This is a genomic window from Paucihalobacter ruber (genome assembly GCF_006494535.1).
Lineage (GTDB): Bacteria > Bacteroidota > Bacteroidia > Flavobacteriales > Flavobacteriaceae > Paucihalobacter > Paucihalobacter ruber.
Genome location: NZ_VHIQ01000005.1, coordinates 173015 through 230685 on the forward strand (window position 1 = coordinate 173015; position 57671 = coordinate 230685).

39 protein-coding genes (2 of these 39 running past the window's edge) are annotated in these 57671 nt (G+C 35.3%); 23 read left to right on the forward strand and 16 right to left on the reverse strand.

What is annotated here, in order from left to right:
• The 4 genes from FJ651_RS11265 to FJ651_RS11280 form a co-directional block, all read right to left on the reverse strand.
• Nucleotides 1–1013, reverse strand: partial view of a RelA/SpoT family protein gene (locus tag FJ651_RS11265; protein WP_140990624.1) — the 5' end (the start) only. The gene continues 1207 nt to the left of window position 1, outside the view; only the first 1013 of its 2220 coding nucleotides appear in the window; its start codon is at nucleotides 1011–1013; the stop codon falls past the left edge of the window.
• Nucleotides 1014–1086: 73 nt separating this feature from the next.
• Nucleotides 1087–2319, reverse strand: coding sequence for a M48 family metallopeptidase (locus tag FJ651_RS11270; RefSeq protein ID WP_140990625.1), 1233 nt, complete (start codon nucleotides 2317–2319; stop codon nucleotides 1087–1089).
• A gap of 115 nt (nucleotides 2320–2434) precedes the next feature.
• Entirely contained in the window at nucleotides 2435–3232 is a 798-nt protein-coding gene (locus FJ651_RS11275; RefSeq protein ID WP_140990626.1) for a TrmH family RNA methyltransferase, read from the reverse strand.
• A 31-nt stretch (nucleotides 3233–3263) separates the two neighbouring features.
• Complete coding sequence (locus tag FJ651_RS11280) at nucleotides 3264–4418, reverse strand: TlpA family protein disulfide reductase (protein ID WP_140990627.1); 1155 nt, start codon at nucleotides 4416–4418, stop codon at nucleotides 3264–3266.
• A 266-nt stretch (nucleotides 4419–4684) separates the two neighbouring features.
• On the opposite strand from FJ651_RS11280, the gene FJ651_RS11285 reads away from it, so the two are divergent.
• A complete protein-coding gene (locus tag FJ651_RS11285) occupies nucleotides 4685–5470 on the forward strand; it encodes a DUF6503 family protein (protein WP_140990628.1) in 786 nt (261 codons plus the stop codon).
• A 30-nt stretch (nucleotides 5471–5500) separates the two neighbouring features.
• Here the strand turns inward: FJ651_RS11285 and FJ651_RS11290 are convergent, their stop codons facing one another.
• The 3 genes from FJ651_RS11290 to FJ651_RS11300 form a co-directional block, all read right to left on the reverse strand.
• Nucleotides 5501–6802 (reverse strand): amidohydrolase family protein, encoded by a 1302-nt coding sequence (locus FJ651_RS11290; RefSeq protein WP_140990629.1) that lies wholly within the window; start codon nucleotides 6800–6802, stop codon nucleotides 5501–5503.
• A gap of 106 nt (nucleotides 6803–6908) precedes the next feature.
• The gene (locus FJ651_RS11295; RefSeq protein WP_140990630.1) at nucleotides 6909–9890 is read right to left on the reverse strand and encodes an amidohydrolase family protein; all 2982 of its coding nucleotides are present in this window, start codon (nucleotides 9888–9890) and stop codon (nucleotides 6909–6911) included.
• A 92-nt stretch (nucleotides 9891–9982) separates the two neighbouring features.
• Entirely contained in the window at nucleotides 9983–11041 is a 1059-nt protein-coding gene (locus tag FJ651_RS11300; RefSeq protein ID WP_140990631.1) for a DUF3810 domain-containing protein, read from the reverse strand.
• Nucleotides 11042–11198: 157 nt separating this feature from the next.
• Between FJ651_RS11300 and FJ651_RS11305 the strand changes: the two genes are divergently transcribed.
• Nucleotides 11199–12656 carry an aminoacyl-histidine dipeptidase gene (locus FJ651_RS11305; protein ID WP_140990632.1) on the forward strand — a complete coding sequence of 486 codons (1458 nt, stop codon included), beginning with the start codon at nucleotides 11199–11201 and terminating at the stop codon, nucleotides 12654–12656.
• Nucleotides 12657–12896: 240 nt separating this feature from the next.
• Here FJ651_RS11305 and FJ651_RS11310 read toward each other — a convergent pair whose 3' ends face one another.
• From FJ651_RS11310 to FJ651_RS11320, 3 genes are read right to left on the reverse strand one after another with little or no spacing between them, the layout of a single operon-like run.
• Nucleotides 12897–14114, reverse strand: coding sequence for a peptidylprolyl isomerase (locus FJ651_RS11310; RefSeq protein WP_140990633.1), 1218 nt, complete (start codon nucleotides 14112–14114; stop codon nucleotides 12897–12899).
• Nucleotides 14107–14652: a gliding motility-associated peptidyl-prolyl isomerase GldI gene (gene gldI / locus FJ651_RS11315; protein ID WP_140990634.1), complete on the reverse strand. Its 546-nt coding sequence runs from the start codon at nucleotides 14650–14652 to the stop codon at nucleotides 14107–14109. The genes FJ651_RS11310 and gldI overlap by 8 nt, the downstream gene beginning before the upstream one ends.
• Before the next feature lie 18 nt (nucleotides 14653–14670).
• The gene (locus FJ651_RS11320; protein ID WP_140990635.1) at nucleotides 14671–15687 is read right to left on the reverse strand and encodes a DHH family phosphoesterase; all 1017 of its coding nucleotides are present in this window, start codon (nucleotides 15685–15687) and stop codon (nucleotides 14671–14673) included.
• Between the two features lie 96 nt (nucleotides 15688–15783).
• On the opposite strand from FJ651_RS11320, the gene FJ651_RS11325 reads away from it, so the two are divergent.
• Together FJ651_RS11325 and FJ651_RS11330 are read left to right on the forward strand one after the other, a co-directional pair.
• Nucleotides 15784–16806 carry an alkaline phosphatase D family protein gene (locus tag FJ651_RS11325; protein WP_216746140.1) on the forward strand — a complete coding sequence of 341 codons (1023 nt, stop codon included), beginning with the start codon at nucleotides 15784–15786 and terminating at the stop codon, nucleotides 16804–16806.
• Between the two features lie 55 nt (nucleotides 16807–16861).
• The gene (locus FJ651_RS11330) at nucleotides 16862–17281 is read left to right on the forward strand and encodes a nucleoside-diphosphate kinase (protein ID WP_140990636.1); all 420 of its coding nucleotides are present in this window, start codon (nucleotides 16862–16864) and stop codon (nucleotides 17279–17281) included.
• A 170-nt stretch (nucleotides 17282–17451) separates the two neighbouring features.
• Here the strand turns inward: FJ651_RS11330 and FJ651_RS11335 are convergent, their stop codons facing one another.
• The 3 genes from FJ651_RS11335 to FJ651_RS11345 form a co-directional block, all read right to left on the reverse strand.
• Complete coding sequence (locus FJ651_RS11335; protein WP_140990637.1) at nucleotides 17452–17643, reverse strand: cold-shock protein; 192 nt, start codon at nucleotides 17641–17643, stop codon at nucleotides 17452–17454.
• 110 nt (nucleotides 17644–17753) lie between these two features.
• The gene (locus FJ651_RS11340) at nucleotides 17754–20576 is read right to left on the reverse strand and encodes a M16 family metallopeptidase (protein ID WP_140990638.1); all 2823 of its coding nucleotides are present in this window, start codon (nucleotides 20574–20576) and stop codon (nucleotides 17754–17756) included.
• Nucleotides 20577–20585: 9 nt separating this feature from the next.
• Entirely contained in the window at nucleotides 20586–23060 is a 2475-nt protein-coding gene (locus tag FJ651_RS11345; RefSeq protein ID WP_140990639.1) for a M14 family metallopeptidase, read from the reverse strand.
• Nucleotides 23061–23173: 113 nt separating this feature from the next.
• Between FJ651_RS11345 and bshC the strand changes: the two genes are divergently transcribed.
• Both bshC and FJ651_RS11355 read left to right on the forward strand, forming a co-directional pair.
• Nucleotides 23174–24769, forward strand: a complete 1596-nt coding sequence (bshC, locus tag FJ651_RS11350; protein WP_140990640.1) for a bacillithiol biosynthesis cysteine-adding enzyme BshC — start codon at nucleotides 23174–23176, stop codon at nucleotides 24767–24769.
• 215 nt (nucleotides 24770–24984) lie between these two features.
• Complete coding sequence (locus FJ651_RS11355) at nucleotides 24985–26055, forward strand: ThuA domain-containing protein (protein ID WP_140990641.1); 1071 nt, start codon at nucleotides 24985–24987, stop codon at nucleotides 26053–26055.
• Between the two features lie 202 nt (nucleotides 26056–26257).
• Here FJ651_RS11355 and FJ651_RS11360 read toward each other — a convergent pair whose 3' ends face one another.
• Nucleotides 26258–27964 (reverse strand): tetratricopeptide repeat protein, encoded by a 1707-nt coding sequence (locus FJ651_RS11360; protein WP_216746141.1) that lies wholly within the window; start codon nucleotides 27962–27964, stop codon nucleotides 26258–26260.
• Between the two features lie 319 nt (nucleotides 27965–28283).
• Between FJ651_RS11360 and FJ651_RS11365 the strand changes: the two genes are divergently transcribed.
• The 11 genes from FJ651_RS11365 to yidC all read left to right on the forward strand — a co-directional run bounded on the left by FJ651_RS11365 (nucleotide 28284) and on the right by yidC (nucleotide 46199).
• Nucleotides 28284–28931, forward strand: a complete 648-nt coding sequence (locus FJ651_RS11365) for an outer membrane beta-barrel protein (protein ID WP_140990643.1) — start codon at nucleotides 28284–28286, stop codon at nucleotides 28929–28931.
• A gap of 201 nt (nucleotides 28932–29132) precedes the next feature.
• Nucleotides 29133–29561 (forward strand): T9SS type A sorting domain-containing protein, encoded by a 429-nt coding sequence (locus FJ651_RS11370; RefSeq protein WP_216746142.1) that lies wholly within the window; start codon nucleotides 29133–29135, stop codon nucleotides 29559–29561.
• Between the two features lie 30 nt (nucleotides 29562–29591).
• Entirely contained in the window at nucleotides 29592–31748 is a 2157-nt protein-coding gene (locus tag FJ651_RS11375) for a hypothetical protein (protein WP_140990645.1), read from the forward strand.
• Nucleotides 31749–31783: 35 nt separating this feature from the next.
• Nucleotides 31784–37432 carry a T9SS type A sorting domain-containing protein gene (locus FJ651_RS11380; protein WP_140990646.1) on the forward strand — a complete coding sequence of 1883 codons (5649 nt, stop codon included), beginning with the start codon at nucleotides 31784–31786 and terminating at the stop codon, nucleotides 37430–37432.
• On the forward strand, nucleotides 37429–38130 hold the full coding sequence (locus FJ651_RS11385; protein ID WP_140990647.1) for a hypothetical protein: 702 nt from the start codon (nucleotides 37429–37431) through the stop codon (nucleotides 38128–38130). Before FJ651_RS11380 ends, FJ651_RS11385 begins: the two co-directional genes overlap by 4 nt.
• A gap of 244 nt (nucleotides 38131–38374) precedes the next feature.
• Nucleotides 38375–39910, forward strand: a complete 1536-nt coding sequence (gene guaA, locus FJ651_RS11390; RefSeq protein ID WP_140990648.1) for a glutamine-hydrolyzing GMP synthase — start codon at nucleotides 38375–38377, stop codon at nucleotides 39908–39910.
• A gap of 97 nt (nucleotides 39911–40007) precedes the next feature.
• Complete coding sequence (locus FJ651_RS11395) at nucleotides 40008–41924, forward strand: LysM peptidoglycan-binding domain-containing protein (RefSeq protein WP_140990649.1); 1917 nt, start codon at nucleotides 40008–40010, stop codon at nucleotides 41922–41924.
• Complete coding sequence (locus tag FJ651_RS11400; protein ID WP_140990650.1) at nucleotides 41921–42319, forward strand: OsmC family protein; 399 nt, start codon at nucleotides 41921–41923, stop codon at nucleotides 42317–42319. Before FJ651_RS11395 ends, FJ651_RS11400 begins: the two co-directional genes overlap by 4 nt.
• Before the next feature lie 8 nt (nucleotides 42320–42327).
• The gene (locus FJ651_RS11405) at nucleotides 42328–42561 is read left to right on the forward strand and encodes a DUF3820 family protein (protein WP_216746143.1); all 234 of its coding nucleotides are present in this window, start codon (nucleotides 42328–42330) and stop codon (nucleotides 42559–42561) included.
• A 53-nt stretch (nucleotides 42562–42614) separates the two neighbouring features.
• Nucleotides 42615–44255, forward strand: a complete 1641-nt coding sequence (locus FJ651_RS11410; protein WP_140990651.1) for a CTP synthase — start codon at nucleotides 42615–42617, stop codon at nucleotides 44253–44255.
• Between the two features lie 39 nt (nucleotides 44256–44294).
• Complete coding sequence (yidC, locus tag FJ651_RS11415) at nucleotides 44295–46199, forward strand: membrane protein insertase YidC (RefSeq protein WP_140990652.1); 1905 nt, start codon at nucleotides 44295–44297, stop codon at nucleotides 46197–46199.
• A gap of 463 nt (nucleotides 46200–46662) precedes the next feature.
• Here the strand turns inward: yidC and FJ651_RS11420 are convergent, their stop codons facing one another.
• Complete coding sequence (locus FJ651_RS11420) at nucleotides 46663–48057, reverse strand: fasciclin domain-containing protein (RefSeq protein ID WP_246085359.1); 1395 nt, start codon at nucleotides 48055–48057, stop codon at nucleotides 46663–46665.
• A 70-nt stretch (nucleotides 48058–48127) separates the two neighbouring features.
• Between FJ651_RS11420 and FJ651_RS11425 the strand changes: the two genes are divergently transcribed.
• The 5 genes from FJ651_RS11425 to FJ651_RS11445 all read left to right on the forward strand — a co-directional run bounded on the left by FJ651_RS11425 (nucleotide 48128) and on the right by FJ651_RS11445 (nucleotide 54405).
• Nucleotides 48128–48835 (forward strand): toxin-antitoxin system YwqK family antitoxin, encoded by a 708-nt coding sequence (locus tag FJ651_RS11425; protein WP_140990654.1) that lies wholly within the window; start codon nucleotides 48128–48130, stop codon nucleotides 48833–48835.
• Between the two features lie 86 nt (nucleotides 48836–48921).
• Nucleotides 48922–50109, forward strand: coding sequence for a tRNA 2-thiouridine(34) synthase MnmA (gene mnmA, locus FJ651_RS11430; protein ID WP_140990655.1), 1188 nt, complete (start codon nucleotides 48922–48924; stop codon nucleotides 50107–50109).
• A gap of 61 nt (nucleotides 50110–50170) precedes the next feature.
• Nucleotides 50171–51787: a S8 family serine peptidase gene (locus FJ651_RS11435; protein ID WP_140990656.1), complete on the forward strand. Its 1617-nt coding sequence runs from the start codon at nucleotides 50171–50173 to the stop codon at nucleotides 51785–51787.
• 2 nt (nucleotides 51788–51789) lie between these two features.
• Nucleotides 51790–52740, forward strand: a complete 951-nt coding sequence (locus FJ651_RS11440; protein WP_140990657.1) for an NAD(P)H-dependent flavin oxidoreductase — start codon at nucleotides 51790–51792, stop codon at nucleotides 52738–52740.
• 288 nt (nucleotides 52741–53028) lie between these two features.
• Nucleotides 53029–54405: an MATE family efflux transporter gene (locus tag FJ651_RS11445; RefSeq protein WP_140990746.1), complete on the forward strand. Its 1377-nt coding sequence runs from the start codon at nucleotides 53029–53031 to the stop codon at nucleotides 54403–54405.
• 89 nt (nucleotides 54406–54494) lie between these two features.
• Here the strand turns inward: FJ651_RS11445 and FJ651_RS11450 are convergent, their stop codons facing one another.
• Nucleotides 54495–56696 (reverse strand): RecQ family ATP-dependent DNA helicase, encoded by a 2202-nt coding sequence (locus FJ651_RS11450; protein ID WP_140990658.1) that lies wholly within the window; start codon nucleotides 56694–56696, stop codon nucleotides 54495–54497.
• 147 nt (nucleotides 56697–56843) lie between these two features.
• On the opposite strand from FJ651_RS11450, the gene FJ651_RS11455 reads away from it, so the two are divergent.
• Nucleotides 56844–57671, forward strand: partial view of a KpsF/GutQ family sugar-phosphate isomerase gene (locus FJ651_RS11455; protein ID WP_394348092.1) — the 5' portion only. It continues 81 nt past the right edge of the window; the window shows 828 of its 909 coding nt (coding positions 1–828); its start codon is at nucleotides 56844–56846; its stop codon lies off the right edge, out of view.

The following is a 57671-nucleotide window of genomic DNA, read 5'->3' on the forward strand; positions in this document are numbered from 1 at the left end:
ACCCATCGTCCTTTTGGCCCTATTACGGTAATATGCAAGGCCTCATACCCCGTAGATTTAGGTGATGAGATCCAGTCGCGTAACCTTACAGGATTAGGTGTGAAATGATCGGTTACAATAGAATATATTTTCCATGCCAGAAACTTTTCGTTGGCAGCGTCTGATTTATAGATGATTCGAACAGCAAACTTATCGTAAACTTCATCAAAGGTCACACCTTGTTTAATCATTTTTTGCCTGATGGAGTAAATGGATTTTGGTCTGCCTTTTATCTCGTAATTTAAACTTTCTTTATCGAGTGAATCTACAATAACCTTTGAAAAATCTTTGATATAGATGTCTTGCTCTTCTTTACTTTCCTCCATTTTGTTGAGGATATCGTTATAGACTTCAGGCTCGGTGTATTTTAAACCCAGATCTTCAAGTTCGGTTTTAATATTGTAAAGCCCTATTTTGTGCGCCAGTGGTGCGTATATGTAAAGGGTTTCAGAAGCTATTTTAAGTTGTTTATCTAAGCGCATCGACTCCATGGTTTGCATGTTGTGCAAACGGTCGGCAATTTTTATGATGATAACCCGCACGTCATCGTTGAGTGTGAGCAACATTTTTCTGAAGTTTTCTGCCTGTAAAGACACATCTCCATCGGTGTCTAATTTTGAAATTTTTGTAAGTCCGTCAACAATTTTAGCAACCGTCGACCCAAATAAGCGTTCAATGTCGGCAAGTGTATAGTTTTCGTTGTCTTCAACTACATCATGAAGTAAAGCTGCAGCAATAGAGGTAGCATCGAGACCAATTTCCTGGGCTACAATTTTAGCGACAGCAATGGGGTGAAAAATATAGGCTTCACCCGATTTGCGACGTTGATTTTTATGCGCATCAACAGCCACCTCAAAGGCCTCACGGATAAACTTTTTATCCTCGCGACTTAAAGTGCGGTAACTAACCTTTAAAAGCTCTTTGTAGGCTTTGGCAATAGCGGCGTTTTCTTTTTCTATATCAACTTCAGTCATAACACTAAGATAAACTAATGCGTGTTAATTAGCAATGTTTTCATTTATTATTTAAATATAATATTTTTTAAAGTTAATGTTTTAAAACCTGTATGCGCTTGAGTAAAGTTGGATGTGAATAATGCATAAAAACGTAAGCCGGATGCGGTGTAAGGTTGCTTAAACTATTTTTAGATAATTTTTTTAATCCCGAAATTAACGGTTCTGCCTTGTAAGTGGTTTTAGCGTAGTGATCGGCCTGGTATTCGAATGTTCTCGATAAGTAATTCATAATAAGTCCTGTGATTTCTGAGATAGGACTATACAACAACCCGAATGCAATCAATCCGGCATGAAAACTAGGAGTGCTTACGCCTATGGCATTTGAAAGCAAAGGGTTTGAAATGAAAATTGACAGTAGGTATAAGGTAATACCGGTTAAAATGATTGAAAGTAGCAGGTTGATAATAATGTGTTGCTTTTTGTAATGACCAACTTCGTGAGCCAATACAGCAACAATTTCGTCTTCGTCTAAATCGTTGATGAGGGTATCGTACAAAGTTACACGCTTTTCTTTGCCGAAACCGGAGAAGTAGGCGTTGGCTTTGGTGCTTCGCTTAGACCCGTCAATAACAAAAATATTGTCTAGATTAAAACCTACCGAGGCTGCATAACCTGAAATTTTATCGCGCAAACTGCCATTTTCCAATGGGGTTTGTTTATTAAACAACGGCACTATGAGTCTGGCGTAAAACATATTCATAAAGACTGTAAACAAAGTGATGACAATCCAGGCATAAATCCAGAATTTTTCTTGGGTAAATTGATAAATCCATACAATGAATGCCAAAATTCCACCTCCTAAAAGTACGAGCATGAGCAATCCTTTTAGTTTGTCTTTTATAAAAGTAGCCTTTGATGTTTTATTAAATCCGAATTGTTCTTCTATTACAAAAGTTTTATAATATGAAAACGGTGTTGACAACAAATCGCTGGCTATCATGATGATTCCAAAAAATATCAGCGCTACCACGATGGGATGACTACTGTAATTCCGGGCAATTTGATCTACCCATTCAAAACCGTCCAACCATAGAAAAGCGATGGTTAAAACAAATGAAAACAGTGAACTCCATAAGCCAAATTTGTAATTAGTAAATTTGTAATTCATGGATTTTTGATAGGCTTCGGTATCGAAAACATCGTTTATTTCCGAAGGAACTTCATCTTTAAAGTGTTTGGCGTTTAAGGCATCTAAAACTTTATCGATGATGAAATTAACGGTTAAAATGCCAATGATAATATAGAAAAGTGTTTGGGCTGTCATAGTTTTAAAACTTTCAAATTCCAAATTCCAAATTCCAAACCCAATAATTATTGGGACCAAATTTTGAATTCAAGATGTGAAATTAAAGATTTGAAGTTATTTTTTAATTGTTTGGTTATAAAAATTTGCGTTGACGTTTGGCTTCAAAAAGTAAAATACCGGCAGCCACCGAAACGTTCATCGAATCTATGGTGCCTTGCATGGGTATAATAATATTTTGCGTGGCCGAATTGGTCCATTCGGCACTTAAGCCTGCATCTTCTGTGCCAACCACAATCGCAGTTGGATGCGTGAGATCTATTTCGGTGTAATTTTTAGCAGATTGTAATGAGGCACAATAAATAGCGATGTTATGGTCTTTTAAAAACGATATGACCTCATGCGTTGTGCCCGTTGCAATTTGATTGGTAAAAACGCAGCCAACACTGCTTCTAATGATATTGGGGTTATATAAATCGGTTTTTGGATTGGCAATAATTACGGCATCTACATTGGCGGCGTCTGCCGTACGCAGCAGTGCACCTATATTTCCCGGTTTTTCGGGTGCTTCGGCTACTAAAATTAACGGATTGGCTTTTGATAAATTTAAATCTGAAAGCTTGTGCATTTTACATTCTGCCAGGGCAAGAACGCCTTCAGTGCCATCGCGATGCGCTAATTTTTGAAATACTTCTTTTGAAACTTCAATCACTTCTACACCGTAATGTAAAAAGGATTTAGCCTCGGTTTCTGAAAATAAATCGGGATAGAAAAGAAGGGTTTTGATGTTAAAACCACCTTTAATGGCAAGTGATAACTCTCTTTTGCCTTCAATTAAAAATAACTTTGTTTGATTTCGCTCTCTTGATTTCTCTTTTAATTTCAGGAGTGATTTAATATATGGATTTTGTGAACTTGTTATTTTTTTTAACATTGTAAATGATACTTATAGTGGTAAAGACGCTTTAAATTTTGGTCAGAAATTGTTTTAATTCTGATATTTCAGGATTGATTGCTAAAATAGTTCCGGTTTTATCAACTAAGATTTGGGCGCCTCCTTGATTCGATATGTTGTGTTTTTCCCATATTTTATTTTCATCACTTATTTCTGCGAGTTGAACCCATGGATAATTGTATTTTTTTAGAGCTTCTAAGTACTGTTCTTCAGATGTTATGCCTCCAATGACTCCTATAATTTCAAGGTTTGAATTACTCAACTCTTCGTATATTGAAAACATAGATTTACTTTTTTTGATACAAGGCCCACACCAGGGAGCCCACAAATCTATGAGTGTAAATTCGTTTTGTGAAATAAATTTTGAAAGAGTATAAATCTTGCCTAGTGAATCTCTAGCTGAAAAATCTATATACTTTCCACCAACTTTAAAATTACTTAAAGCATCTAACCTTAATTTGGCAATTTCATTATATGGATGATCAGGTATTTTTTTGTGAAATAAATTGGCGTATTTTTTTAGTGTATCGACATCAAAAAAATGTCGATCGGATTCTACTCTCAAAATTTCCAAAAACTTTCCATAACCAAATAAATTTATTTTGCTTTTTAAATAACGAAGTTCAAAATTGGAAACATCTGTAATAATTGAATTTATACTATCAGTTAATGATTGATATGAATCTGATTCAATTTGACCAATTTTATACAATGAATCTTTCTTTCGATTTAAGATGTTGTATGTGTTAAAGTATTTGTTTTTAATTATTTGATTATAAATAGTTTCTTCTTCATAAAGGGAACTTCCAATAACTGTGTTTTCTTCAAATTTTTCAATTGGATACAGCGTGAATTTGATTGTGTCATTTTCAGGTAAGAATTGAATTGGCGCCCACATTCCGGAGTCTAGTTCGTCTTGAAATATTAATTCATAAACTTCAATAAAATCAAATTGCATTTCATGATTAAAAAAACCATTTTCATCAATTTTAATTTCTAAACCACTGTTTCTGAAATCTTGTGTTGATTTTTTTAATATTAAAATTTCACTGTTTCTGTCAACAACCTTTCCGGTTAAATAAGATATGTTTTTATCATTTTTATCACATGATAAAATCATAATTAATAAAATTATTCCAGGGATAAAAAATATTTTTTTCGACATGTTATTGTTTTAACTTTTGTTCTATAAGAAATAAGAACATTAATATATTTTTTATTGGATTTATTTAAGTAAGAACTCTTAATAGTTTAGATTAGTGCCTTAAAGGTATTCTTTATTACTACAAATTAAAATAATAATCTAAGATATTCGATTAGTTTGATAATTTTTTAAATGAAATATTTTGGATGGGTTTAGTTTTGAATATTAATAGGAATTCATTTACATAATGAATATCTTTAGAGTGATTTTCCCCAATTAAGAAAGCTATGATGAAAAACGTATTGATTGTATTTTGTGTACTATGTGCTATCAACTGCGACAATTCGCCAAAATCTGAAAAAAAAATCTCAAGAAAATTTCAAGTTGAACAGAGTCGTTTTCCAACAGTTTTGGAGCAAATATTTGAGGTTCATGGCGGATTAAACAGATGGGAACAGATGAAGCGCTTGGAATTTTCCTTTGATAACTCCAATACCACCGAAAGGCATTCTGTTGACTTAAAATCCCGAAAAACACTTATTGAAAGCGAGGCTTATACCATTGGTTTTGATGGTTCAAATACCTGGATTAAGAGTGATAATAACACCTTCAACATTGACCCTAAGTTTTATTATAACCGCATGTTTTATTTATATGCCATGCCATTTGTTGTATCCGATCCCGGTATTTTTTATACCGAGCGTAAAGATGCTACCTTAGAATTTGAGCGATATGGCGCAGTTCATATTGGTTTTAGAAGAAGTATTGGTACTTCGCCTCAAGACGAATACATCATTTATTACAATAAAAAAACCATGGAAATGACCTGGTTGGCTTATACAGTTACTTATTTTGATAAAAAAAGAAGCACCGATTGGTATTTTGTTAAATACGACAACTGGCAGGAAGTTAATGGTTTGAAACTTCCAAAAACCATGATCACCTACAGCACTAAAGACGACAAACCTTCTGAACCTATTAAGACTATTAATTTTTTTGATGTGAGTGTCACCTTAGATACTATCGATGATCAAAAATTTGAAGCGATCAAAGGTAGTCGCTTCGTTCAATAAAAAAACCCGCTCATTGGCGGGTCCTTTTGATTAGTCTTGTTGTTCGTTGAACTTGTTGGAATAACGCTGATATAAATTAGTGTGATGACTTTCTAAAGAAATATTTCTGCCATCAATAAAAGCATGGCTTAAAACATTACCTCTCATATCTAATGCATCACCTTCAGAAATAAAAAGTGTAGCACTTTTACCAACTTCCAATGTGCCGTACTTATCGTCGATGCCTAATATTTTAGCCGCGTTACTTGTAATTAGTTTTAAAGCATCTTCCTTATCCATACCTTGTCCAACAACCTGCCCGGCGTAAAACGGGAGATTTCTGGTGTTCATACGCTCCATTCTACCGCCCGGATTGATGGTTACCAATAAACCTGCATCGTGAAGCAACTTTGGATTTTTATAGGGTAAATCGTAATCGTCGTCTTCAAAGCTCGGCGTACTTTGGGTTCTGCCAACCACCACCGGAATGTTGTGTTGCTTTAAAAAATCGGTAATTTTATAAGCGTGATAGGCGCCAACTAAAACCACCTTATCAATACCCATTTCTTTGGCAAAAGTAACAGCATCAATAATTTCTTTTTCGCTTGTGGCATCAATAAACAACTTCTGAGATCCATCAAATAAACCCTGTACGGCTTCAAAAGCTAGATTCTTTTTAGCGGGTTTGGTTTTGGCGTAAATTTTCGCGTCGGTTAAAAAGGTTTTAAAAGTTTCGATTTCGCTGCTGTAGTTCTTGTTAGGTGAGTAACCCGCAGGTTCACCTAACCACCATCTGCCGCGAGAAAAACTATTGGGCCAGTTGAGGTGAAGCGCATCGTCAACTTTAACCGCGGCATCTTCCCAATTCCAGGCATCAAATTGAACAACTGATGATGTACCTGTTAATCTGCCACCGCGAGGTACAATCTGTCCCATTAAAACACCGTTGGGACGCATACTTTCTACAACCCGACTTTCGGCATTGTAGGCGATTAAACTTCTAATGTTCGGTGAGATACTTCCAATTTCATTAACATCCATACTGGCGCGAACAGCATCAACTTCACCTAAGCCTAAAGTACTGTTAACTGTTATAAAACCCGGATATACATGTTTACCTTCTGCGTTAATGATTTTTCCCTTAGGTGAGACATTTGCACCTACTTCGGTAATAACACCATTATCAAATACAATGGTGGCGTTGTTAACAACGGTTCCGTTACCAACATGAGCGGTGACACCTGTTATTGAAATGGTCTCGGTTTGTTTTCCTGCGGGTGTTTGCTGGGCATTCGTAAAAAGACTCATCAGCATTAAGCCACTTAAAAATATATGTTGAATTAAATGTTTCATCTGTTTAAATTATTTGTTTTTTATAGGTCAGATGGAACACCCTAAATAATTATGCGTTTGTGTGCAAAATTTTTACATGGGTGTTTCATTTTGTTCTTTGTTTTAATTAGTCGTGATCTTGAAATCCTTCAAATAAATGATCGGTATCGCAATGGAAATCGCGCTCGGCACGTTTGGTAGGCGTTTGAGTTTTTCCGCCGCCATTTTTGGCATCCATCATCATTTTCATTAGTTTATTTCTTTCTTCGTTAATTGCCTGGCGTTTTTTCATGTCTTCTTCTAAATCAAAATAAACGGCACCATCGATGATGGTTTTTTCAGGTTTGGCGTAAAGTGACAACGGATGATCGTTCCATAGAACCAGATCAGCATCTTTACCTTCTTTGATGCTTCCGGTTCGGTTGTCAATATGAAGCATTTTTGCCGGGTTAATAGTCACCATTTTCCAGGCTTCTTCTTCGCTAACACCGCCGTATTTTACAGTTTTGGCGGCTTCCTGATTGAGACGTCTAATCATTTCACCATCGTCGCTGTTGATGGCAACGTTTAAACCAACATTTTGCATAATAGCGGCATTGTAGGGTATGGCATCGTTAACTTCGTATTTGTAAGCCCACCAGTCGCTAAATGTTGAAGCACCAATAACGCCGTGTTTTTTCATGATGTCGGCCACTTTGTAGCCTTCTAGAATATGCGTGAAAGTATTCACCTTAAAATTGAAGGATTCGGCTACTTTCATCAACATATTAATTTCGCTTTGTACATAAGAATGACAGCTGATAAAACGCTCACCATTTAAAATTTCGAGCAGGGTTTCCATCTCCTCATCATAGCGGAAAGACTTCCCGCTTTTCTTTTGTGCTTCGTATTCTTTGGCCTGTTGGAAATAGTCCATATAAACTTGTTCAACGCCCATTCTGGTTTGAGGGAATCTAGCAGTTTCGGTATTACCCCAGTTAGATTGTTTTACGTTTTCACCTAAAGCGAATTTGATAAACTTAGGCGAATTGCTGTAAATCATGTTATTGGCATTTTCACCCCATTTAAATTTAACGATGGCCGAACGACCTCCGATTGGGTTGGCAGAACCATGTAAGAGCTGCGCTGAGGTAACACCACCTGCCAGAGCGCGATACACTCCAATGTCATCGGGGTCTACCACATCTTCCATTTTAACTTCGGCTGAAGAATTGTGTCCGCCTTCGTTTACCGATGATAAAGCCAAATGGGAATGTTCGTCAATAATTCCGGCCGTTAAATGTTTGCCGGTAGCGTCGATTACCTGCGCGTTTCCTGCTGAAAGGTTTTTACCTATTTTAGAAATTTTACCGTTTTTAACCAAAACGTCTGTGTTTTCTAAATTGCCGTTGGCCTCGCTCGTCCAAACAGTAGCATTTTTAAACAGCATATCCTGAGATTTAGGAAGGCTATTGTTTCCAAAAGCCATATTTGGATACGTAACCGATACAGTTTCGGGCGTACTTTCTTCTTTTTTATCCTTCTTTTTACTTTCAAAGGCTTGAGTTTTGGTTGCTGTGAAAGCCGATGCCAATCCGTTAGGTAAGATGAGTCTTCCGCTCAAGTTATCGGAAGTGTTACTTACAATGCTTGTCATACGATATAACTCATCGTCTTTGGTCATTCCAATTTCTACCCAATTGTCTTTGTAGGCGATGGTAGATTTATATTTGATAGTATCCACCGTAATTTCAATACTTGGTTTAGAAATTTCGCCACCAAGTTTCATAGTGTAGTTTTTGCCGGCTACGTTTAAATTATAGTCGCCTCTAATGTCTTTTTGATTTAGGTCGTTTATCACGTGTTTTTCACCCTGAATCCAGTTCTCATAAAAAGTTGTGCCTTTATCAAAAATAGGCCCTGATGTAATTGTAAAATTGGCAAATGAGCCATTGTTTAAATTACCAATTTGGTTGTTGTTTAAAATGCTTGCCGGCACTGTGGTGAGGGCTTTAAGTGCTGTAGTTTCATCTAAACCATAGCTGATGGCTTTTTGGATTCGGCTTATAATTTCTTTGGCCGATTTCAAATCGTGGGTTGTAAAAGCAAAAGGTACATTGTTTTCTGCTAAAACCTTTGGATTGCCAGGTGCCTGATTCCAATGTCTCATATCTTGAAGAGATACATATTCTGCCTGGTAAGGATTGGAAACGTCGTAAGCATCAGGAAAATTTAATGGAATAATGAAGGTAGCATTGGTAGCTTTTACATCTTTAATGTTTTCATATTCATAGCCGCTACCTACGATAATATATTGTATGTTAAATAAATCACCGACTTTATCGGCTCTCAAATTATTTAACTTGTCTTTTGATTCAAAAATAGCAGGTAAGCTTTTGTTTTTATTTAAAGCTTCTAAAGATAAATCTTTGTTTTTAGCGTTCCCTTTAGCATACCAATCGGCGTCATGATACATTTGTCTCAATAAGGCTAAAGTTCCCATAGTAGAACTTGGATACGACTGGTTTTTAACCACGCTTCTTGAAAATGAAAAGTGCTGTGTAGCCTTTTCCTGAAGAATGCGTTCACCATTATTACCATTTTGGTTTAAGGCCACTACCATACCGGTGCCACGGGCTATACCATCGTGATGATGCGTACCAACGGCTGCAAATCCGGCCTCAACTAGTTCCTTGGCTTTTTTGTCGTCAAATTTAAAATGGTCGGCAGCATTGACTTCCGGCATAATATGATCGTTCCAGTAATAACCGGTGCGCGAAGGGTCGTATTGAGGCGATCTTCCAAATCCGGCGCTTCGTTTCGGTTTTTCAATACCAAAATCGCTGTAAGCGTCAATAAAAGAAGGATAAATGTATTTACCTTCAAGATTAATAATTTTTGTGTTTTCAGGAAGTTTCACTGAGGTGCCAACCTGAAGTACCTTACCGTTTTGAATAAGCAAAGTAGCGTTGTCAATTTTTTGTGTTGCATTTACATAAACAGTGGCATTTGTAAATGCTGTGTAATTAGAGTTGTTGTTGCTAACGCCGTCATTTTTTGGAAAGTATTCTTGTGAGAATAACGATATTTGCCACAAAAACAACAACAAGGAAAAAGTTAATCTTGTCATTTTTTAAAGTTAGTTAATATGTTAGAGGCTTAAAGATAGAAATACTCTTAAAAACTAAAATTTTGTTTGGTGTTTTTTAACTTTTGAAAAGCTTATTTTGAAAGGTTATAATTAACAATCAGTGCAACCACATAGCTATAAGACTCGATACCTTTTACTTGATTGTTGGCCTTTAGAAACTGATTATAACTGCTTTTAAAGATAACTTCGGAAGAGTTTTTATAAGATTCCCAAAATTCTCTCACTTCCCTGAAGTTTTTTAAAACACCTGTATTAATATTTTTAGTAATATTTTCATAGTCAGAAGGACTACGTTTGAATAAATCATTTAAGCAATGGCCTAAAGCAAAGGCTTGACCAGAATATTGAAAGTACAAATCGGTATGGCTGGTTGTTGCCAAATAAGCTATAAAATTGGCTTCGTTTTCGGCGGCGTAACCCAATTGATGGGCTACTTCATGGCTGGCGGTTGAGGGAAATCTAAATTTTGGTAACAAATAATCTACCTGGGCTTCGTTGGTAAACGGATTTAGATATCCTGAAAAACCCATATAGGTGAGTGGCACACTATAAAGTGATGTTTTCAGACTTTTAGGATGATATTTTAAATGCGGATAGTCTTTTGATAAATTTTCAAAACCTTTGGGTACTAACGCCAATAATTGCGCTTTACTCATTTTAAATGTAACAATACTACTGTCGTTTTCTGCTAATTGCAATTGCAAAGCGTTGGTTTGCTTTATAAGTCGATGGGTTACTTGAATCAGCTCTTCAGTTGAATAATCGGTGTTTAAATTAAGACTTTCGTGTAGCGGTAATCGGTAATAATTAAAAGCCCATAATACGTGAAATACTGCATAAACTGTCGATATAACGGCCAATATATCTGTAAGCCAGCCCAACGGATTCATGGTTATTTTAGCGCGGTTGATGTAAAGCCAGCGCAAGGCGTAAATTCCTAGAATTGTGTAGACTACATCACCAAACGACAATGGTATCCAGCCAAATACATAGTGTAACAGTTTAGAGCTGAATTTAAAAATACCATTGCTGTAAATTATTTCTACCAAATTTGGAAAGTGCGACAGCAGTTTCACCAAAAGTATTTGTGGGATAATAGCAAGCGCAATGAGTTGTTTTTTGGTGAGCATGACTGATTTGGACCCTGAATTTGTTATGGTAAATATACTTAATTGCCAGCTAAGATAAAGTTCATAAATAAGTTTAGTATTATAAAATTACAATTGAAAATTTAAAGTACATCATTGCAAATAACTACCTTTGTAAAACAAAGATAAAACCTATTATATGACTGTTAGAGAATTAGAACCCAGAGTACTTTGGAACAAATTTGCTGACCTAAATGCCGTACCAAGACCTTCAAAAAAAGAAGAGCGTGTGATTGCTTTTATGAAACAATTTGGTGAAGACCTCGGTTTGGAAACTTTTGTTGATAAGGTTGGAAATGTGATTATTAAAAAACCTGCCACAATAGGTATGGAAAATCGCGCCACCATTGTTATGCAATCGCATTTAGATATGGTGCATCAAAAAAATAACGATACTAATTTTGATTTTGATGCCCAGGGAATTGACATGTATGTTGATGGTGATTGGGTAAAGGCTAAAGGTACTACTTTGGGCGCTGATAATGGTTTGGGAGTCGCAACTATCATGGCTATTTTAGAGAGTAAAGATATTCCACATCCTGCTATTGAAGCATTATTTACCATAGATGAAGAAACCGGAATGACCGGCGCCAAAGGCTTAGAAGGCGGTTTGTTAGACGGTAGTATTCTTTTAAACCTCGATACCGAAGAAGACGATGAAATTGGTGTTGGCTGTGCCGGCGGAATTGATGTAACAGCCAAGGGGAACTATTTTGCCAAACCCACCAATGCGCATCAAGTGGCATTTGAAATTGTAGTTAAAGGTCTGCAAGGCGGCCACTCCGGAATGGATATTCACAAGGGATTGGGAAATGCCAATAAAATAATGAATAGGATGTTATATGCAACTTCTGAGAATTTTGGTGCGCACGTTGCAGAAATTCATGGTGGCGGACTTAGAAATGCCATTCCACGCGAAAGTAGGGCAGTAGTAGTGATTGAAAAAGAACATGAAAAAGATTTTCTAAATCATATTCACCTGTTGTCGGCTATTATCAAAACCGAATTTAAAACAATGGAACCGCAACTCATCATTGCAATTGAAAAAACACAGTTACCTCATGAAATGATGAATGCCGAAAGTCAGGTTAGGCTAATTAATGCCATTTACGCGGCTTGTAACGGTGTCTATCGAATGAGTCCCGATATTCCAAATTTGGTTGAAACCTCTAATAATATTGCCAGTGTAACAGTTGGAGATGGTAAAATTGAAATCAAGTGTTTAACACGTTCGTCGAGTGAAAGTTCTAAACTAGACTTGGCCAACTCATTGAAGGCGACGTTTGAACTAATAGGTTGTGAGGTGCATTTTTCGGGAGATTATCCCGGTTGGACACCCAATATGGATTCGAAAATATTAAAAGTACTCAGCGCTATTTACGAAAAGCTAAATCATAGTAAACCCCATGTAGCCGCTTGTCACGCCGGATTAGAATGTGGTATTCTGGGACAAAATTACCCCGATATGGATATGATTAGTTTTGGTCCCAATATTAAAGGCGCACATTCTCCCGATGAGCGTGCACAAATATCGTCGGTGCAAAAATACTGGAAATTTGTGTTGGAGATTTTAAAGGAAATTCCGAAGGCCAAGTGATTTCTCACAGATAGCACAGATTTGCACAGATTGAAATTTCCATATTCTTTAACCCTCTCAGGATTCTAAACCTTGAAAGGGCTAAATACGCTTCGTATTAATAAAATGCTAATAAAATAAAGACCTCACAGGTTTAGAAAACCTGTGAGGTCTTTACAAAACAATTAATATTTAGTTTGAATGGTAATTAAATAATGAATTACCCGCTAATAATCTTAACGGATCGTCATATAACTTTAATTATTCCACAATGCCAACCATTTCCATTATAAAAATAACATCGGCATTGGGTGGAATAAAACCACCTCCTGCACCACGCTCACCCCAGGCCAAATGTGATGGCATATATGCGAAAACTTTGTCTCCAACTTTCATTAGTGCGGCTGTTTCTTTAAATCCTGCAACCATACCTGCATCGGGACTAATTGGCATAGGCATGGGTTGATAGGCATTAGCTGCTGCGCGCTGCTCATTGAGCATGCCGTGGCGCTCGGCTACACTTTGAACACTGGTATCGAACAATCGGCCATCGGTAAAATAACCTTCGTAGTTCACTTTAACGGTGCTTCCGGCTGCCGGTTTTGGTCCGTTGCCTTTGGTAATGGTGTAAATTTTCAATCCGGAATCTAATGTTGTAGATTTACCTAAATATTCGTCTAATAAAACTTTAACTTCTGTGGCTGCTTCTAAATTTTTAGCATCTCGTTTAGCTTGTTCTTCTTCGGCCTTTTTTGCTGCCTCTTCTCTTAATCTTTCCTGTTGTTCTTTAAGTTTCGGTAACTCGTTTGTAAATACATCAGCAGCATTAAATTTTTTAGCTTCGCTTCCTTTTCTAATAATATTTAATTGTTTAATAATAACCGGAGTTTCAGGTTTGCTTCCGTCCATTGTTTTAATATTGGATATGGAATCCTGAATATCTAAACCTAAAACAAGTTCACCAAAAACCGTGTGACAGCTACCACCCGGAAAAGTACCACATCTTTTTAACGTCCCATCTTCTTTAAAGGCGTCTAAATGAGGTGTTGCCACTTCTGTTATAAAAAATTGAGATCCGTTAGTGTTAGGACCTGAGTTTGCCATCGATAAAATACCAGGCTTATTATGCTTTAATTCCGGGTGAAATTCGTCTTCAAACTTATAACCGGGACTTCCGCTGCCGGTTCCTGTCGGGTCACCACCTTGTATCATGAAATTATCAATTACGCGATGAAAAGTTAATGAATCATAAAAACGTTTCCCTTTAAATTCTTCGGAAACGCCGGGATGGGTACCTTCGGCTAAGGCTACAAAATTGGCAACCGTAACGGGCGTTTTGTCGTGGGTAAGTTTGGCAACCATGGTACCTTTATTGGTAACAAATTCTGCGTAAATTCCGTCTTCTAGCTCAGGATATTGCTCCTTGCAGGCTAAAAAACTTAAAAGTATGGCTAAATAAAGCATGCTGTTTTTAATCATGATTAGTTTGTTTTATATTGTTAACTGTTACTTCGCAAATAATGGGTGTGTTAATACCTATTCTTTTTTGGTCTCCATAATATCCGTAGGCCAAATTTGACGGGAAATAAAAGGTGACTGTTTCGCCGGGTTTCATAATTTTTAATCCTTCGCGTAAACCTGTAAATAGTTCTTGCTGATCCATGGCATAGGTTTTCGGACTTACTTCATCTTCAGCATAAATCATATTTCCGTTAATATCTTTAATGTCGTAGTTATAGTTGATCAGGTCTCCAAACTTAGCTGTAATGGTATCAGTTTCAATTTTATTGTTGTAATAATACCAAAAGCCGTTTGGAGATGCAATAAAATCAGTTTCGGGCATTGTTGCCATCAAGTCTTTAAAAGCAGCCTCTTGTTGTTTGTTAAGTTGAATGTTACGTTCAGCAGACTCTTTTATAAAAGAACCAGATGCAGTTGAAATTGGTTCTCTGGCTTCGGGAGATTTACATCCAAAGGCCAGGATGACAATTAGTAGGTTATAAACAAACAGTTTCATGTTAATTTCTGTGGAATTTCATTGGGTTAATTCTGTTTTATAAGTGGGCAATATACTAATAAATTTTTCAACTGTTTCGTTTAAAGACAAATCGCTTTTTCCTCCAGCGGCATTGATGTGTCCACCACCTTCAAAATGATTTCTTGCAAAAGTGTTGACACAAAACTCACCGCGACTTCTAAACGACATTTTAATGATGTTTTCTTGTTCGCTTTCAATAAAAATGGTAGCAAAAACAACGCCTTTAACAGAGAGTCCGTAATTAACAAAACCTTCGGTGTCTCCTCGTTGATAGTGAAATTCGTTTAAATCTTTCTGACTTAAAACAATATAAGCGGTATTTAAATCTTCAATGACCTTTAAATTGCTCAAGGCTCTACCAAGTAATTGAGTTCGGTGATAACTATTGGTATCGTAAACCAAATTGTGGATATCTGAATTTTTGGCGCCACGATCAATCAAGTCGGCTATGATATGGTGTGTTGTGCTGGTAGTATTGGGAAATCTAAACGAACCGGTATCGGTCATAATTCCAACATATAAACAGGCCGCTACATCTGCATTGATATATTTTGTAAGTTCTGTTTTATTAAGAAAATGATAGACCATTTCGGCAGTTGAACTCATCGACACATCCGAATATATATAATTGGCATAACTATCGGGTTGCTGGTGGTGATCAATCAAGATTTTTAGGGCACTACTTTTTGAAAGTGGTTGCTCCATATCACCGGTTCTGGACAGGTGATTAAAATCCAGTGTAAATATAATTTCGGCATCATTAATCAATGCCTCACTTTTTTCTTTATGACTGTCGTAAATAATAATGGTATCATTTCCTGCCATCCATTTTAAAAAATCGGGATAATCGTTTGGTGCAATAATATTTACATTATGATTGAGTTGCTCTAATACATGTGCCAAACCCAAGCATGAACCAATAGCGTCGCCATCCGGATTTTTATGAGGTACAATAACTATTTTTTTTGGCTTGCTGAGCAAATTTTTAACAGCTGTTACTTCTTCGTTTTTCATACAAGGCGAAGATACAATTAATAACAAATAATTAAAGTTGCTTCACAAAATTTTAGCTAATATTGAATTCTGTAAATTAACATCTATTTAAATCTCATGAAGTATTTTATTCGATTAAGTTTCTTGTTGTTTCTCATATTAATGGGATGTAAATCCGCCGGTAATTTAGGTAATTCTCAACCAGATTTTGTAATTGCTTTTGGTTCTTGCGATAATCAAAAGTTAGAAAATAACCTTTGGCCGGCGATTTTAAAAAATAATCCCAATGCATGGGTTTGGGGTGGTGATAATATTTATTCAGACACCTACGATATGGGAAAAATGGCTTTGGATTATAAAACCCAAAAAGAAGAAAAAGAGTATATGAAAGTAGTTAATTCTACTAAAGTTTTGGGTACATGGGATGACCACGACTACGGGTTGAATGATGGCGGTGAAGAATACGAAATGCGTAAAGAGAGCCAGCAGTTATTCCTGGATTTTATGGATGTGCCAACAAATGATCCAAGACGTGAGCGAGAAGGCATTTATCACGCTGAATTGTTTGAAACTGCAAATGGCAGTGTGAAGGTGATTGTGCTTGATACCCGATATTTTAGAACGTCTTTAACCAAGTCTGAAATACAAAAAAAGCGCTATCAACCCAATAATTATGGTGAAGGAACTATTTTAGGTGAAGCGCAATGGCAATGGCTGGAGTCTGAACTGAAAAATTCAAAAGCCGATTTTAACGTTATAGTAACCAGCATTCAATTATTGTCGGGTGAGCACGGTTTTGAAACCTGGGCTAACTTTCCACACGAGCAAGATAAACTGTATAGCCTAATTAAGTCTTCAAAGGCTAAAGGAGTTATGGTGTTATCGGGCGACAGGCATATTTCGGAGTTCTCAAAAAAGGAAATTAAGGGATTAAAATACCCGCTTATTGACTTTACAAGTAGCGGTCTAACCCATGTTTACTCAAGTTTTAGTGGTGAGCCAAATCAATATCGGGTAGGAGAGGTTATTAGCCAAAAAAGTTTTGGTGTGGTGCGATTTAATTTTAAATCCAATAGCGTGTTAATGTCTATGCACGATGAAAACAATAAACCATTGGCCGTTTATACGGTTAAATATTAATTGCAATTACAATCTAATACCATTACTTTTGCAGCCAATTAAAAAAAACACTTAAATGGCAACAAATAGAACATTTACAATGCTTAAACCCGATGCGGTTGAAAAAGGACACATTGGTGCAATATTACAAATGATTAATGCTGCAGGATTTAGAATTGTGGCAATGAAGTTAACACAAATGACAACTTCAGACGCAGAGACTTTTTACGCAATCCACAAAGAGCGTCGGTTTTTCCCTGAATTGGTTACTTATATGACTCGCGGACCAATAGTAGCTGCTATATTAGAAAAAGAAAACGCAGTTGAAGATTTTAGAACTTTAATTGGTGCTACCAATCCTGCCGATGCTGCCGAAGGAACTATTAGAAAATTATATGCCGCTTCAATAGGTGAAAATGCTGTTCACGGAAGCGACAGTGATGACAACGCTGCCATTGAAGGTGCCTTTCATTTTTCAGGTAGAGAGATGTTTTAATATAGAGCCCTTTCAGGGTTTCAAACCCTGAAAGGGCTATTACTTATTGAATGTAACAGATTTTTTGTAGCTTTTGCAAACTCATATTAATCATCATATTTGATGAATGTATTAAAAATAAAAAACCACGCTTTTCGGCGTGGTTTTTTTTGTTTCAAAAAATTGTAAACTTATAAAACTGTTACATTTATAGCGTTTAATCCTTTTTTACCTTCTGTTAGTTCGAATGATACCTCATCGCCTTCACGAATTTCGTCTACCAATCCTGAAATGTGAACAAAATGCTCACGGTTTGAACCTTCTTCTGTGATGAAACCAAATCCTTTGGTTTCGTTGAAGAACTTTACTGTTCCTTTACTCATGTTAAAATATTATAATTATTAATTGTACAAATGTACAACTAAATAAACGGATAAATGCTGAAAAATTCTAAATATTTGAAAACAAATTAATTATTTTCGAGTAAATTATTTTAATTCTTCAGTAAAACCGGACTTCCTAAACCTACACTGTTGAGTTTGTCTAATTGCGTTTTGGCATCTCCAACCACCAGATAAATACAGTTATTTGGTATGATATATTTAGAAATGATAGTTTGCATTTCTTCTAAAGTTATCGATTTAGCCTCGGCTTCGTTGGTTTTTATATAGCTTTCAGGTAAATTAAAATTGCTAATGTCTCGTATCATATTAAGTTTAGATTCTAAAGTTTCAAATGCTCTGGCATTACTTTTAACCATAAAACTTTTGGTGACTTCTAAATCTTCATGATTGAACTCATTTTTGTAATTTTCTAGAATTTCTTTGATGATAGATATAGATTCAAAAGTTACATTGCTTCTAACACCTGTGGATATGGTAAAAAGGCCATTAGAATCATTACCCGAAAAATTCGATCGTACGCCATATGTGTAACCTTTGTCTTCTCTTAGAGTTTGAGTTAATTTAGAGGCAAATCCGCCGCCGCCCAATCGGTAATTAAGTAATTGGGTTTTATAATAATCGGGATGTGTTGCGGCTACTGAGGGATATCCAATTCTCAACACCGATTGTTTGGCGTTTGGCACGTCAAAAAAGTAAATTTGAGATGTCTCAGGTAACTTTGGTGTTTCAACCAGAGGTAGGGCTGCTTCAGTTATAGCCCATTTTTCATTTAAAGTACTTAAGGTATTGGTTACTTCACTGCTTGAGATATCGCCAACCACATGCAAATTGGTAAGGTGAGGTGATAGATTATTGCGGTAATAGTTTTTTAAATCTTCTAAGGTCAACCCGTTAACAGAAGTTTCGGTGCCAAGATTGTCGTTGGCCAAAATATGGTTCTCACCGTAGACTAATTTAGAATAAAGGCTAGAGGCAATGTTATTTGGGTTTGCTTTACGTCTTAATAAATTGCTTAAGGTAGCCTGTTTAAGCAGTTCAAACTCTTCCTCATCCCATCTTGGTTCTAAAATAATTTCCGTCACCAAATTCATGGTGTCGTCAAAATATTTTGAAAGCGTGGTGCCACTAATAAATATAGCATCATCGGTAGCATAACTGCTAATGTTGGCGCCAAGCATTTCTATTGCATTTTCCAGAGCTTCGGGTGTTTTGTTGGCGGTTCCTTTGGTGAGTAATCTGGACAAGAGATTTGCAGTTCCAATTTTATCAGCCTCGTCTAAAAGCATACCCCCTTTAATTTGAACTTCAAACTGTACCAAAGGTACCTCGCTAGTTTCTATTCCGTATACTTTAATACCACTTGGTTGTTCATCGCGCCATATTTCAGGAATTTTAACTTCTGGCTCGGGTCCGTAAGGTGGTTCCTGACTTCGGTCAAAACTTGAAGGCGTTTTAGTGTAGGTTGAAGCTTCACTTAAATTAAAAGTTTCTTCTGCACCATCTATAATCGGTTCTTCAACTACATCGGCTTTTTCTGAACCGGCTAAGATTAAATTGGTTTGTCCTTTAGGAACGAAACTGGTAGCCACATAATGCTTGTCTTTAATGTATTTATTGTAAACATTCGTTACATCTTGCGGTGTAACGGCTAAAATCTTTTTAATGTCTTCGTTGACATAAGCCGGATCACCCGCAAAAATATTGTATTGTGCTAATTGGAAGCCTTTACCCAAAACGCTCGATAAACCTGAATAAAACCCTGTTTCCTGCTTGGCTTTGATGCGTTGTAAATCGGTATCTGAAATACCTTCTGTTTCAAATATTTCAAAAGCTTCATTGATGGCTGTGGCAACATCGTTGAGATTAGTCTCGTTAAATGCCGAAACGCTTAGCACCAACTGTCCGGCCAATTCCGAATTATACTGATAGGCCGAAACTCTATCGGTCAACTTTTTCTCATCAATTAAAATTTTATTTAAAGGTGCAGTTTTTCCGTTAGTTAGATATTCTAATAAAACTTCTAAAGCATAAGCGTCTTCGTGATATTGATAAACACCGGGCCAGGTCATGGTGAGCTGCGGTAATCTGGCAAAGTTATCTTCGTGGAATAACTTTTTGGTTTCATTTAAAGTTACCAATTGCTTTGGTTGTGGCTCAATTTTTTCGCCTGCCGGAATTTCCTCGAAGTATTTTTTAACCCATATTTTGGCTTGTTCTATGTCAAAATCGCCTGCAATGGTCAATGTTACATTGTTAGGTACATACCATTGGTTGTAAAAGTCTTTTACATCTTGTAAAGTAGCGTTTTGTAAATCTTCAAGAGATCCTATGACTTCCCAACTATAAGGATGACCTTTGGGATATAGATTTTTATTAATCACATATGAATTATGACCATATGGTAGATTATCCACACCTTGGCGTTTTTCATTTTTTACCACTTGTTTTTCTTTCGAAAGTACTTCTTCTGTTACCGTATTGATGAAAAATCCAAGTTTATCGGCTTCTGCCCAAATCATTTTTTCCAGAGCATCGTTTGGCACCGTTTGAAAATAATTAGTACGGTCTCTACTTGTTGATCCATTAGCTCCTGAACCACCAATACGGGCACTCATTTTATCGAGTCCACCTTTACCAAGATTTTCAGATTCTAAAAACAACAAATGTTCAAATAAATGTGCAAATCCGGTACGGCCTTCTTTTTCTCGGGCCGAACCAACATGAGATGTAAGTGCCACAGCTACAACAGGATCTGATTTGTCAATATGAAAAATAACCTTTAATCCGTTATCCAGCTCAAAAGTTTCAAAGTCAATTTTAAAGCTGGTTTCTTCTTTAACTGATTCGTTTTTACAAGTAAAAAATAATCCTATAAATAGGATTATTGCGATTTTTTGGAATATTGATGTCATCTAGATTTATTATAGTGTGAACGCATTATTATTTACAAAAAAGATCGCATTGGCTAGGAATAATTTTCCATTTTCCCAAAAGCCTCTAAAAACCGGGTTGTCTGATAAATAAATAACACTACCGCGGCCAAATGATTGTTCACCAAAAATAAGTGATTGGTTGAGGGTTTTAACAGCTTCGCTACCCGCAAAGCCTGCTATTGGTTTGGTATTGTTGTTAATGTGCACCACGTTATAGCCGGAATCTAATAAGTTGTAATTGGTGTTGTCTAATTTCAAGGTGTGATAAACATTTTTATAACCAAATGCCAATGGATGTGTGGGGTCTACTTCGGTTTTGAAAATTGCTCCTGTTATCATTTTGTTGGCATAAGCACGCTCTCTTTCGGCATATGGTAACAATGGATTTTTTTTCGGAATAGTATCGGCTTCTTTGTAATTAATACCAAACCCTTCTTTTCCGGCGAATACTCTAACGGCATCTTCTATTGCTATTAGTTTTCCTCCTTTAGAAATCCAGTCCTTTAAATTATTAAGTTGAGTGTCGTTAAAGATATTGTTATAGTAACCACTTGGTAAAATTAATATGTTAAAGTCGTTGAGGTTTATTTTGCTGAACTGGTTGCTATTAATGTTTGTAATCTGAAATTCTAATTGCTGCTCAAAGAAATGCCAAAGTTCTCCATAGTTTAAAGAAGAAGTGCCTTCTCCTCCTAATACCGCAATTTTTGGTTTATGAATCAATTTTACGTCGGGCGAACCTAAATCGGGCGTATTATCTGAGAAACCGCCTTTTAAAGGTCGTAGTGTTCTGGTGTGTTCTTGAGAGATGGCCTCCAGTTGCTTTACAAAATCTTTTTGTTGATTATCTGCTTTCGAGATAATTAGGCTTCCTGGTTGGTGTGTAACGCCGTTTTGTGTAAACGGTTTTTCGGTAAATCTTACCTTCAAATTTGCTTTTAATAAAGCCGATAAAAATCTGGCATCGTTTAAATCATCCCATTTCGCTACATAGGCGTAAGCATCTTCTAAGTTTGCTACGTATGGTCTTTCTAAAACTTCAAAAGCATTAATAATTGAAGAGGTTGCAACACATTCCAGTCCGTGTGCGTACGGCAAACTCCAGGCAGTGATATCGTAGGTTAAAGAATCTGAAAGCATGGCATTAGGTTCAAATAATACTTTTACCATATTTCCTTTGGGTTGGTTAGTACTTACTACCAAATCATTGGCGCTGGCATTAATGCTGCCTTGAGCTCCGGTTGAATACTTGAAGCCGGTTACTTTTTGATTATTCGGACTTCCAAATTTTATATCGTGTTTATATAGTAAACTTTTTAAACGATTGATTTTGTCTTTGTTGCCCTGAAGCACATAGCTTTTGTATTTAAAATTTTGATTTTTGAAAAATTTACTAAATTCTTCGTTCAAGACTTTTGCGTTTTTATGTGCAGTTTCAACAGTAGATAATCCGGCCACGGTATGATGGTTGAGGCGGTCTTGGAGTGTTAGCAGATTTTGTTCATCTGTAATAATACCTAATCCGGCCATTCCATGTCCCGCCTGTTCGTATGTTAAACCAATAGCGCCCATATAAGTTGGGTAGGTGTCGCCGTAACTTGGGTAAAACAAATCAAAGCGTTCTCTAGTGAAATACAACCAGCCATTTTCATCAAAATATTTGGCGCTATTTTTTCCTATTTCTACTTGAAATGAACGTTGAAAATCGGTGATTACTTCATGAAAAGGTTCGGCAGCAGGCGCAAAAAAGTAAGGTTCGTTAATACCCTGTTCGTGAAAATCTATATGAATATGAGGCATCCATTTGTTGTATTGTACCAATCTTTGTTGGGTTTCAACTTGGGTTGCCCATGCCCAATCCCTATTTAAATCAAACAGATAATGATTGGGTCTGCCGTCCGGCCAAGGCTCGTTATGCTCGGTGGATTGCCTGTCGGCGTTATACGGGCTGGAAGCAACCTGATTGTACCAGTTGACATAGCGGTCACGGCCATCGGGATTGATACAGGGGTCGATAATTACTATAGTGTTTTTAAGCCACTCTTGTTTTTTGGTGATTAGATTGAAGATAGTAAGCATACTGGCCTCGGTACTTGAGGCTTCGTTTCCGTGAACATTATAGCTCAACCAAACTATAGCGGGTAAATCGGCGTTAGGTGTTCCTTCAGCTAGACCTATGTTTTTTAAATTGTTTAACCTATGTTCTTCTATTTTTTGTATATTTTCTTCAGAAGAAACAATGGCTAGTAAGAGCTGTCTCCGCTCATTGGTGGTACCATAAAAGGTGAGTTTTACCTTTGATGGCGAAGAAGATTCAATATGTTTAAAATATTCTACTACCTGATGATGTCTGGTAAATTGACTACCCAATTCATAACCTAAAAATTGAGATGGGGAAAGTGGTTGTGCAAAAAGTGATGATAAACTTATAAAGCACACAAAGAGAGTAATAAAGTTTCGCATGGATAACAATTAAAAAATAAAGGTAAAAGTAAGAATTATACTCAAAAACTTATTAACTTATCTTTAGTAATTAGAATAATTATCTACCTTATCTTTACCCATATTTTTTAACTATGCCAACAGAGTGTATTTCTTATAAAGACACTAATTATTTTTCAAAACTCATTTGCGATTATTTAGACCAGGTTTCGCAACTCAAGGATTTTTATGACAGATTTCCAAAAATTGATAATTTCAAGGATCAAATTATTGATAAACAACAAAGTTATAGCGACATTAACCGCAAAGTATTAACTGAAGTATTATCAAAACAATACACCGATTTTAAAATTTCAGATTTAACACAGAATAATTTAAAACTATTAGAGCATACTAATACTTTCACAATTACAACTGGTCACCAACTTAATTTATTTACCGGTCCGTTATACTTTTTATATAAGATCATTACTGCTATTAATTTGTGTAAAGAGTTAAAAGTTAAATTTCCAAAATACGATTTTGTACCAGTTTACTGGATGGCGAGTGAAGACCATGACTTTGATGAAATTAACTACTTTAATTTTAAAGGAAAGAAATTACGATGGAACAGGCCATCAAATGGCGCCGTTGGCCGTTTAACAACCGAAGGTTTAGACGCAGTTTTAGAAGTTTTTTCAGCAGAATTGCCATTAGGAGCCTATGCCGATAAACTTAAAAAACTTTTTAAACAATCTTATCTAGAACATGATAATTTAAGTGAAGCAACGCGCTTTTTAGCTAACGAACTTTTTGGCGACTATGGTTTAGTTATTATAGATGCAGACGATGTGGCGCTAAAAAAAATATTTGCACCGTGTGTTGAGTCTGAATTATTACAACAAACCGCTCAAACACAAATAAATATTACTAATCAAAAGTTGGAGGATTTGGGTTATGGCACCCAAGTAAACCCAAGAGATATTAATTTTTTTTACTTAACAGATGAGTTGCGTGAACGAATAACTTTAGTAAACAGTAAATATCATATAGTCAATACCAAAATAAGCTTTACAAAAGAAGAAATTTTAGTCGAACTAAAAAATCATCCCGAACGTTTTAGTCCGAATGTAGTTTTAAGACCGCTTTATCAAGAAGTAATTTTACCCAATTTATGTTACGTTGGCGGTGGCGGCGAGTTGGCTTATTGGTTTCAGCTAAAGTCAAATTTTGAAGTTAACAATGTGCCGTTTCCTGTTTTATTACTACGCAATTCAGCTTTGATAAAGAGTGGAAAGATTACAGAAAAATTAAAAAGTCTCAATATTTCGAATAAAGATTTATTCTTAGGAAAAGATTCTTTAATTAATAAAAAAGTAAGACAAATTTCAAATATTGATATTGATTTTTCGCCCCAAATCAAACATTTACAAGAACAGTTTAAGGCATTATATGAACTGGCAGAACAAACCGATGCTTCATTTCTTGGTGCCGTAAAGGCTCAAGAAGTTAAACAGCTTAAAGGGTTAAAACATCTAGAAAAGAGATTGTTAAAAGCACAAAAGCGCCAACTTAAAGATCAGGTGGAACGTATGGCAGAGCATTACAACTTGTTGTTTCCAAATGGAAATTTGCAGGAACGCGTATCGAATTTTTCAGAATTTTATTTGGAATATGGCGATGCTCTTGTACCTGAGTTATTGCATGTTTTAAATCCTTTGGCAGGTGAGTTTGTTGTTTTAGATTTATAAAATTGTTTATGAGTTAAAGCAGAGTTTATCAAATATTTAATTAAAAATTTAAAAATTAACGGCTCCCAAAAAGTAATTATTAAACTTTATTTGTACTTACTATAGTATTTGATACTATACATGTCATTTCATAAGAGAACATATTATTTAATTGTTAATTAAATATGGTTTAGATCTTTAATATAAAATTTTTATTGTATTTTCGAAAAAAAGCCATGAAATTAGTTTACAGTATTTACATATTTTTTTTCTCAATTATCTCCACTTTTTCACAAAACAGAATTTTAGTTTATCACGAAACCAATGGTTTTAGACATTCTGGTGCTATTACCAGTGGTATAACTATGTTTGAGGATTTGGGTAATGAAGATGGGGACTGGATTACAGATAATTCTCAGGATTCATCGGTCTTTAATACTTCAAATCTCGAGCAATACGATGTTGTAATATTTTTAAATACGTCGGGTGATAATTTACTAACGGGATCAGAAAGGGCGGCATTTGAAAACTTTATTGCCAGTGGTAAGGGTTTTATTGGTATACATGCGGCTACTGATACTTACCGAGATAGAAGTTGGCCTTTTTACAATGAATTAGTTGGTGGTATTGTACAAACAAGTCCTAACCATACTGTTAATAATTTCAATGCAGATATGGAGTTAATAAATAGCCACCCGGTTATCGATTTTTTAGGACCTGTAGGAACCATTTGGAATAAAAATGAAGAGTATTATTATTGGCAAATCAATGGAGGTAACTTAAGTACAGATAATACAGTTTTATTAGAAGTTGAATCAACTGGAAGTAATTCTTATGATCAGGCTCGTCCTATAACATGGTACAAAGAATCTTTAACTTACGATGATGATGATAATCCGTCAACCCCAGAGGTTACATTGTCTGGTTTTAGATCTTTTTATACCGCTCTTGGTCATAATGAAAGTTCTTACAGTAGTAATTCTAACTTTAGAACCATGTTAAAAAATGCTACAATTTGGGCGATAGGTAGTACTTTAAGTTTAACTGAAAATGAACTTGGTAATATCAATCTATTAACCAATCCTGTAAAACATAATGTTCAGTTTGATTTAGGTAATTTTTCAGAAGAATTTTCAATTAATGTTTATGATGTTTCCGGTAAAAAGAAGTTGTCTCAAATTGTAACCCCTGAAAGCATGGACAGCAGCATTTTTGATATTAGCATTTCAAACCTGGAAGATGGAGTTTATTTTTTTAAATTTAAATCTAAAAATACAGCGCAAACATTTAAGGTTGTAAAGCGTTAGTCTTTACCGAAAAACGTTTTGACTTTATGATTCACTAATTTTTTTAATTAAATAAGTATTTTTGATTTAAATACCACTGTTAGCAGTTTTTTTTTGGAATATGGTGAGGATTTAATTCCAGAATTAATGAAATATTAAGAGCCCTTTAAAGGGGATTTGAGGTTTCTGCGTTATAGGAAGGAAATTTTTAAATAGCTCTCTATTATAATTCTATGACCAATTGTTGGAGAGATTCTTCTGTGTTTAAATTCAATTTTTTACGTAATCGATACCGTGCCTTTTTTACCCCTTCAACAGAAATATTAAGAATATTAGCAATCTCCTTACTCGAGAGGTTCATTTTTAAAAGTGACATTAATCGCAGGTCGTTGTTACTTAAATCTGGGTAATAACGCATCACTTTAGAGTTAAAGTCTTTATGGACGTCTTCGAAATAACTTCTAAATTGTTCCCAATTGCTGTCGTTATTAATGTCTAGGTTAATATTGTTTATTATTTTTTGATACTGTCTGGCGTTTTTAGAATCAGTTTTTAATTCTTCTAGTTGAGATTTTAAATCAAGTAATACTTCATTTTTGTGAGCTAAATGCAATGCATGTGTGGTAAGCTCTTTTTCCTTAAACCCTAAATCTTTATCTAGTTTTTCACGCTCTACTTTATTCCGTTTCATTTTTTGACGTAATCCATAAATAATAGTAATGGCAAGAGCTGTTGCGCCAATTAACGAAATAATTAGGAACAGTTTTTCGTTTTCTGCCTTTTGTTTGCGTTCCTCCAGAAGTTTTATTTCATTTTGTTTGATGATGAGTTCTTTTTCTTTTTTTTCGGTTTGATATTGAACTTCAAGTTCGTTCATGCGCTCAATATTTTCTTTATTTAAGATTTCATCATGAAGTTTGTGATAATCTATATGATATTCATAGGCTTTCTTAAATCTTCCCAAGCCAGCGTAAGCCTTAGAAATCTCTAATAGATCGCCAATCATTTTTTTACGTGTACCGGTTGTCTCTGCAATTTGTAGGGCGTCTTCCATATATTGAAGTGCTTTTCTGTAGTCACCTTTCTTATTATATAACTCACCAAGGTGTCTCAACGTAAGCCCAATAAGTGAAGTTTCTCCATATTGTTGGCTTATGTCAAGAGATTTATTATAATAATATTCGGCTAAGTCTAAACTGTCTTGCTGAGCATAGCCCCAACCCAAATTGTCATAAATACCTGCTAAATCATTGTTGTAATTTTGTTCAATATAATAAGGTTCAACTTCAAGAAACAAAGATTTCGATTTTTCGAATTGAAATTGGTTTTGTAAGTTAATGGCCATGTTAACCTTAATACTGGCTAGAGCATCTATATCTTTTAATTCTTCATAAATAACTTTGGCTTTGTTGTAATATTCATTAGAAATCTCATAATTTTCGATGTCACCATGAATATTGCCAATATTCCAATAACTTGCCGCTATACTTTCTTCAGTATCGCCTATTTTTTCTTTTAGTTTTAAACTATTTAAATGTACTTCCAAACATTCTTTATATCTCCCTAGACTTCTTAATGTATTGGCTTTGTTATTGAGTGCTGCGCAAACTTGAATTGTATCGCCAAGTTTTGTGTACATATCAACAACCATATCGTAAATTGAATCTGATTTTTCGTATTGTGAGGTCATGTTATAATAAACGCCTAAATAATTTGTAGTTCTCGCAATAAAACTATCATTGTTTAAACGTTTTGCCAGAACTATTGTGCTATCCAAATAAGGTTTTGATGACGGCGGATCTGTGTATAGATACTCTGCCCATAGCATTGCATAAGTTATTATTTGAGTGGTATCTGTTTGTTTTGTTGCTACTTGTAAAAGACTGTCAACCTTTTTCTGATTTTGACAATGAGCAAGGTTACAAGTCATGAGAAATAATATTATCAATAGTGTATACAATTTGTCCACCTGGTGGAAAACTGATATTAGACTATCGGTAGATTGGACATTAAATGACAGGTTTAAATGACGCATAGTTTCTAGTGGTTGGTTTAACTAAGATAATAGATATTCTTTATTATATCAAACTATATTAAAATCAAATGTTTATAATTAGCAATATTGCTGCTGTCTTCATACATAAAGATCATTAAAAAATCAAAATGTTCATTTTTTATATGGTGGACAAAAGGTGGACAGCTGCCGTTTTAAATAAAAATTTTCTATTTTGGTTAATTAAAATTGTTTTATGTTAAAAAGTTGTGCCACTATTATAGGTGCTTTATTGATAGGTTATTCATGTATTAGTCAACAACTTTACTTTGAATTTGGAACAACCATATCGTCGTTTGATTATGAAAATTCGCTTGGACGACCTTTAGATAATTTATTATCAACATCAAAAACCTACTATGGAATGGGTTACAGGCAAACTATTAATGATAGAAACACATTATTTCTTTCGCTTGGTGCTACCTATAATAACTACGGTGCTATTGGCAGCGAGGCTAGCGTTGATAATTTTTTTGAATGGGACGTAAGTTATTTAGGTATTAAAGCAGGCCTAGGTATAAAATTATTTGAACTGAGGGATCTTTCTTTTTTTCTAAATACCTCTTTAGCTACAGAATTTTTGATTCGAGGCACTCAAACCATCAACAATGATGTTTTTAATCTTGTTGGAGAAGATGAATTTAATAACACTATTTTATTTTTTCGAGGCGGTTTAGAGATGCAATATCCAGTTTCAAAAAGCACCGCAATATTTGTCGGTTATAACTACGGGAAATCTGTGTTGATTAGTCCTGGTGAAAATACTGAAAAGCTCAGATTGAATGCCCATCAATTTGGATTAGGTTTTATAATAAACCTACCCACCTGCTATTGTAGTTATTGAAACCTCAATATTTTAGTAGACAAAAGGTGGACATGGAAAGAATGTCTAAAATAAATAAGAATTTAATTATAAATTTCGAAAAAGACCAGATTACATCAAATGAAATACTCGTCACAACATATCAAAACGATGCTCCTAATAGTTTTACTTTTTGGCTTTGCGCAAGAGTTTCAAGCACAAGAGAATTCTTCTTATCGTATTATGAGATCCAATATAGGAAGTAGTGGCTCATCTCAATCGATAGTAACGTCAAAAGGAACCTACAATGTGAGTCAAAGTATTGGACAAGGGAGTGTCATTGGAACGCACTCTAATAATGGTTATTATTTAAGACAAGGCTACCAGCAACCCTCGAGTAAGATAAAAATCGTTAAAGAACTCTCTTATGAATTGAAAGCAAACGTGTATCCCAATCCTTTTAGTCAGATTATAACTATTAGGTTTAGTGAAACGATGGGCAGTCCTATTTCGGTGATGATTTTTGATGTGAAAGCTAAACTAATTTACAATCAAAAATTTTCACCTAGACAACATATTCAATTAAACTTAAATGATATTTCTCATGGAATTTACTTAATGAAAGTCAATTCCAAGACAAAGTTTTTCAACACAAAGCTTATCAAGATTTAAAAACGAAACGTAATTATAAAAATACCAATCATGAAAAAATTACTAAGCTTAGCTTTCTTTATTTGTTTGTTGACGCAAGCTTTTGCTCAGACAGATGGTATTACCTATCAAGCCGTAATTATTAGTCCAGACGCATTGGAATTACCTGGTGTAGATTCTGAAAACAATTATCTGCCTAATACCACAATAGCCGTAAGGTTTACAATCTATGATAGCGGGAACCAAATTGAATTTCAAGAAGTTCAAATCACTGAAACAGATGAATTCGGCAGAATTAATCTTTTAATAGGTGATGCCGAACACGATTATTTCAAGGAGATTAGTTGGGACGGTACCCCAAAGGATTTAAAGGTTGAAATAGATTTTGATGCCGGTAATAATTTTGAAACCATGAGTAGAGAACGTTTAACGTTTTTACCCTTTGCTTATCATAGAAATATAACGGCAACAGGCACTTTAACCGTAGATGACAGAACCTTCTTAAATGGTGAATTACAAGTTGAAGGTCCAACAAATTTAAACAGCACCTTAAATGTTAATAATGGCAATGCCACTAACTTATCGGGTACTTTAAATGTGGATGGCATTGCAGATTTTCATGAGGCTCTAAATGTCAATAACGGCAGCCCTGCAACACTTTCTGGCGATGTAACTGTTGGTGGCAATAGTCTTCTAAACGGCACTTTAGATGTTATAGGAATGACCACCTTGAATGACTTAACGGTTAATGGTGAAGCCAGTTTTGGGGATTTAACAGCCGAAAATCTTATAATCAACGAAAGCACAACTTTGAATGGTACTACAATTATTGACGGCATGGGTTCGCAAATTACCTTAACCTCTAATATGCCTGATCAAAGTCAAGCTAGTTGGAATCATCCGGTGTTGATTGACGGTGGTACTAATGGCTTAGCTATAAAAGTTAATGGTAGTAGAAATAATAATACCAATTTCATTACCTTTTTTGATGAGACCATTACTACATCATGGGGAAGAATCGAAGGTGAAACCCCGGCAGAATTTACTAATAATGCCGATTATAATTTTGATCAAACGTCTCTTAATTATGATATTTATGACGCAGGTTTTGATGTTGCATTCGCCTTGTACGATTTAGCTGCTTCTTTCGTGGAAGTTACAGCCGCTTCAACATCTTCTACTGTATGCGTTGGACTTGGAACTTGTGTAACTGCTCCAATTCCTTCCTGGATTGTGAGCAGTACAGCCCAATCTATTGCAGCCGGTTTACAGGTAATAGCTGCCGGAGTTGGTGTCGGTATTGCGGCTAATAACAAGATTACTTACGACAACAATAAGGAAGCGTTACAGGGTGTAACCTATGCCTCTGGCGCAGGAGATTATGCCGAGTATTTACTGCGGTCAGATCTTAATGAACAGATGTCTTATGGCGATATTGTTGGAGTGGTAGGTGGTAAAATTTCTAAGAACACCTCAAACGCCGAGCGAATAATGGTGGTTTCATTTAAACCAATTGTATTAGGAAATATGCCACAGCCTAATCGTGAAGCAGATTATGAAAAAGTAGCATTTATGGGGCAAGTTCCCGTCAAAGTCTTCGGGAAGGTGAGTATTGGAGATTACATCATTCCCAGCGGAAATAATGATGGAATTGGAATTGCTGTTCCACCACAAAAAATGACATCAAATCAGATAAACAAAATTGTTGGTGTGGGATGGGAAGAAAGTCAGCAAGCATTTGGTTTTAGTTTTGTAAATACCGCTGTAGGGATAAACAGAAATGATTCAAACATAATAATAAAACACCTCGAAAATAAAATAGAATCGCAAAATAAAGAAATTGAACTTTTAAAAAATCAAATAGAAAACATTCTGGTTAGTATATCAGAAATTAAAAACGGCGATAATCGTGAAACCACAAATTTAAACAGTAAAAATCATCAAGGGCATTCAAATCAATTTGATATTGTACAATCTACAGAGAAAGATATTATTTACTTTCAGATTACGAGAGATGATTTTGAGAAAGGTTTAGTTATGGCAGAAGATATGATACGAAAAACAGGCGACTACGACAGATATAAAGACAGTTTTGAGAAGCTTAAAAACGATTCTGCATTTAAAGAGAAATTTTTCAAAAAATTACAACAAGATTTAGAACATCAAATACACTATCACAAGGAAATTGACATTAGTGGTAGAAATTAGAAGATGTTAATTTATAAGGTTATCAATTTTATATTATGAAAATTACGCTTTTAGCTCACTTATTATCTCTTTTATTGTCAACGACCCTGTTAAATGCTCAAACCACAGCTGTTCCGGATTCTAATTTTGAATACTATTTAGAAACCCACAATGCAGATGGCACAGAGGTAGAAGTTGGTAATGCTTTAAGCATGGGTGACGGTATTCTTAATAATGGTCTTGTATTAACAACCAGGATAAATTCTGTTGCTTTATTAGATGTGTCAAATCTTGAAATAGCAGACCTTACAGGTATAGAGGATTTTATTGCGTTGGAAGTATTGTTCTGTAGTAATAATAATTTATTCGAACTCGACTTATCAAATAATGAAGCTTTGGTGTCTCTGATTTGTGGTTCAAATAATCTGTCAATTTTAGCATTAAACAACAATACAAATCTGGAAAACCTCAATTGTTCTAACAACCTCTTGCAGGTGTTAGATTTGAGCGGCAATTTAGAGTTAAAAAATCTTACGGCCTCCGGAAATCAGATATCACAAATTGATATTTCAAACAATTTAGAGCTTACCTCATTTAATGTTTCGAATAACAGAATAGTAGGCGAATTATTTGTTAGAAACAATACCAAATTAGAAAGTCTTTTTTGTGCTTCAAACCAACTAAATGTAATAGACTTGTCTACCAATACACTTCTGAAGAATTTAGATGCATCAAATAATTCTCTGCAATTTTTAGATTTAACTGCTATTAATACTATTGCTTGCCCTAATCCTCAAACAGATCCGTTAACTCTGTGTCAAGGATTAGCCTCTATAAATGTGTCAAGAAACCGATTGTTAAACTTGATAATGAATAACGGTTTTAATGATTTAATTTCTGCTTTTAATGCTTCTGAAAATCCAGATTTATTCTGTATTCAGATTGATGCCGGTTTTACACCTTCAGGATGGATTAAAGATGATTGGACTTACTATAGCCCAGATGCCTGTGTTGATATTTACACCTACGTACCTGATGACAATTTCGAACAAGCCTTAATCAATTTAGGTTATGACAATACTTTAGATAATTTTGTATTAACCGAAACTATAAATACCATAACCAATTTAAATGTCTCTAATGCCTCTATAACGAGTTTGGTTGGTATTGAAGATTTTGTTGCATTAGAAATACTGGATTGTAGTAATAATAACATTGAGCAGTTAGACCTTTCTAATAATATTCAACTTGTCGAATTGGAGGTTTCTATCAATAACCTAATAACTTTAAATATTGATGAAAATGTGGCTTTATCGGCCCTATATTGCTCTAATAATTCATTATCTTCTTTGATAGTTAGCAATAATGTGCTCTTAAATACCCTTTATAGTTCTAATAATAATTTAACAAGCTTAGACTTGTTTAATAATAACGTATTGAGCGATTTAGATGTGTCATTCAATCAAATAGAAAGTTTAAATGTTAATAATAATGTTGCGCTTACAAGTGTATTTTGTAACGATAACAATTTATTTGCTTTAAATCTCAATAATGGCAACAATAACTTATTAAATGCTTTAAACGCAACAAATAATGCCAATTTGTTCTGTGTTGAAGTGGATGATATCGCCGCTGCAAATGCTCAACCCGGTTGGCTAATAGATGCCACAGCGACTTACAATCTTAATTGTGGTACCTATATTCCGGATGATAATTTTGAGCAAGCCCTAATTGATTTGGGAATTGACACGGATAATACTTTAAATAATTTTGTTACCACTGAGGATATCAATACAATAATAACCTTAGATATTTCAGGATTGGCTATTGATAACCTTACTGGCATTGAAGATTTTGTAGCATTAGAGAATTTGAACTGTTCTAATAATAACCTTACTCAATTAGATTTAAATAATAATTTAAATTTAGAGACTTTAGACGCCTCAAATAATCAAATTGAAAATTTGGACCTCTCTGTAAATACAAGTTTAACCTCCGTTTTGTGCAACAATAATGCCTTGCTAAGTGTCAATATGAAAAATGGCAATAATACTGCTTTAATTAACTTTAATGCTGCCAATAATCCTAATTTGTTTTGTATTGAAGTAGACAATGGTATTGTGGCTAATATTCCCGCGGCATGGCAAAAAGATGACTTTGCTACCTATAATGGTGATTGCCTTAATAGTCGTTTTACAGCAATACCAGACCCGTTTTTTGAACAGGCTCTAATTGATTTAGGATACGATAATATAATTGACGGACAAGTATTAACCTCGAATATTGAGCAAGTTTTAAATTTAAATGTGAGTAATAAAAACATTGATGACCTTTCGGGAATTCAAGATTTTAAATCTCTCATAGAACTTGACTGCAGTAGTAATTTCTTAACTAAATTAGATGTTAGTAACCTGCTTTTTTTAGAACGTCTCAATTGTAGCTCTAATCTTTTAGTTACAACCGATTTAAATAACAGCAATGGATTATTGAATATTAATGGTACTATAAATTTAACCCAACTGTTCTGCAGCGATAACGATTTAAACAACTTAGATATTTCTCAGAACATAAATCTCGAAGTTTTAGACTGTGCCAACAATAATTTGAATACACTCGTCATTGAAAATAATCTATTGTTAAGAACGCTAAATAGCTCAAATAATAATTTAAGCTCATTAAACATTAGTAGCAATTTAGTTTTAGAAGAGGTCAATTGTAACAGCAATCAAATTACTAATTTAATTACATCGAATATTCCCAATAACCTTCTCAATACACTAAGTTGTGCTAATAATGAATTAGCAGGGTTACAGGTTAATAATTATGAAGGATTGGTTAATTTAAATTGTAGTTCTAATACAATAGCTGAGCTTGAAATTAGTGAATTAGCAAGTTTGCAATTTTTAAATTTTAACAATAACCAAATCTCAGAAATTATACTAACCGGTAATACCGGTTTACTCCAGTTATTTGCTTCACAAAATAATTTATCGCAATTGGTATTAGATGCTAATACCTCGTTAGAACAACTAAATTGCGATTTCAACGACCTAAGTGTATTAGACCTATCATTTCTGCCGCAACTAGAATTTTTATCATGCGCAAACAATCAGATAGAAGAATTTGATTTAACGGGTAATTCCAATTTGATTGAAGCTAATTTCAGCTCAAATATCATTTCAAATTTGATGTTATCAAATAATCTCATAACCTTAAAGGTGATAAATGCAAGTAATAACCTTATTGAAGGTGATTTGGACTTAACTACAATAGCTATTTCGGCCTGTATTTTTCAAACAAACCAAACTGAATTCTGTCCCCAAAGTATTACAATTAATGTATCAAATAATTTGTTGGATTTTATAAATATTCAAAATGGCATTAATGCCAACGTCCCAAACTTTAATGCTTCCGGAAATCCTAATCTAGAATGTATTCAGGTTGACAATACTAACAATGTTCCGTCAAACTGGATTAAGGATGAACCCACAACTTACAATGAAGACTGCCGTTTTGGTGAAACTTTTGTGCCTGATGATAATTTTGAAGAGGCCTTAATTAATTTGGGTTTGGATTCAGGACCATTAGATGATTATGTGCCAACTGCTAATATAGAAATACTAACAAGTTTAGATGTTAGTGGCAATGGTATTGCAGATTTAACAGGTATAGAAGATTTTACGGCTTTAGAAAATCTAAATTGCTCAAACAATGTTTTAACAGAAGTAGATGCAAGCGCTAATATCAACATTATTAGTTTAAATGTTTCAAATAATTTATTGACCGAAATAAATGTAAGTAATAATCTTGCTTTAACAAGCCTAAACTGTGCTCAAAATTCAATTTCTACACTTGATTTAAGTACAAATGCAAATCTAGTTGAATTAAATATTACAGATAACTTATTTTCAACTTTTACACCATCAGAATTACCTGGTATTCAAATTTTTTTAGCCGATAATAATATCATTACTGCCTTAGATTTTCAACAAAATCAGTCAATTACAACAATTAGTTGTGCGTTTAATATGTTAGAAGTGTTAAATATCAGAAATGGTCAAAATAATCTGTTAACTAACTTAAATGCGTTAAATAATCCTGACTTGACTTGTATCGAATCAGACGAAGGAATTGTGCCAAATGGGGCTAACTGGCTTATTGATGCTACGGCCCAATTTTCAATTGAATGTTTTTTTGGTCAAACTTTTGTGCCAGATGATAATTTTGAGCAAGCCTTAATTGATTTGGGTTACGATTCGGGTGAGCTCGATAACTATGTTTTTACCGAAAACATTCAAAATATCACCTTTTTAAATATTAGTGGTCGTGAAATTTCCGATTTAACTGGTATTGAAGATTTTGTGAGTCTAACATCACTAAATATTCGAGATAACCTTGTTGCTAATCTAAATTTAGGTGCTAATACTCTAATAAACAATCTGAATGCCTCAGAAAATGCACTTGCAGATATCGATGTATCATCACTTACAGCATTAACAGACTTAAAATTAGGTAACAATCAGATCGTGCAATTAAATCTGGACGCCAATATCAGTTTAGTCGATTTAGATATATCTAATAATTTATTGACCGAATTGAATGTTGAATCGCTCATTAATTTGGAGGATTTGATATGCGCCTCCAATCAGTTATCTGCATTGAATGTATCACAAAACACTAACCTTAGATTATTGTTTTGTCAGTCTAATCAACTACAGGCAGATCAGCTTAATATTCAAAATGGTAATAACGAAAATTTACAGTTGTTCAATGCTACAAATAACCCAAATCTTGCATGTATATTAGTAGACGATCCGGTTGCTGTAATCTCAAACGAAAATGGACTTTTTGATAGTTGGTTAAAAGATGCTCAGGCAAGTTATCAACTCATATGTGCAGATGCCGATAATGACGGTGTTCCCAATGAAGATGATCTTTGCCCAAATACTCCATTTGGAGCAACCGTCGATTTATTTGGATGTTCAGTAATTGATTTACCTTTTGATAATTTTAGTATTGCTGTAACTAGCGAGACGTGTTTAAATAGTAATAACGGTAAAATCACCATTGTTGCACAAGAACTTTATAGTTATACAGCTACACTTACACGAGAAAACTTTAGTCAAGCCTATAACTTTACTAATGATGTTGATATTTTTAATCTCCTAGCAGGAACTTACCAAATGTGTATCACCATCCAAGAATGGCCCGATTATTTAAGCTGCTTCACTATTGTAATAACAGAACCTGATCCGCTGGTGGTATTTTCGAGTAGAATGGCTTCAAGTAATTTGTTTTCATTGGATATGTTAGGGAGTTCGTCTTATAATATCAAGCACAATGGCGTGTCTTTTTCTACTAACAATTCTTCCATAACACTTGAACTACAACAAGGTGTTAATCAAATTGAAGTAAGTACAGATTTGGACTGTCAAGGAACTTTTGAAAAAAGAATCATCTATTCAGATGCTGTTCTAGTGTATCCAAATCCCTTTAACGGCCAGATTAATGTCTATAGTAATAATATAAATGAGGAAGTTAATTTAAATGTTTACTCTGCTTTAGGACAGGTGGTTATTTCTAAGACGTACGTAAATTATGGAGCAGAAACAAATTTAGACACAAGCAATTTGAGCAATGGATTTTACTTTATATCCTTACAATCAAAAAGTATCACATCAACTTATAAAATTATGAAGCAATGAAAAAGTTGATTCTATTATTTTACTTATCTGTTTTCATTATAGGGTGTATTAATAATTCTAATGAAGAAGATCCAAATACAAACGGCAATAACCAAAATGAACCTACAGGTGTTAAATTAGTGTTTCCACAAGAAAACTCTTTGTGCAACGAAGGAATTAATCCAACACCTTCAGAAAGTACTGTTTTTTTTGAATGGGAACCAAGCGATGACGCCAACATTTATATATTAACCATAGAAAACTTAAATACAGGAAATATAGATGCATATGAAACTACAGATTATATTCTTCCCGTAACTATTTTAAGAGCAGAAGCGTTTAGGTGGTTTGTTAGTTATGATTATCAAAGTGATACCAGGGTTAGTGCCGAATGGAATTTTTACAATGCCGGTCCCGGCGTTCAAACCTATCCACCGTTCCCGGCAGAGATAATTTCACCGGCTATGGCTCAAACATTTAATAGTACAAATCAAATAACCTTGCAATGGAACGGTAATGACGTCGATAATGATATTGTATCATATGACATTTATTTTTCAAGTTCAAATCCTCCAATTTTAGACGTAAGTAGTATCATTGAAAATGAGTTAAATGTTTCTGTGTCTCCCGGAACAATTTATTATTGGAAAGTGATAACCAATGATGCGGCCGGAAATTCCTCTGATTCTGGAGTATATCAATTCAGAATTCTGAATTAAGTTCCATTGTTAGAGAAGAACTTACATTGTTTAGACCTTTAAAAACTGTTTCTCTTTTCGATTCAATGAAATAATGGCCTTGTTATGAAGTTTCTCAAAGTCTTTTGAGTGTTATTTTAATATTTTTATTTATTGTCTTTTTTAATTAATGCAGCCAACAAATTTTGAAATTCACAAACCTAATAATGTCGAAAAATCGTAACGTTAAAAATGGCAAATAAAAAATGTATTGCTATTTTTGCGCATGCAACACGATAAGGTTTTAATATTAGATTTTGGGTCGCAGTACACCCAGCTAATAGCGCGAAGAGTTAGAGAGCTCAATATTTATAGCGAAATTCATCCATTCAATAAAATTCCGGTAGACTTAGATAGCTACAAGGCGGTGATACTGTCGGGTAGTCCATTTTCGGTACGTTCAGATAATGCGCTACATTCCGATTTATCAAATATTAGAGGTCAAAAACCTTTATTAGCCGTGTGTTATGGAGCACAGTACTTGGCCCATTTTTCAGGAGGTGAAGTAGCCGAGTCGAATACACGGGAATACGGTCGAGCCAACCTATCTTTCATTCAGGAAAAAGACTTATTTTTTGAAAATATACATACCGGTAGTCAGGTTTGGATGAGTCATTCAGACACCATTAAACAGTTGCCTACCAACGGTGTTTTACTTGCCAGCACACACGATGTTGAGAACGCGGCTTATAAAATCGAAGGAGAAGCTACTTATGCCATTCAGTTTCATCCTGAAGTGTATCACTCGGCGGACGGCAGACAATTATTGCAAAATTTTCTTGTAAAAATTGCCAGGGTTAAACAAGACTGGACACCGCAATCTTTTATTGAAGAAACAGTTGAGAATTTAAAAAACAAGATAGGTGATGATAAAGTTGTTTTGGGACTTTCGGGAGGCGTAGATTCATCGGTTGCTGCCATGTTGCTTAACAAAGCCATTGGTAAAAACCTCTATTGCATCTTTGTAAATAATGGTTTATTGCGTAAAAACGAATTTGAAGATGTATTGCATCAATATCAGGGAATGGGATTAAACGTAAAGGGTGTAGATGCTTCGGCACGCTTTTTGGATGCCCTAGACGGTGAAAGCGATCCTGAAACCAAACGAAAAATTATAGGAAGGGTGTTTATAGAAGTATTTGACGACGAAGCGCATCGTATAGAAGATGTTAAATGGCTGGCACAAGGCACCATTTATCCCGATGTTATTGAAAGCGTTTCGGCAACAGGAGGACCAAGCGCAACAATTAAAAGTCATCATAACGTAGGAGGTTTACCGGATTTTATGAAGTTAAAAGTTGTAGAACCATTAAAATCGCTTTTTAAAGATGAAGTAAGACGCGTGGGTGCTTCTATGAATATGGATCCGTTATTGTTGGGAAGACACCCATTTCCCGGGCCGGGTTTAGCAATTAGAATTTTAGGTGATCTAACTCGCGAAAAGGTTCGTATATTACAAGAGGTTGATGCCATTTTCATCAATAATTTGAAATCTTGGAACCTGTACGATAAAGTTTGGCAAGCCGGTGCAATTTTACTTCCGGTGAATAGTGTAGGAGTGATGGGAGATGAACGCACATACGAAAAATGCGTAGCCTTAAGAGCTGTTGAAAGTACTGATGGAATGACCGCAGATTGGGTAAATTTACCGTATGAGTTTTTGCAAAAAACTTCAAACGAAATTATAAATAAGGTAAAAGGTGTTAATCGAGTTGTTTATGATATTAGCTCTAAACCACCTGCTACCATCGAATGGGAATAACTTCCTTCGAAAGCAGGAATCTCATGGGTGAGAACACAATTGTTATAAAATTAGATTTCCTTTTTAAGGTTTTAAGGAAATCCAAAATAAATTTTGAATGAAAAAATTTTTAATCATATTAAGTTTTGTTTTGGCGCTTTGCCACATGGCATGGGCTCAAGATTTTAAAACACACAAAGTTCAATCTGGTGAAACAGTTGAGTCTATAGCTAAACAGTACCTTGTAACACCGTTCGATGTGTTGGCTTTAAATCCCGATGCCAAAAAAGGAATAAGTCCCAATATGGTATTGATCATTCCTGAATCAAAAATTAAAACACCAACTGATTTAAATGAAAATCAACTGGCACGTTTCGATCAGCATAAAGTAAAACGTCAAGAAACCTTGTACAGCATTTCAAAAAAATACAATATAGAAATTGACGAGATTAAAAAGTACAATACCTATCTGTACGCTCAAAATCTAAAGCGAGGAGACAACTTAAAAATACCAATTTACAAAAAGGTAAAGTCAGATCTTAGTATAAAAAACACCCTTAAAAAATATACCGTTCAACCTAAAGAAGGCAAATGGGGAATTGCATACAAATTCGGAATTACGGTTCCTGAATTAGAAGCTTTAAACCCTGAAATGAAAGAGATTTTGCAACCCGGAGACGATTTGGTTGTTCCCAACATAGCCAATAACGAAGAACGTGAAATTGAAGAACAGTTATACAATTATTATGAAGTTAAACAGGCAGAAGGCTTCTACAGGCTAGAGAAAAAACTTGGTTTAACTCAAGAGGAACTTGAAGAGCTCAATCCGGGATTGAAGGAAAACGGACTCCAATCAGGTATGGTATTAAAGGTTCCAAAAGATTTAAAAGTTCTTGATTCTAACAGTAACTACAATTCTTCAGTTTCAGTTTTGAGTAAAGAGCTTAACAACCTTAGTCAAAAAAATATTGCGGTAATGTTGCCTTTTAGGTTACACCGTGTAGATTTAGATTCTGTTGCAGAAGCCAAAGATCTTATTAGAAATGATAAATTATTGTCTATGTCGCTAGATTTTCATTCGGGACTCTTGATGGCACTGGATTCTGCACGTCAATTGGGCATCTCAACTAATTTAAAAGTATTCGATACTAGAAGCCAAATTTCTGAAGTGAGCAATATTTTAAACAACAACGACTTTGAGTTATTCGACGCCGTTATTGGTCCAGTCATTCCAAACAATTTTGATAGAGTGGCAGCAACCTTAAAATCTAAAAACACACCCGTGTTGGCACCGCTTACTATGCCAATAAAACTATACGACAATGTTTTTCAAACACTTCCTGATAAAGACAGGATGAAACAAGTGTTGGTTGATTACATGAAAGCAGAGGAACATGTTGAGCGTTATTTAATTATAGCAGATTCTAAAAATAGGTCTAATAGTGAGGAATTAAAACGTCATTTCCCTTCAGCTAGACAAATGTATTCCAGAAAAGACAAAGATGGTAAGGATAATAACTATTTGTTATTAGCAGACTTTAACGATGTTTTTAAAGAAGGTAAAAACATTGTTTTTCTCGAAACAGATAATGATGCCTTTGTAGCCAACATTTTAAGTTTGCTCAACGGTTTACAAACCGATAAAATAAAAATTCAGTTAACAACCACTAATCATAACAAGGCTTTTGAAGGGGAAAGCGCATCAAGTGTTCACCTTTCAAATCTTAATTTTCATTATGCTAGTCCTAATGTTCCTATTAATGAAAATACAACTAACAACTTTGTAGATAAATACAAAAAAACCTACGGAATATTGCCTAACAAATACGCCGTAAGAGGATTCGATTTAACGCTCGATGTACTTCTAAGGCTGGCCTCTAGAAGTAATTTGTATGATGCCTCAGCAACCAATTTCGAAACTGCCTATCTTGAAAATAAATTTAGTTACACCAAGCAGTTGTTTGGTGGTTACTACAACAATGCTGTTTATGTTGTTAAGTATAACGATTTAACTATAATTGAAGCAAAACAATGACCTCAACCGTAGTTTATTTGGGTAATTTAAGAACTGAAAATACACATCTAAATTCAGGTAACACCTATATTACCGACGCACCAACCGATAATAATGGCAAAGGTGAGGCCTTTTCGCCAACCGATACAGTGGCTACAGGTCTGGCTAATTGTATGATGACCGTCATGGGTATTAAGGCAGAGCAATTAAAGGTTAATATGGACGGTACTAAGGCTAATGTTACTAAAATTATGTCACCCGATCCAAGACGCATTTCAAAGATTATTATTGAGTTTAATTTTCCTCAAGGTATCGACCAAAAAGCACGAAGAATTCTAGAACACACAGCAAGAACTTGCCCCGTTCACTACAGTTTACATCCCGATATTGAAAGAGATATCAATTTTAATTTTTAGGCGATTCAATGATTACGCCAGATTATAAGGAACTTATCAAATTAGCTAATTACAAAATGCCTTTTGGCAAATATAAAAGCAACTACTTAATTGATATTCCAGAATATTACTTTGTTTGGTTTAGACAAAAAGGTTTTCCTCCGGGTGAGTTGGGTAGGATGATGACTCAAATGCATGATATTAAAGTAAATGGACTTGAGGATATCATCCGTCAAATTCGTAAGCAATTTCCAAATGAATAATTGTGTAAGGTTTGATTATAAATTGTAAATTTGCCTGCGTTTAACAACGCATCATGGCTAAAACTAAGTACATATTTGTTACCGGAGGTGTTACCTCTTCACTGGGAAAAGGTATAATTGCAGCATCTCTAGCAAAACTTCTTCAAGCACAAGGCTATAGAGTTACCATACAAAAGTTAGACCCTTATATTAATGTAGATCCGGGAACCTTAAATCCATATGAACACGGTGAGTGTTATGTAACCGATGACGGTGCAGAAACCGACCTAGATCTTGGTCATTACGAGCGTTTTTTAAATACTCCAACCAGCCAGTCTAATAATGTTACAACCGGCAGGATTTATCAAAGCGTTATCAATAAAGAAAGACGAGGAGAGTTTCTTGGTAAAACGGTTCAGGTAATTCCTCATATTACTGATGAGATTAAAAGACGCATTCAAATTTTAGGACAGACAGGAGATTACGATATTGTTATAACGGAAATTGGCGGTACGGTAGGTGATATAGAATCTTTACCATACATTGAAGCTGTTAGACAATTAAAATGGGATTTAGGCGAAAATAACACTTTGGTAATTCACCTAACATTAATACCATTTTTATCTGCCGCAGCAGAGCTCAAAACCAAGCCAACTCAGCATAGCGTTAAAACTTTGATGGAAAGCGGTGTACAGGCAGATATTTTGGTTTGCAGAACCGAACATGAACTACCTGAAGATTTAAGAAGAAAACTGGCGTTATTCTGTAATGTTAGAGAAGAAGCGGTAATCCAGGCCATCGATGCATCAACCATTTACGATGTGCCTAATTTGATGTTGGAACAAGGTTTGGATAAAGTTGTATTAAAAAGATTAAAATTAAAATCGGCTGAGCCCGATTTAACCCAGTGGAATAAATTTTTAAAACGTCACAAAAATCCTAAGGGTGTTGTAAAGATAGGTTTAATAGGTAAATATGTTGAACTTCAGGATTCCTACAAATCTATTTTAGAGGCTTTTATTCATGCTGGTGCTAAAAATGAGGTGCGGGTTCAAATTGAATCAATTCATTCTGAGCATATTGATCCTAAAAATGCAGCAAAGCAACTAGCTCATTTAGATGGTGTTTTAGTTGCACCCGGATTTGGAGAACGTGGTATTGAAGGTAAAATTGAGGCTGTTAGATTTGTTCGCGAAAATAATATTCCATTTCTGGGTATTTGCTTGGGGATGCAAATGGCGGTGATTGAATACGCCAGAAATATTTTGGGTTATATCAATGCCAATTCAACCGAAATGGATATCAACACACCATATCCTGTGATAGATTTGATGGAATCTCAAAAAAATGTTACCGATAAAGGCGGTACTATGAGATTGGGCGCTTGGCGATGTAATCTAGAAAAAGGGAGTAAGGTAGCCAAAATTTACGGCGAACGCGAAATTTTTGAAAGACATCGACATAGATATGAGTTTAATGATAGATACAAGGCTCAGTTACAGGAAGCCGGTTTAAAAACTACCGGAATTAATCCGGATACCGGATTGGTTGAGGTTATTGAACTGCCTTCAAATAATTTTTTTATAGGCGTGCAATATCATCCCGAATATAAAAGTACCGTGGCTAACCCACATCCGTTGTTTGTTGAATTTGTTAAAGCCGCTCAACAACACGCGGCACAGGCTAATCCAACAAAATTGTCCTACAAGGTGTAGTTACAAGGTTAAATTACTAAAGGAATGCATTTAAAATAGATGGAAGAAAAGAAATTAGATACCAATTCAATTATAGGTTTTATCCTGATTTTCGGAATATTACTGTACATGTTGTACACCAATCAGCCTAGCCCCGAAGAAATTGAAGTCAAAAAACAGGCGCAAATAGAACAACAAAAACAAGAGGCTGCCAAAAATGCGCAAGAGTCTGTTAAAACTGCTAAAATAGAGGAGTTTATACCTGAAAAAGTACAGGATTCTGCTCAATTTGAAGCCCTAAAAAGTAAATTAGGCGCTTTCGCCTACGCCATGTCGGTTGCTGATGATAGTAAAGAAACCATGGTAGAAACAGATTTGCTCACATTGAAATTTAGTCACAAAGGCGGATTCTTGTCGGAAGTAAAACTAAATCAATTTGTAGATCACGATTCGGTTCCTATTTACCTGGTTAAGGATAACAACACCTCTTTAAACATTAATTTTGGAACAACCGACAGTAGAATTTTAAACACAAATGATCTGTATTTTCAACCTGTAATTACTAAAAACGGTTCCAATACGGTAGTATCTATGCGTTTAAAAGTATCTGAACTACAGTTTTTAGAATATCGTTACGAGATCAAACCAGACGATTACATGATTGACTTTGCAGTTAAATCTCAAGGTCTGGACAACGTTATTAACGGTAGCTTTCCAATCAACGCCGAATGGCAGCTGAAAGGTAGAAGACAAGCAAAAAGTGTTTCCTATGAAAACAGATATACCCGTTTAACTTATCAATTTGAAGGCAATAAAATAGATAAGTTAAAGCAAATGAGCGATGACGAGGAAACCGAGAAGGATGTAAGTTGGATTTCGTATCGTCAGCATTTCTTTAGCAACATATTAGTGCCTGAAAAGCCTTTGTCATCTGTAAATCTTATATCACAAGATCTTGTAAAGGATGAAGATATCGACACCACACACACTAAATTTTACGCTTCAAAATTCGACATTACCTTTAAAGCGGGCGAGATTAATGAAAAGTTTGGTTTGTATTACGGTCCAACCGATAGTAAAATTTTAAAGCGATACGATCAAAATTTAGAGTCGAGCATACCATTTGGTTGGGGAATATTTGGATGGATTAATAGAGCTATTTTTATTCCACTTTTTGGATGGTTAAGTTCGTTTTTACCTTATGGTATTGCCATTATTGTAATGACAATCATGGTAAAAATTGTATTGTCGTTTGTTCAATACAAGCAGTTTTTATCGCAGGCTAAGATGAAAATTTTAAGACCCGAATTAGATGCTATCAGAGAAAAATACAAAGACAATAAACTAAAAGCCCAACAAGAAACCATGGCACTTCAAACCAAGGCAGGTGCGAGTCCTTTAAGTGGCTGTTTACCTGGTTTAATGCAAATTCCGGTGTTCTATGCCTTGTTTATGTTTTTCCCAACAGCCTTCGATTTAAGACAAAAAAGTTTTCTGTGGGCCGACGATTTATCGTCATACGACTCCATTGCCAATTTACCATTTCCAATTCCATTTTACGGAGATCATGTGAGTTTGTTTCCAATTTTAGCGGCTGTTGCCATTTTCTTTTATATGAAAATGACTACCGGTGCGCAAATGGCACATCAACCGCCACCACAAGAAGGTATGCCCGATATGAGTAAAATGATGAAGTATATGATTTACTTCTCTCCACTTTTAATGTTATTTTTCTTTAATAATTACGCATCAGGATTGAGTTTGTACTACTTTATTTCAAACCTGATTAGTATAGGAATCATGATTGTTATTAAGAATTATATCATTGATGAAGACAAGGTTTTGGCAAAAATAGAGGTTAGTAAAAGTAAGCCCAAAAAACAAAACAGATTTCAGCGAAAGATGCAGGAAATGATGGAACAAGCTGAAAAGCAGAAAGAACTTCAGAATAAGAAGAAGAAATAAATTCTTTGTTACTTATATAAAACTCAAAAGCCTCTTTAAAAGGGGCTTTTTAATTTTTATTTGTGGAGGATATTTGGATAGGAAGATTTAAAATTCGTGATCTCCATATTTCCATTTTAATATAAAAGACTAAAAATTGAAATTTAAAAAGGAATTAAATCGTTTATTTGTTTTTAATATTGAGTTTTTGATTGAGTTTTGATTTGATTATTTAAAGTATACTTCATATATCAGCGAAAGAAATATCTTATTTACGACCAGTTGTTTTTATCTTTGTTTTACCAGAATTTTGAATAAGATCTTTAGTTTCTTCGGTTTTCTCACAGATTCCTCAAAACTTTAATTGAATAATAGATCCTGAGCTAATCAGTTTGAGCCTTGAGTAATTCAGCTTGAGTGGTAGTTTCAGGGTATAAAAAAACCTCCGCGTTAACGGAGGTTTAAATATAATTAGCTAGTGAGATTAGTCTTGAGCTGGTAATATAACTTTATCAATTACATGTACAACACCATTAACACCTTGTATGTCAACCAAAGATGTTACAATGTTACTAACGCGATTATTAGGGTCAGTAAGCGTAAAGGCAGTGTTATCAGCTGTAATATTACCTCCTAAAGTTCCAACAGTACCGTTTGGTAAACCTGAAGATTGAACGTTACCACTTACAACGTGCATCAATAAAACAGCGTCAACGGTAGCAGGAGCTAAGTCACCAAGAGCAGTATTACCCGAAGGATCTAATTCTAATAATAAATCTTCAAAAGCACCGTTGGTTGGAGCGAATACAGTAAATGGACCGGCAGAAGCATCTGACACAGTATTGATCCATGGCACGGTTGGGGTACCCGTATCAGCTAGCTGTAATGCCGCAACTAAGTTGCTCAAAGCACTATTAGAAGTAGCGAAAGTAGCAATTGTAGGTAGAGTAATCACAGCATCCACAGCATGAATAACACCATTAGTTGCAACTACATCGGCTTGTGCTACATTAGAAAGACCATTAAAGCTAACACCGTCTTCTGTATTAAAATATAGGCTTAGATTCTCTCCACCCATAGTTTCGGCTAAGGTATTTGTATACCCTGATCCTGCAGCTACTAAATCGTCAGCAAAAACATTTGCACCTACAACGTGGTTCAATAAGGTTTGAACCAAAGCATTCCCTGTTGGTAACGTTAACCCTTCAAAAGCACTATTTATTGGAGCTAGGACAGTTCCTTGGGTTAAACCTGCAACAGCGCCATCTAATCCGGTAGCTGTTAAAGCCCCAACTAGAGTAGAGAAATTATCATTTGCAACTGCATGATCAACAATAGATGGTAAGCCTAAAACGCCATCAATAATGTGGATAGTTCCGTTAGTTGCATCAATGTCAGCACCAGACGGAATTACCGAACCTGCATCATTAAAACGAACGCCGTTTGAGGTATTGAAATACAAACTAATATTTCTACCACCGGCACCGGTTGCACTAGTACTGGCATATCCTTCACCTGCATTTAATAAGTCGGTAGATAAGACATCACCGGCAATAACATGGTTTAGTAAAATTTGTGATAACACGTCAGAAGGTACTTGATCTAGTGGAGTTCCTCCTAAAAAGGCAGCAAAAGCTTCGTTAGTTGGTGCTAAAACCGTAAATGGACCAGGTCCACTTAATACAGAAACCAGGTTACCGTCGGCAGCTTGTAGTGCTGCAACAAGGCTACTTAATTCTGGTGTTGCAATGGCAAGTTCTACAATATTTTGTGGTCCCGGATCGACAATGTTATTGTCATCATCGTTACTACATGACTGAGTTCCTAAAACCACTAGAAAAATTGCAGTCATTTTTAACATTTTTGAAATAATTTTCATTTTTTTGAGTTTAAATTTGTTCAACAATACTTTATTTTTGTCCAACAAATATATATAAACATTAAACAAAATGAAACTTCGCTATTCTATTTTTATCATAACTTTAACAGGTTTTCATCTAATATTACTTTCTCAAGATAATGTTAATCAATTAGATAAATCAGGCCATAGACATGGCTATTGGACTAAAAACTTCGAAGGCACGCAGCAAATGCGCTATGAAGGTAATTTTGAAAACGGTAAAGAAATAGGCGTTTTTAAATATTATAAGCTCGATGGTAAAAAAAGTGTACTAAGTGCCACCAAATTATTTAACGCCAATAATAATCTCGCGGAGGTTAAATTCTTTACTTCAAAGGGAAAGTTAGTGAGCGAAGGCACCATGAATGGTAAATTATTTATAGGTAAATGGACTTATTACCATAAAAATAATGATGATGTTTTAAAAACTGAGCATTATAATGACTTAGGCGAATTGCATGGCGAAAGCATTACCTATTTTGAAAACGGTATAATGGCCGAGAAACTTCAATATCAAAACGGTAAATTAAATGGTTTGTGTGAATGGTATACCAAAAATGGCAACTTGTTTAAGTCCTCAGAGTTTAGGAATGATGAACTTCAAGGTCTTACCAAAACCTATGACGAAAAAGGTGAATTAATAATAGAAGGCGCATATCAATCAGATTTACGCACCGGTATCTGGAAATACTACGAAAACGGACAACTCACAGAAGAACGTCTTTACGACGAAAACGGTAGATGGGTAAAACAATAAAGCAGATTACGTTTTTTGTTTCTTCAATTGATGTTATCAATGATAAGGGTAACTTACAATCTACTTTTAATTGTTAATTTTGCAGCATGGCAAGAGTAATAGTTGGTTTATCAGGTGGGGTTGATTCTAGTGTAGCGGCATATTTATTAAAAGAACAAGGGCACGAGGTCATTGGCTTGTTTATGAAAAACTGGCACGATGATTCTGTGACTATTTCTAACGAATGTCCATGGTTAGAAGATAGTAACGATGCCATGTTAGTTGCCGAAAAGCTTGGTATTCCATTTCAAACAGTAGATTTAAGTGAGCAGTACAAAGAACGCATTGTAGATTATATGTTTGAAGAATATAAAAATGGCAGAACCCCTAATCCCGATGTGCTTTGTAATAGGGAAATTAAGTTTGACGTTTTTCTTGAGATTGCTTTAAGTTTGGGTGCCGACTTTGTTGCCACAGGTCATTATTGCCGCAAAGACAGCATTCAAAAAAATGATCAAACAATCTATCGGTTACTAGCCGGTATTGATACCAACAAAGATCAATCCTATTTTTTATGTCAGTTATCTCAAGAGCAGCTTTCCAAGGCCTTATTTCCTGTTGGAGAATTAACAAAACCCGAAGTGAGAACAATTGCTGCGCAGCAGGATTTAATCACGGCAGAGAAAAAAGATTCACAAGGATTGTGTTTTATTGGAAAGGTTAGGCTACCAGAATTTCTTCAACAACAATTACAGCCTAAAGAAGGTGTTATTGTTGAAATACCCTATAATTCAAGTGTTTATAACATGGAAGAACCTGAATTCAATTCAACTAAAGACAGGTTACATTGGTTGTCGCGTAAAACCAGTTATCAACCCCAAGACGGAAAACTTGTAGGTAAACATCAAGGTGCGCATTATTTTACAAAGGGTCAACGTAAAGGTTTGGCAGTTGGTGGAACACCGCTACCGTTATTTGTAATTGAAACAGATGTTGAAACCAATACCATTTATACAGGTCAGGGCAGCGATCATCCGGGTTTATTGCGAAGTGCGTTATTTGTAAAATCGAAAGATGTTCATTGGATAAGAGAAGACTTAGCTCTAAATATTGATGGAGAGCTTAAGGTGAAAGCAAGAATTAGATACCGTCAGCCTTTGCAAGATGCCACACTTTACAGCACCGAAAGTGGTTTATATGTTGTTTTTAATCAACCGCAATCAGCTATCACCGAAGGTCAGTTTGTTGCTTGGTATCACAACGATGAGCTATTGGGTTCGGGAGTGATTTCTTAGTCTGACTTTCAATTTGCCCGCTAGTTGAACAATTCTTATTTTTATAGGGAAAATAGTTGCTATGAAATTGAAGTTATTCTTTTCGCTATTGCTTATTAATTCTTGTTTATTAGGAATTGGTCAGGAAGACGCTTGGGTTTATTTTACAGATAAAGCTAATGTTGAATTTCATTTAAACAATCCGGCCACCATTTTAACCCAGCAAGCCCTTAATAGAAAGGCTCAATTTGGGGTTGGAATAGATGAACGTGATGTTCCTGTTAACGAAGATTATATCACCCAAATTAAGAATCAAACGGGTATTACAGTGCTGGCCAAATCAAAATGGTTCAATGCTGTTCATGTAAGAGGAGAAGAGGCAGATATCAATAGTCTTGAAGCATTAGACTTTGTTGAAAATGTGGTATTCGCCAATCAAAGTCTTAATACAAACTCTCGACTTTTGCAACTCAACGATAAATTTGAAATTGAAAATACCCAAACCAATTACAATTATGGAAATACCTTTAATCAGGTAACTATGATTTCGGTAGGCCAATTACACCAACAAGGTTATACAGGAAATGGTATGATTGTGGCAGTCTTAGATTCGGGTTTTTCTAATGTGGATGGAATGGGTGCTTTTGAAAATCTTCGGAATAGCGGAAAATTATTAGGTGGTTACGATTTTGTAGATAGAATAAACGATGTTTACGCTTTTACAGGTAACGACCACGGCACTAAAGTTTTAAGTGACATGGCCGGTTTTGTTCAAGATGAATTTGTAGGTACCGCGCCAGATGCATCTTATTATTTGTTTAGAACCGAAGATGTATTTAGCGAGAACCCGGTTGAAGAAAGCTATTGGGTTGAGGCCGCAGAACGCGCCGATAGTTTAGGTGTTCATATCATTAATTCGTCATTAGGCTATACCACCTACGATAGACCTGAGTATAGTTACACACCAAGCCAAATGAATGGAACAACAGCTTTTGTTTCCAGAGGTGCCGGTATTGCGGCTCAAAAAGGTATTTTGGTAGTTAACTCGGCGGGAAATTCAGGACATGTAAGCTGGGAAACTGTTGGTGCTCCGGCCGATTCGCCTGATGTCTTTACAATTGGTGCAGTTGATAGTAATGGCGATTACGCATTTTTTAGTTCAGTAGGTAGCACTGCCCAGCCAACCCAAAAACCCGACATTGTTGCACGTGGTTTATCTACCTTTGTTATAAACGACCAAAACAATATCGTTAATAACAGTGGCACGTCGTTTAGTGCACCACTAATAGCAGGTGCGTTGGCTTCTTTAATGCAAGCACTACCAAATAAATCGCCTGAGGAAATTAAACAATTGGTAAGAGAGTCATCATCACAATTTACGTCGCCAGATAATTTTTTAGGCTTTGGTATTCCTAATTTTTCAGATGCTTTGCAGTTAGGTTTATCGGTTGAGGATGAGCAGCCAATACAATTTAGTATCTTTCCAAATCCTGTAAAAGATAGTTTTATTTTTACTCAGTCCGTTTCTTCGGAAATAGGAGAAATTTTTATATATAATCAGTTGGGAAAACTGGTATATCAGTCGAGGGTTATTGAAAATTATAATCAAGTCGATGCGTCTAATTGGGCTTCTGGTGTTTATATTTTAAATTTCGATTTGGGCACAACTTCAAAACAATTCAAACTTATTAAATTGTAAAAATGAATAACAGAATCACCGAATTATTCAAAATTAAATATCCTATTATTCAGGCAGGTATGATTTGGAATAGCGGCTGGCGTTTGGCTTCGGCGGCTAGTAATGCGGGTATTTTAGGCTTAATTGGTGCGGGTTCAATGTATCCTGAAGTGTTGCGAGAACACATACAAAAGTGTAAAAAGGCTACCGATCAACCTTTTGGAGTAAATGTACCAATGTTGTATCCCGATATTGACCAAATCATGAATATTATTGTAGATGAAGGTGTTAAGATAGTTTTTACATCTGCCGGAAATCCTAAAATATGGACTTCATGGTTAAAAGAACGCGGCATAACTGTTGTACATGTAGTTAGTAGCTTGAAATTTGCATTGAAAGCGCAAGAAGCCGGTGTTGATGCCGTTGTTGCTGAAGGTTTTGAGGCAGGTGGCCACAACGGAAGAGAAGAAACTACAACCTTGACTCTAATACCAATTGTAAAAAAAGGTCTCGATATCCCGTTAATTGCGGCGGGCGGTATTGCTACGGGTTCGGCCATGTTGGCTGTAATGATTTTAGGTGCCGACGGCGTTCAAATTGGCAGTAGATTTGTAACCAGCAAAGAATCTTCAGCTCATATTAATTTTAAAAATGCGGTGGTGAATGCCAATGAAGGCGATACGCATCTTACTTTAAAAGAATTGGCGCCGGTGAGACTCATCAAAAATAAATTTTATCAAGATGTTCAGGCACTCTATCAAAAAGGTCCAACTGTTGAAGAATTAAAAACATTGTTGGGCAGAGCACGCGCCAAACGCGGTATGTTTGAAGGCGATTTAGATGAAGGCGAATTAGAAATAGGTCAAATTTCCGGATTGATTGATAGTATTAAACCGGTTTCAGAGATTGTTGAAGAAATTATTTCAGAGTATAATTTGAAGTTAAAATCGCTACAGCAAATAGATTTATTTTAAAACTTAACTTATTGCAAATAAAAAAGCCGCTTCGAAGAATCGAAACGGCTTATTTTTTTGTTGAAACTTTTGATAAATATTTTTAAATCCCTCTAAAATAATAGCAAAGTCTCAGAATGTTCATTGTTATGAACGATGTAAAATTATAAAAAAAACGAAGATTGTTTAAAATTGAGATAAAAAATTATTAACAAATTTTAATAATTGTTTATAAACTAAAGTATTGCCACTATTTAATATTTTAGAATTTAAGTTTAAATCCAACTATCTTTGCCTGCCTTAAAAAGTGTGATGTTACAGCAATATACCAAAGAGTTTAAGTATAATTTTAATTTGGCTGCTCCCGTTATGTTGGGCATGCTGGGGCATACATTTGTTGGTTTTGTAGATAATGTTATGGTAGGCCAGCTAGGCTCTGCTGAATTGGCGGCTGTTTCCTTAGGAAACAGTTTTATTTTTGTAGCAATGTCTTTAGGTATTGGATTTTCTACTGCTATAACACCCTTAATAGCCGAAGCTGATAGTGAAGATAATTTTGCTAAGGGAAAATCTTCATTTAAACATGGATTAGTACTATGTAGTATTTTAAGTGTGGTCTTATTTATTCTGGTTTTATTGAGTAAGCCTTTAATGTATCAAATGGATCAACCGGAAGAGGTAGTTGTTTTGGCTATTCCGTACCTAGATTTGGTGGCTATTTCTTTAATACCACTCATAATTTTTCAGGCTTTTAAGCAATTTAGTGATGGATTGTCTCTTACAAAGTATCCTATGTATGCCACATTACTAGCCAATGTTATTAATGTTGTTTTAAACTATATACTAATATTTGGAAAATTTGGTATGCCACCACTCGGAATTGTTGGTGCCGCCATTGGTACCCTAGTTTCCAGAGTTGTTATGCTCATTTTTATTTATTGGTTGTTGTTGATTCGAACTAAATCTAAGCCCTATGTTACCAATATAAAAGTGTTTGTATTACACCAACCAATGATTAAAAAGTTGCTCAATTTGGCTTTGCCAAGTGCTTTACAAATGTTCTTTGAGGTGGCTATTTTTACCGCTGCCATTTGGTTGAGTGGTACGTTGGGTAAAAATGCACAAGCAGCTAATCAAATTGCCTTGAATATGGCATCAATGACCTTTATGGTTGCGATAGGTTTTAGTGTTGCAGCAATGATTAGAGTTGGCAATCAAAAAGGTTTAAAAAACTATTTAGATTTAAGGCGAATTGCTTTATCTACTTTCTTAATGGGAGCGGTATTTGCAGTCTTTTTTGCTATTTGCTTTTTTATTTGGAATCAATGGTTACCAACACTGTATTTAGATTTAAATGATTTAAAAAATCTGGCCGATAATACTGAAGTGGTGAGTATTGCCGCAACCTTGTTGCTTACCGCGGCTGTTTTTCAAATAAGCGACAGTTTACAGGTTATTATTTTAGGAGCCTTACGCGGCTTACAAGATGTAAAAATCCCAACGCTAATAACCTTTATTGCTTATTGGATGATTGGTTTTCCTATCAGTTATATTTTAGGAAAAGAAAATCAATTGGGTAGTTTAGGTATATGGTTGGGTTTAGTGGCAGGTTTAACTGCAGCTGCAGTGATGTTGTTAATAAGATTTAACTTCCTCACCAAAAAATTACTACTCGAAAACCAGTAATTATAAATACCCAATTCACAAGAACATTTGCTAAAATAGGGTTATAGCTTTACTGCTAGCAAGTAACTTATTAACTTAATATTAAAGGTCTAATTGGCAACTTCACTTATAAACTTAATACGATACAACCTAAGGTCTTCCTCTTCGTAATCTCCGTCAAATTCTTCAACGGCATCCGAAATTTTATCAGACTGAGATTCCATAAAGTACTCATGAATTGCTTCTTGGTCATCTTCGTCTAAAATCTCATCAACCCAATAACTAATATTTAATTTAGTACCAGAGTAGACAATGGCTTCCATCTCTTTTATAAAATCGCCCATGCTCATACCTTTCGAATTCGCAATATCATCAAGAGGCAGTTTTCTGTCTATGTTTTGAATGATATAAAGTTTTAAAGCCGAATTACTACCTGTAGATTTAACCACAATATCGTCGGGACGCATGATGTCGTTTTCTTCAACATAGGTTGAAATGAGTTCCACAAACGGTGCGCCATATTTCTTGGCTTTACTTTCGCCTACACCGTGAACATTACTTAATTCTTCCAGGTTAATAGGGTATTTAAGAGCCATATCTTCAAGAGACGGATCTTGAAAAATCACAAAAGGAGGCACGCCTAACTGCTTGGCGCGTTTTTTTCTCAAATCTTTGAGCATGCCCATAAGAACTTCATCTGCAACGCCACCACCGGCTGAACTTTTGGTAATGATATTGTCGTCTTCATTCTCTTCATATATATGGTCTTCAGCCATCATAAATGGTCTGGGATTTTTTAAGAATTTTCTCCCTTCGTCGCTCATATGCAGAACGCCATAGGTTTCAATTTCTTTTGAAATAAGTTTTGCCACCAGCATTTGTCTTATTAAAGCCATCCAGTAGCGCGGCTCTTTTTCCTGTCCAATGCCAAAAACCGGCGAAGCATCAGTTCTATGAGAAATAATAAGCGCGTTAGGCTTTCCAACAATGACGTTGACCAAATCTTTGGCTTTATATTTTTCAAACGTTTTTTCAATTACCGATAACACAATTGCCGCATCTTCGCCGGCTTCTTTTTGAACTTTTGGGTAACGAACGTTATCATCCATATCGCCACCTTCTCCGGTTTCGTTATCAAATTCTTCACCAAAGTAATGCAACAAGAATTTTCTGCGCGAAATTGATGTTTCGGCGTAACCAACTACTTCTTGGAGCAGTGCATGACCAATTTCCTGTTCAGCAACAGGTTTTCCGGCCATAAATTTTTCTAATTTTTCAATGTCTTTATAAGCGTAAAAGGCTAAACAATGGCCTTCACCGCCATCACGACCTGCGCGTCCGGTTTCCTGATAGTAACTTTCAAGACTTTTAGGAATATCGTGATGAATTACAAATCTAACATCGGGTTTATCGATACCCATACCAAATGCTATTGTGGCAACAACCACATCGGCATCTTCCATTAAAAACATGTCTTGATGTTTCACGCGCGTTTTTGGATCTAAACCGGCGTGATATGGAATGGCATTAATACCATTAACCTGCAATACCTGCGATAGTTCTTCAACACGCTTGCGGCTTAAACAATATATAATACCTGATTTACCCGCATTTTGTTTCACAAATTTGATGATGTCAACATCAACACTTTTGGTTTTGGGTCTTACTTCGTAATACAGGTTTGGCCTGTTAAAAGACGCTTTAAACGTTTTGGCATCGGGTATTTGAAGACTCTTTAAAATGTCTTCCTGCACCTTTGGTGTGGCAGTTGCTGTTAATCCAATGATGGGAATGTCTTTATCAATTCTTTGAATAATGCTTCTTAGGTTTCTGTATTCAGGTCTAAAATCATGACCCCATTCGCTAATACAATGCGCTTCATCAACAGCTAAAAACGAAATGGTCACAGATCTTAAAAATTCTATGTATTCTTCTTTGGTTAAAGACTCGGGTGCCACATATAAAAGCTTGGTAATACCATTAACAATATCGGTTTTTACCCGTTTTATTTCTGTTTTATTTAAAGACGAATTTAAAACGTGTGCAACACCTTCATGTTCTGATACCGCCCTTATAGCATCTACCTGATTTTTCATTAAGGCAATTAGCGGGGATACTACAATAGCAGTACCATCTTTAATTAATGCAGGTAATTGGTAACAAAGTGACTTTCCACCGCCGGTTGGCATAATAACGAAGGTATTATTGCCTTTCATTACACTCTCAATTACAACGTGCTGAAGCCCTTTGAAATTGGAAAAGCCAAAGTATTTTTTCAGCGCAGAGTGTAGTTCATTTTCAGTATGACTCATTAATCTCTTTTTGGTATTATATAACTATATTTGCAGAACATTAAAGATAACAAATTCTTCAAACGAGTCAAATTTAAAATTAAGTTTATTTTGAACAGTCATAAATCTATTCTTCAGTTAGCTAAATCTACTATAGAAACTGAAAGTATGGCCATTTCAAATTTAGGTAATTTATTAACCAACGACTTTGCAGAGGCTGTAGAACTCATCTATAACTCAAAAGGTAGGGTAATTGTTACCGGAATTGGTAAAAGTGCAATCATTGCCAACAAAATTGTTGCAACTTTTAATTCAACAGGAACTCCCGCAATTTTTATGCATGCAGCCGATGCCATTCATGGGGATTTAGGACTAATACTGGAAGACGATGTGGTGATTTGCATTTCAAAAAGCGGTAATACGCCTGAGATTAAAGTTTTGATTCCCTTAATCAAGAATGCAAAAAATTCAATTATTGCCATCACCGGAAATCCTGAGTCTTATCTGGGCTTGCAGTCGGATTTGGTTTTAAATACCTATGTTGAAAAAGAAGCTTGTCCTAATAATTTGGCACCAACTACTAGCACAACAGCACAATTGGTAATGGGCGATGCACTGGCAGTTTGTTTGTTAGAATTACGCGGATTTTCAAGTAAAGATTTTGCAAAATACCATCCCGGAGGCGCTTTAGGAAAAAGATTGTATTTACGGGTTGGAGACTTGTCTTCGCAAAATCAAAAACCTGCAGTGCAAAAAAATACCAGTTTAAAAGAGGTGATTGTTGAAATTTCCGAAAAAATGCTTGGTGTTACAGCGGTTCTGGAAGGCGAAAAGCTTATAGGTATTGTAACCGATGGTGATTTGAGAAGAATGTTATATAAAAACTTCGATGTTAACGGTGTTACTGCCAAAGATATCATGACACCCAACCCCAAAACCATTAATTTAAATGCCATGGCTGTTGATGCTAAAGAACGCATGGAAAATTTTGGTATT

Bases quoted from the DNA above. Each gene is read 5' to 3' on its own strand.
- FJ651_RS11360 (WP_216746141.1), bottom strand. From the start codon at position 27,964: ATGACTTGTAACCTTGCTCATTGTCAAAATCAGAAAAAGGTTGACAGT.
- FJ651_RS11370 (WP_216746142.1), top strand. From the start codon at position 29,133: ATGAGATCCAATATAGGAAGTAGTGGCTCATCTCAATCGATAGTAACG.
- FJ651_RS11410 (WP_140990651.1), top strand. From the start codon at position 42,615: ATGGCTAAAACTAAGTACATATTTGTTACCGGAGGTGTTACCTCTTCA.
- FJ651_RS11425 (WP_140990654.1), top strand. From the start codon at position 48,128: ATGAAACTTCGCTATTCTATTTTTATCATAACTTTAACAGGTTTTCAT.
- FJ651_RS11300 (WP_140990631.1), bottom strand. From the start codon at position 11,041: ATGCTCACCAAAAAACAACTCATTGCGCTTGCTATTATCCCACAAATA.
- gldI (WP_140990634.1), bottom strand. From the start codon at position 14,652: ATGAAACTGTTTGTTTATAACCTACTAATTGTCATCCTGGCCTTTGGA.
- bshC (WP_140990640.1), top strand. From the start codon at position 23,174: ATGCCAACAGAGTGTATTTCTTATAAAGACACTAATTATTTTTCAAAA.
- FJ651_RS11375 (WP_140990645.1), top strand. From the start codon at position 29,592: ATGAAAAAATTACTAAGCTTAGCTTTCTTTATTTGTTTGTTGACGCAA.
- FJ651_RS11340 (WP_140990638.1), bottom strand. From the start codon at position 20,576: ATGACATCAATATTCCAAAAAATCGCAATAATCCTATTTATAGGATTA.
- FJ651_RS11280 (WP_140990627.1), bottom strand. From the start codon at position 4,418: ATGTCGAAAAAAATATTTTTTATCCCTGGAATAATTTTATTAATTATG.
- FJ651_RS11330 (WP_140990636.1), top strand. From the start codon at position 16,862: ATGGCAACAAATAGAACATTTACAATGCTTAAACCCGATGCGGTTGAA.
- FJ651_RS11420 (WP_246085359.1), bottom strand. From the start codon at position 48,057: ATGAAAATTATTTCAAAAATGTTAAAAATGACTGCAATTTTTCTAGTG.
- FJ651_RS11335 (WP_140990637.1), bottom strand. From the start codon at position 17,643: ATGAGTAAAGGAACAGTAAAGTTCTTCAACGAAACCAAAGGATTTGGT.
- FJ651_RS11290 (WP_140990629.1), bottom strand. From the start codon at position 6,802: ATGAAACATTTAATTCAACATATATTTTTAAGTGGCTTAATGCTGATG.
- guaA (WP_140990648.1), top strand. From the start codon at position 38,375: ATGCAACACGATAAGGTTTTAATATTAGATTTTGGGTCGCAGTACACC.
- FJ651_RS11355 (WP_140990641.1), top strand. From the start codon at position 24,985: ATGAAATTAGTTTACAGTATTTACATATTTTTTTTCTCAATTATCTCC.
- FJ651_RS11440 (WP_140990657.1), top strand. From the start codon at position 51,790: ATGAATAACAGAATCACCGAATTATTCAAAATTAAATATCCTATTATT.
- yidC (WP_140990652.1), top strand. From the start codon at position 44,295: ATGGAAGAAAAGAAATTAGATACCAATTCAATTATAGGTTTTATCCTG.
- FJ651_RS11325 (WP_216746140.1), top strand. From the start codon at position 15,784: ATGAAGTATTTTATTCGATTAAGTTTCTTGTTGTTTCTCATATTAATG.
- FJ651_RS11395 (WP_140990649.1), top strand. From the start codon at position 40,008: ATGAAAAAATTTTTAATCATATTAAGTTTTGTTTTGGCGCTTTGCCAC.
- FJ651_RS11295 (WP_140990630.1), bottom strand. From the start codon at position 9,890: ATGACAAGATTAACTTTTTCCTTGTTGTTGTTTTTGTGGCAAATATCG.
- FJ651_RS11270 (WP_140990625.1), bottom strand. From the start codon at position 2,319: ATGACAGCCCAAACACTTTTCTATATTATCATTGGCATTTTAACCGTT.
- FJ651_RS11305 (WP_140990632.1), top strand. From the start codon at position 11,199: ATGACTGTTAGAGAATTAGAACCCAGAGTACTTTGGAACAAATTTGCT.
- FJ651_RS11405 (WP_216746143.1), top strand. From the start codon at position 42,328: ATGATTACGCCAGATTATAAGGAACTTATCAAATTAGCTAATTACAAA.
- FJ651_RS11435 (WP_140990656.1), top strand. From the start codon at position 50,171: ATGAAATTGAAGTTATTCTTTTCGCTATTGCTTATTAATTCTTGTTTA.
- mnmA (WP_140990655.1), top strand. From the start codon at position 48,922: ATGGCAAGAGTAATAGTTGGTTTATCAGGTGGGGTTGATTCTAGTGTA.
- FJ651_RS11345 (WP_140990639.1), bottom strand. From the start codon at position 23,060: ATGCGAAACTTTATTACTCTCTTTGTGTGCTTTATAAGTTTATCATCA.
- FJ651_RS11365 (WP_140990643.1), top strand. From the start codon at position 28,284: ATGTTAAAAAGTTGTGCCACTATTATAGGTGCTTTATTGATAGGTTAT.
- FJ651_RS11400 (WP_140990650.1), top strand. From the start codon at position 41,921: ATGACCTCAACCGTAGTTTATTTGGGTAATTTAAGAACTGAAAATACA.
- FJ651_RS11275 (WP_140990626.1), bottom strand. From the start codon at position 3,232: ATGTTAAAAAAAATAACAAGTTCACAAAATCCATATATTAAATCACTC.
- FJ651_RS11310 (WP_140990633.1), bottom strand. From the start codon at position 14,114: ATGATTAAAAACAGCATGCTTTATTTAGCCATACTTTTAAGTTTTTTA.
- FJ651_RS11320 (WP_140990635.1), bottom strand. From the start codon at position 15,687: ATGAAAAACGAAGAAGTAACAGCTGTTAAAAATTTGCTCAGCAAGCCA.
- FJ651_RS11380 (WP_140990646.1), top strand. From the start codon at position 31,784: ATGAAAATTACGCTTTTAGCTCACTTATTATCTCTTTTATTGTCAACG.
- FJ651_RS11450 (WP_140990658.1), bottom strand. From the start codon at position 56,696: ATGAGTCATACTGAAAATGAACTACACTCTGCGCTGAAAAAATACTTT.
- FJ651_RS11385 (WP_140990647.1), top strand. From the start codon at position 37,429: ATGAAAAAGTTGATTCTATTATTTTACTTATCTGTTTTCATTATAGGG.
- FJ651_RS11285 (WP_140990628.1), top strand. From the start codon at position 4,685: ATGATGAAAAACGTATTGATTGTATTTTGTGTACTATGTGCTATCAAC.